Raw genomic sequence first — 56,005 nt, forward strand, 5'->3', positions numbered from 1 at the left:
GCCTCCCACTCCTGACCTCGGTCGATCATGAAGTTGGCGGCGACAAAGCGGACGGTGGCCGCGGTCAACTTCATGATCGCCGGAAGGTGGTGGGCCACGGGCCGATCGGGTGGGGTGGGATGATCGCCGGATGCGACGGGTGGTTGGCCGGATCGGAGGGCTCGCGGGGGTTGCGCTGCTGGCGGCCTGCACCGCGACGCCGGCACCGGTCGACCCGCTGCCCGGGCCGCCGGACGCCGAGGTCACGCCGTCCCCCTCGGTGGCCTGCACCCCGGAGGGCATCCGGATCACCGAGCTGGGCGTGAGCGCCGCGATGGGGTTGCGGGCCATGGGCCTGGAACTGGTCAACTGCGGAACCCAGCCGTACGAGCTGCGCGGCTACCCGGCGGTCAGCCTGCGGGACGCCGACGGGGACGCGATCAAGGTCAGGATCATCCCCGGCGCGACGGGGATCACCTCCGGCTTCGACGCCCCACCGACAAAGCTCGTGCTGCGCCCCGGCGAACGGGCCGGCGCCGCGCTGCTCTGGCGCAACACGTTCACCGATCCGACCGTGGAGGCCACCGAGGGCGCTCAGCTCGACGTCGCGCCGGTGGCCGGCAGGCCGGCGTACGCGGTGGCGATGGACGGGACGATCGACCTCGGCAACACCGGCCGACTCGGGGTCAGCGCCTGGAAGCGCCGCGACGCCGACCCGACCACGGAACCGGTCACGCCGAGCGCCCCGCCCTCCCCGGTCGAGACGCCGGACAATCCGCTGTAGCCGGTCAGCCCGTCACTCGGCAGCGTCCGGCACGAACACACCCAACCCCTGGTGGCCGTACGACTCTCCGGTCTCGATCAGGATCGTGATGGCCTGCCGCACGGCAGTCGGTGCGTACCCGGGTCTGGTGTGACGCCCCGCTCCCCCGCTCCCGACGCTGCCGCTGACAGATCTTGGTACGGAACCGCCCTCGGAGGGGCACTCCCGTACCAAGATCTCGGGCGCGCGGCGGGTCAGGCCGGGACGGAGGCGCGGCGGGTCGCCGGGGTGAGGTCGGCGGGGGCCGCGCGGCGGCGGGAGATCAGGGCGTCGAGCGCCCAGGTGCCCGGGCCGAGCACCGCGACCAGCAGGAACGACCAGCAGAAGAGCGCGGCCAGTTCGCCGCCGTTCTTCATCGGCAGCAGGCCGTGCGGCTGGTGCACCACGAAGTACGCGTACGCCATCGAGCCGGAGGCGAGCAGCGCGGCGGGCCGGGTGACCAGGCCGACGAGCACGAGCACGCCGCAGACGAGCTGGATCAGCGCGGCCCACCAGCCGGGCCAGGTGCCGGCGGGAACCGCGCCGCCGGTGGCCGGGTTGCCGCCGAGTATTCCGAAGATCGACGCCGCGCCGTGGAGCAGGAAGAGAAAGCCGACGACGATGCGGAACAGGGAGAGCACGGGACCGTTCAACTGCGCCGGGACCATGGGAAACCTCCTGGGACGGGTGTGGGACGACGTCCAGGATGGCCGGCATAAACATTGAAGGTAATAAATTCCTTGCTGGCGGGACAATCTTGTGGGAACGCTCCCATGATATGGAAGTCGGGTAGCCGACAGGAAGACCTCGGACCGGTCGGAGTGTGGCGGCGGTGCACTAGCGTGCTCATTGCTCCCCAGTGGACCTTTCGGGAGGTGACCGGTGGGATCGGAGCGGGTCACGCTGGTGGCGGTGTGCGCCGAGGAGGCCGCACAGCCGCTGGTCGACACACTGACGGCGCGCGGGGTCGCGGCGCAGGCGTCCGGGCGGCGCAACCTCGACGGGGCCGCCGTCACGTCGTGGATGGTGGTCGCCGGGGTGGCGCTGAAGATGGCGCCGGACATCCTGCGCGCCCTGGCGGAGCTGGTCAAAGAGTTCCGCGTCGGTCGGGTGGAGGTGAACCTGGCCGAGCGCACCTTCGCCGTCGACAACCCAGGTCCGGCGGACATCGAGGAGCTGTTGCGCCAGTTCCGGGCCGCGACGGAGCTGCCGGCGGGCGACGACGCGGCGGACCGACCACCGGATGCTTGACGACACCGTCCTCGACCACGTCGTACGCTCGCAGGTGGGTGCCGCCGTCCGGACGTGGCGGCACGAGCGCGACGGTCACAGCCCGATGAACGTGGTGCTGGACGTGGTGGACGAGGTGATCGGCCACCCGTACGCGGTGTACTGGGTCGACGGCGACGTGCCGGAGATGTTCTCCCTGCCGGGCCTGGACCCGTCGGTCGTGCTGTTCAACACGCGGTACCTGGAAATGATCGCGCACCTGCAGGGGATCATGACCGCCGGCCACCTGTCTCCCGAGCTCCTGGCGGAGGTGGCCGAACAGGTCAGCCTGCGCATCGTCGCGGAGCTCGTGCTCCGGTACGGCGACCCGAGCCTGGCGTGTCACCTGCTGGTGGAGTCGCTGCCGGCCAGCACGAACTACTACCTGCCGGTGACACTAACGGATCTTGAGCATATGCCGATCGGCCACCACTACATGGCGGTGTGGTTCTATCCGCTGCTGCACGAACTCGGCCACGTTCACGCCACGCACCGTTCTACCGAGGAGCACGAGCTGACCGGCGGCGAGGAGCACCTCGACCGGCTCATCAGCGAAACGGCCCGCAAGATGTTCAGTGCGGGCCGGGAGGACGACATACGCGGATGGCACCGCCAACGGGGGCGTGCCTCGCTGGATCACCGGGTGCTCCGGGAGGAACTCGACGCCGACGCGTTCTCGATGCAGGTGCTGTACTCAGCCACCATCCGGGTGCTACAGCGCAACGGCACGCTCGAAGAGTTCGACGCCGACCAGCTCGCCGGCGAGATCCTGCTGATGTTCGGATCGATGCACGTCATGAACAGTTGCATGCTGGCCGCCCGCTACGGGGCCCGGCTGGCGAAGGGCTCGCTCGACCCGTTCCAGAACGTGGCGAACAACGTCCGCCTCAACAAGATGATCGACTTCTTGTCGCTGTACCTCGCCACCGGCGGCGACCCTGGCCCGGACTTCGACCGGGAGACCGTCGACGAACTCCACGCCGCCCTGATGGCGAGGCACGCCCGATTCAACGAGCAGTTCACCGCGTTCGATGCGGGACATGTGCGGGCGATGCGACTCAGTGTGCGCCCGGAGGAGCGGCGGCTGGACGTCTTCGGCCGCCTGGCCGCAGCGGTCTCGGACGATCATCCGGCCGAGCCCGTCGTCCGGCGCGAGGTCGAGCGCTTTCTCGACCTGGCCCGGACGCTCGACGTCCAGCACCCGGACCTGGACCTGCTCGCCGCGTTCGTCGCCCGGCCCGCCGACGCGGCGGAGACACTCGGCCACCAACAGCGCGTCTTCCTGGTCCCCTGGGTGACCGGCGAGGGCGTCGACCAGCCGTTCGGCCTGCCCGCACACGACGAGCTGGTGGTCTTCGTGTTCGCGGCCCAGCGCGCCGTCGAGTACTTCATCGAGGAGTCCCGCCCGATGCTCGCGCCCGGCCTCGACCTGAAGCTCGCCGCCTTCGTCAGCCCCACCGACCAGAACGTGATCACGCTGCTGTTCCGGCGACTGCCCGAGCACCGGCCGCACATCCAGGTGGTGTTCCAGGGCAGCGACGCGTTCGCCGAACGCTTCCGCCAGCTCGGTGACGGGACGTTCTGGCCGCCGGAGTGACGGCCCTCAGCTCGTGATGTCCTTGCGGGTGAAGCGCCAGAACGCGAGCCCCCAGAACAGCGTGGCGTAGACGACCGCCGAGATCGCGCCCTTGACCACGTCGTCGGTCTGCATCGGCGACGACAGCAGCCCCAGCCAGGCGCTGCTGTAGTGGGTCGGCAGCAGGTTACGCAGCCCGCCCAGCGCGGTGATCTGGTCGAGGATGCTGGACAGGATCCAGAGCAGCACCGCCCCGCCGACCGCGCCGAGCGCCGCGTCCGTGGTCACCGAGAGCAGGAACGCCAGGCCGGCCACCACCAGCAGCACCACCGCCAGGTAGCCGAGCACACCGACCAGCCGCAGCAGCCCGTCGGCCGGGGCCAGCTCCGCGGAGACCTGGCTGCTCAGCGGCTTCCAGCCGTAGCGCAGCGTGCCGGCGAGCAGTGCGGTGCCGGCCAGCAACACCAATGCCAACCCGGAGTACGCGAGCGCGACCACCAGCTTCACCGCCAGCAGCCGGGCCCGGGGCACCGGCACGGCCAGCAGGTAGCGCAGGCTCCCCCAGCTCGCCTCGCTGGCCACCGTGTCCCCGCAGAACAGCGCCACCACCACGACCAGCAGGAACGACGCCGACACCAGGATCGAGAACAGGGTGAAGTTGAGCCCGCCCGAGGTGGCCAGGTCGGCCAGGCTGGCGAACTCGCCGCGCCCGCCCCCGTCGTCGTCCCCGGAGTCGAACTGGAACGCCACCAGGATGATCAGCGGCAGCAGCACCATGAACCCCAGCGCCAACTGGGTACGCCGCCGCGACGCCTGCCGCCGGAACTCCGCCCCGAACGGCGTCGTGGCCGACGGCCGGTAGCCGCCCGCCGCGCCGCCACTGCCTTTCGACGCCACCGAAGAGTCCACCATCACCGATCACCGCTTCCCCGAGAGTTCTCGCCGACCAGGGCGAGGAACGCGTCCTCCAGGCGGCGCCGGGGCACCACCCGGTCCACCCCGATGCCGGCCCGGACCAGCTCGGCCACCACCTCGCGGCGGGCGGTGCCGTTGGTGTCCACCACCAGCCCGCCGTCGGCGTCCGGCAGCACCCGTACGCCGTCCAGCCGATCGAGCACGGTCCGCGCGGCGTCCGGGTCGCTCACCTCGAACAGCACGCTCGGCGACTCACCGACGATCTCCTCGACCGGGCCGGACGCCACGATCCGGCCCTTGTTCACCACCACCGCGTGCGTGCAGGTCTGCTCCACCTCGGCCAGCAGGTGACTGGAGACCAGCACCGCCCGGCCGTCGGTGGCGTAGCGCTGGAGCACCCGGCGCATCTCGGCGATCTGCGGCGGGTCCAGCCCGTCCGTCGGCTCGTCGAGCACCAGCAGCTCGGGCAGGCCGAGCATGGCCTGCGCGATGGCGAGCCGCTGCCGCATGCCGTGGCTGTACTTCTTCGTCCGCCGGTGCACCGACGCGCCCAGGCCGGCGATCTCCAACGCCTCGTCGAAGTGCGCGTCCGCCCAGGGCCGTCCGGTGGCCCGCCAGTACGCCCTGAGGTTGTCCAGCCCGGACAGGTGCGGCAGGAAGCCCGGCCCCTCGACCAGCGCGCCGATCCGGGACAGCACCGGCGAGCCCGGCACCAGCCGGTGCCCGAACACGTAGATCTCCCCGGCGGTGGGCTGGGTCAGCCCCATCAGCACCCGCAGCGTGGTGGTCTTGCCGGCGCCGTTCGGCCCGAGCAGGCCGACCACCTGCCCGGGGTGCACCTCGAAGTCCACGTCGGAGACGGCGACGAAGCCGTCCGCGTACTCCTTGCGCAGGTTGCGCACGGCGAGCGGGACGCCCGCGTACTCCGGGTGGATGGAGCGGTCCTGGCGGCGGTGCCGGCGGCGGGCGAGCAGCACGACCACGACGAGCCCGACCGCGATCGCGGCGAGCAGGCCGGCCAGCACCCAGCGCCAGATCGCGGCCGAGGTGGGGATCGGCGCGGCGTCGACGGTGGGCAGCACCAGCGGGCCGTCGCCGAGCGCCACGGTGTGCACCGCCGGCTCGGCCGGCGTGGCGTACGCCTGGTCGGACGTCGCCACCACGAGCCGCAGCCGGTGTCCGGCCTCGATCCGCCGGACGATCGCCGGCAGCGTGACGGTGACCGGCGTCGCGGCGGCCAGCGTCGACGGCAGGCCGGTCAGCCGCACCGGCGCGACCAGGCCGTCCGGCAGCGTCGACGCGCCCTGCGGGTCGACGTCGTAGAGCTTGACGAAGAGCACCGCCTCGCCGGTCCGCGAGGCGACCCGGATCCGCACGTTCGGCGCGCCCACCACGTCGACCGGGTCGTCCAGCGGCGCGGACTCGAAGCGGGCGTGCTGGCCGGGGATGTCGCCGGCCACGCCGTCCAGCAGCGAGCCGAGCGCGCCGGCGAACGGCACCGCGGAGATCGCCGCCGGGTTGCCGTTCGGCGGTACGGCGACCGGCTGGGCCGGGCCGGTCAGCGTCACGTCGCGGCGCTTCTGCCCGGCCACGCCCGGGTAGTCGTCGGTGCGGTAGCCGGTGGCCACCAGGCCCCGGTCCAGCGCGTCGAAGCCGGCGATCCGGGAGAACGTGAACGTGTCGCCGGGCGCCGCCCCCTCGCCCTTGACGTAGTGGTCGAGCCACTGCGCGGTCAAGAACTTCACCCGGTCGGAGTCGGAGGTCGGGCCGGCGCCGCCGTCGTGGCCGCCGGTGAACCAGGCCACCCGTACCGGCGTGCCGGCGGCGGCGATACCGCGCGCGTTGGCGTCCGCCTCGGTGAGCGGGAACAACGTGTCCGCCTCGCCCTGCACCAGCAGCGTGGGCGCCTTGATCCGGTCCAGCACGCCGGCCGGTGACGAGCGGCGCAGCAGTTCGACCGCGGCGTCGTCGGCCCGGCCGGTGGTGGCGATCCGCAGGTACGCGGCGCAGACGTCCTCGGCGAACCGGCCGCAGGACGGGTCGGACGCGCCGCCCGGCGCCCGGCCGGAACCGCTGCCCGGCCCCGCGCCCGGCTGGGGAGTCGCCGGCCCGGCGGAGGCGGGCGCGCCCTCCGGTACGGCGGCGGTGGCGCCGGACAACCCGGCCGGCCCGGAGCCGGCGTTGCCGCCGCCGCCGAAGAAGATGCCGGCCCAGCCCTTCTTGAACACGCCCTCGGTGGGCGGCTTGCCGGTGCTCTCCGGCAGGAACGCCCGGGACAGGTCGTTCCAGGTGATCATCGGGACGATCGCGTCGACCCGCTTGTCCTGCGCGGCCAGCAGCAGCGCCAGGCCGCCGCCGTACGAGCCGCCGACCACGCCGACGCGCGGGTCACCGGCCGCGTCGAGGCGGACCTCGGGGCGGCCGGCGAGCCAGTTCAGCAGGCGCTGCGCGTCGCGTACCTCGTAGTCGGGGCTGTCCAGGTGGATCTGGCCGCCGGAGCGGCCGAAGCCGCGGGCGGTCCAGGTGAGCACCGCGTAGCCCCGGGCGACCAGGTCCTCCGCGTCCGGGCGGACCGACTCCTTGGTGCCGCCGAAGCCGTGCGCCAGCAGCACCGCCGGCACCCGGTTGGCGTCGGAGGCGTCGTCCGGCAGGTAGAGCGTGGTGTCCAGGTCGACCGGCTCGGTCCCGTCCGGCCCGGACCGCACGGTCAGCAGCGCCGACTCGGTCCGGAAGTCCGTACCCCGCGGGCGGACCGCCCAGACCAGCGCGGCGGCGACCAGGGCGACCACCAGCACGGCGGCGACGATCCGGCGCGGACGGCCGGCCAGGGCGCGCCGGACCCGCGCGACGGGTGATCTCATGCGGCACACGGTACGGCCCGCCGGCTGAGCGTTCCCTGAGATCCGCCGTACGTTCGTCCGGTTGCGCCGTTCGGCGCGTGCCGCCCGTCGTCCGCAGAAGGTCCAGAGCATCCCAGCGGGATGTATTCGGATCACGTGAATTTACCTCTACAGCCGCAAATCAGTGCTCAAGTCGCGACTCGACGACCCGATCGGACGCTGCGTGGCGAACAACTCGACGTTCGGTCACCCCGGACGAACTGACGTGAAACCGACTGCGCGCCCCCGGTTCGCACCGCGCCCGGACCGACTAATTTTCCGGTCCGGTGCACGGGACTGCTGGCGGCGACCTCCCGGGGCATCCACCGCCCCGCCGTCGCCGGAGGAGACAGACCATGACAGTTCCCGCGCCGCGGGTGCGTCGGCGGCCCTCCGTGCCGGGCCGTGTCCTGCCCCTGCTGCTGGCGCTGGCGCTGGTCGCCCCGCTCGGGCTGCTCTTCGCGCTCGTCGACGGCACCACCACGGACGACCACGACCTGGCGTCCCGGGAGCGGCTCGGGGTCCGTTACCTGCGCGCCCTCGGGCCGGTCACCGACGCGCTGGTGGAGGCCCAGTCCACCGCCGTGGCCGGGGCGCCGGTCTCCCGCGCCTCGCTCAACGCCGCGATCGAGCAGGTGGCCGCCGTGGACACCGCCGTCGGCGACGAGCTGCGCAGCCACGAACGCTGGGCCGGGCTGCGGGCGAAGCTCGAAGGGCTGCCGGACCGGGGGCTCGCCGACCCCGAGGCCGCCTACCAGGCGTACGGCGAAGCCAACGACCTGCTGCTCGCGCTCTACCGGAAGGTACGGGAAAGCTCCGGCCTGATCCGCGACCCCCGGTCCGACACGTTCTTCCTCCAGGACGGCATCGGCGGCGACCTGCCCACCGCGACGGTGTTGGCCGGCCGGCTCGCCGACCTGGTCCGGCTGGCCGCCGCGCGTCCCGCCGCCGAACGCGCGAAGACCGGCATCGAGCTGGCCGAACTGCGGTCGTCCGCGTTCGGTCCGGCCAACGACCTGGTCGCCGACCTGCGCGTGGCGGTGGACAGCTCGGAGAGCACCGACCTGGGCGCCAACGTGCTCACCCCGCTGGACGCCTACCAGCGGTCGCTGGAGGCGTTCAGCGCCGCGGGCGGCGGCCGGGCCGCGCCGAACCCCACCCAGCTCACCGCCGCCGGGATCGCCGCCCAGTCCGCCGCCAAGCAGCTCCGCACCGTCATCCTCGACCAGCTCGACACGTTGCTGGAGGAGCGGGTGGACGCGCTCGACCGGGACCGGCTGCTGGCCCGGATCGCGGCCGGCGTGACGGTGGCGTTGCTGATCGGGCTGGCCGTGACGCTGCTCCGGCGGCCCGCCGCCGAGGCACGCCCGACGCCCGCCGAGGCCGCGCTGCCCCCGGCGGTCCGACCCGAGCCGCCGGGCGTCGACCGCCAGCCCGTCGCGGTGGGTCGGGGCGTCGAGGCCGAGCGGTGGAGGCCGTTCGATGCTGCTCGCTAGGTTGCGGATCCGGGGCAAGCTCGCCCTGCTGGTGATCATCCCGCTGCTCAGCATGGTCGGGCTGGCCGTGCCGGTGGTCGTCGACCGGGTGGCCGCCGCCGCCCGCGCCGCCGACACCGTGGAGACCGTCCGCGTGGCCAGCCGGATCGGCAGCCTGGTGCAGGACCTCCAGCAGGAACGCCTGCTCTCGATCGGGTTGCTGCTCGGCCGGGTGACCCGCACCGAGCTGATCCAGAAGTCCGCCACCGTCGACGACCGGGTCGCCGACCTGCGCGCCGATTCGCTGCCGACGCCGGTCCGCGAGTCCCTCGACGGGGTACGCCGGCTGGCCGACGTCCGGACCGCGACGCTCGGCGGCCGGGCCACGCCGGAACAGATCCTGAACACCTTCGCCCGGGTCGACCTGGCGCTGATCGAGGCGCTGCGGCTGCCGTTCCGGGTGGACACCGACACCTCGGCCGGGCGGCAGGTGCTCGCGCTGGACGCGCTGCTGCGTACCGACGAGGCGCTGAGTTCCTGTGCCACCCAGATCGTGCTGGTCCGCGCGACAGGTGATCCGCGGGTGGCCGCCTCGTACATCGCCTGCATGGCGGCGCTCGACGTGGACAACGACCGGTTCCGCAAGCTGATCACGCCGGAGCAGTTGAAGCTGGCGCTGCTGGACGACGCGGCGGTGGCGGCCCGGACCAGCCAGACGTTCCTGCGCGACAGCATCCGGGACCCGGTCGCGGCGATCGCCCCGCTGCCGCTGGACGCGCTCTTCCCCTCGGTCCGCTCGATGATCACGCTGGGCCAGTTCGTGGAGAAGAAGGTCGTCGCGGACGTCATCGCGGAGACGCGTACCGAGGAGCGGAACGCGCTGACCACGGCCTGGCTGGTCGCCGTGGCGGCGGCCGCGATCCTGCTCCTGGTGGTGCTGCTGAGCATGACGGTGGCCCGTACGGTGTCCCGGCCGCTGAGCCGGCTCACCCGGTCCGCCGAACGCGTCGCCCGGGTCGCCGAGGCGGAGCTGACCCGGGTGGCCGACGACGAGACCGAGTCGGTGCCGCCGGTACGCCTCGACCCGGTCGACGTCCGCGCCCGGGACGAGCTCGGCGACCTGGCCCGCGCGTTCGAGCGGGTGCAGCACACCGCCGCCCGGCTGGTCGAGCGGCAGGTGGCCGGCCGGCGCAACGTGGCGCAGATGTTCGGCCACGTCGGCCGCCGTACGCAAAACCTGGTCGGCCGCCAGATCGCGCTCATCGACCGGCTGGAACGGCAGGAGGTCGACCCGGGCCGGCTGGAGCACCTCTACCGGCTGGACCACATCTCCAGCCGGCTGCGCCGCAACGCCGGCAGCCTGGTGGTGCTCTCCGGGGCCACCGGCTCGGACGGCCACGTGGCCCCGGTCCCGCTGGCCGACGTGGTCCGGCTCGCGCTCGGCGAGATCGAGGACTACACCCGGGTCGACGTGCAGGTCCCGCCCGGCGTCTCGGCGGCGCCCGCGATCGCCGGCGACCTGGTGCTGGCGCTGGCCGAGCTGATGGAGAACGCCACCGCCTTCTCGCCGCCGCACACCCGGGTCGTGGTGGCCGGCGAGCTGACCGACGGGGGCGCCCGGCTCACCGTGGTGGACCACGGCATCGGCCTCACCGAGGAGCGGCTCGCCGAGGAGAACGCCCGGCTCACCCGCCGGGAGCGGCTCGACCTCGCGCCGACCGAGGTGCTCGGCCTCTTCGTGGTGGGCCGGCTGGCCCGGCGGCACGGCTGGGCCGTACGGCTGGTGGCGACCGCGGGCGGCGGGATCACCGCCGGCCTGGAGATCCCGGCCGCCTCGCTGGTGATCCGCCGGCCGGAACCGGCCGGCACCACCGTGGCGCGGGCCGTCGCGCCGACCGTGGAACGGCCTTCGGACCCCACGCCGGTGAGCCGCCCGACCCGACCGGCCGCCGGCGAGCCGGCCGGCTTCGACACGGCGCTGCTGAGCCGGGCCACCCGCAGCATCGCCAGCGGCGACTCCTGGAACGCCTTCGGCCACCTGGGCGACGACGCCGAGATGCCCGCCGCGCCGGCCCCGACCGCTCCGACCGCCCCGACCGCACCGGCCACCCGCCGGGAGACCCCGGACCCGGCCCGGGACCGCCCGGCAGCCGTCGACGAGTCGACGGACCGGGACCGCGCGACGAACGCCGGGAGGGCGGTCGCGACGTCGGCCGTCACCGGGCCGCCGGTCCAGGACTTCCGCTTCCCCACCGGCGGTCCGCCGCCCGCCTGGCCGCCGGCCACCGCACGGTCCACCACGCGGCCCACCGGCCCGGCGACACACCCCGCCGGCACCACCCCGCCGACACCGGTCGTCGGCCCGGCACCGGCCGCTCCCCCGGCCGCCGGACCGACGACCGGCCCCACCCGCACCCCGCCGCCGCGCGGGCCGCTGCCCGCCGCGCCGGGTCCGGTCGGACCGGTGACCGGCCCCGCCTACACCCCGCCGCCGCGCGGGCCGCTGCCCGCCGCGCCAGGTCCGGTCGGCCGGCCGGCCGGACCGCCCGGGAACCGGCCGATCCGGAAACGGGTGCCCGGTGCCAACCTGCCGCCCGGTCCGGTCACCGGTCCGGCCGGACCGGTAATCGGGCCGCCGTTCGGTGTTCCGGACGACCCGGCCGCCGTCCGCGCCCTGGTGGAGGCGTTCCAGGACGGGGTACGCCGGGCCGAGGACGACGGCAACCCGGCCGACCCGCCACCCGCCCGGCCCCGACTCAGCCGGCGCGTCCCGGGGGCGAACCTGACCGTCTCCGCGGTGCCGCCCGCGCCGCCGGCCAGCTCCGACCCCGGCGACCCGGTCGAGGTCCGCGACCGCATCACGGAATTCGAGGCGGGCGTCGCCCGTGCTCTGCGCGAAGTCAGTACCGACCACCGCTATGAAGAGGATCCCTCACGGTGACCAGCCCGTACCTGCACGACAACGTCGAACAGAGCGCGACCGGCGACCTCAGCCCCGAGGCGCGCACCTTCAACTGGCTGCTCGACTCGTTCACCTCCAGCACGGCCGGGGTGATGGAGGCGATCGCGGTCTCCTCGGACGGGCTGCTGATGGCCATGTCCGCGATCAAGGACCGGTCCAACGCGGAACGGCTCGCCGCCGTGGTGTCCGGCATGACCAGCCTGGCCGGTGGCGCCGCGAGCTGGTACGCGCTGGGCGGGCTCAACCGGGTCATCGTCGACATGGCCGAGGGCTACCTGCTGATCAGCGCGATCAGCAGCGGCTCGGTCCTCGGCGTGGTCGCCGACCGCTCGGCCAACCTGGGCACCGTGGCGTACGAGATGACGCTCTTCGCCGGCCGCGCCGGCGGCGCCCTGAGCCCCCGCCTGATCGCCGAGCTGAAGAACGCCGTCCAGCAATGATCCCGGGGGTCGCCGGCGAGGACCCGGAGCCGGAACCCGGCGTCCGGATCCGCCCCTTCCTGCGCGCGTCCGCCCCGGGTCCGGGACCGGACGCGGGCGACGGGGAGCAGCCGACCGGCCCACGCCCGTTCGTGCTCACCTCGGGACGGGTGGACGGCGACCCGGCGATCAGCCTGGAGACCCAGGTGACCGCGCGGCCGGGCAGCGGCTCGTGGGCGGTGACCGCCCGGCTGGCCCCGGAACTCGCGGCGATCGTCGCGATCTGTGTCGAGCCGGTGTCGGTCGCCGAGATCTCCGCCCGGACCCGGATGCAGTTCGGCGTTACCCGGGTGCTGGTCGGCGACCTGCGCGCCGCCGGTCACCTCGACGTGCACGTCGCGGACGTCGACGACGCCCTCGATCCCGATCTCATCCTGCGAGTGATTGATGGACTTCGTGCGATCTCCTGAATGGCGGGCGTCCGCCCCGGGCGGGCCGGCCGCGAACAGTGTCCCCACCCGCTACGGCAACCCGGCCCCGCTGATCGGCCGCGCCACCCCACCGCCACCGGCCGGGCCGCCGCTGCCGTACCGGCCGCCCGGCGCACCCGGCGAGCCGGCCCCGATCGTCAGCCGGGTGCCCGCGCCACGCCCGCCGATCCCGGTGAAGATCCTGATCGCCGGCGGCTTCGGCGTCGGCAAGACCACCACGGTGGGTGCGATCTCCGAGATCGCGCCGCTGACCACCGAGGCGGAGATGACCACCGCCGGGATCGGCGTCGACGACCCCGACGGGGTGCCCGGGAAGACCACCACCACGGTGGCGATGGACTTCGGCTGCGTGACCATCGACCGCAGCCTGAAGCTCTACCTCTTCGGTACGCCCGGCCAGGCCCGGTTCGGCTTCATGTGGGACGACCTGGCCCGGGGCGCGCTCGGCGCGCTGGTGGTGGTGGACAGCGCCCGGCTCGACGACTGCTACCCGGCGATCGACTTCTTCGAGCGGGCCGGGCTGCCGTTCGCCGTGGGCGTCAACGCCTTCGACGGGCGGCTGGCGCTGGACCTGCCGTCGATCCGCTGGGCGCTGGCGATCGCCGAGCACGTGCCGCTGGTGCAGTTCGACGCCCGGGACCGGCTCTCCGTACGGGACGCCCTGCTCGTCGTCCTGGACCGGGCGCTGGACCGGGCGACCCGGTCCCGGGAACGCTGAACCGCCAGCCGGTTCGGCCCGTGCGCTGCGAAGGGGTGGACGCGATGAGGGGTGATCTGGACGAGACACTGGCCCGGCTGGCGCGACGCGAGGAGGCGCAGCGCCGACGCGTGCCGCTGCCCGGCGAGCCGGTCGAGCACGCCGACACGGGCACGCCCGCCGAGCACGCCGACACGGGCAGGCCCGCCGAGCACGCCGACGCGGGCTGGCCCGCCAAGCACGCCGAGCCGGGCGCATCCGCCGGGGTCGAGCCGGTGGAGGACCGGGCGGGGCACGGCGCGTACCGGCTGCGGGGCGGCCACGCGTCGCCGCGGCGGGACCCGGTGGAGGAGGTCGCCGAGGCGGTCCGGCGGGTGGTCGCCGCGCATCGCGGGCTCGCCGTGACGCTGCGGGTGGAGCTGGGCGATCAGGCGTACCCGATGCGGGTCTCCTGGGCCGGGCCGGAGGTGACGGTGGGCCCGACGTCCACACCGGCGCCACCGCCGACCTGGCCCATGTCGGTGAAGACGGTGGCCGCCCCGGGCCACGACCCGCGCGCGACCGACCCGGCGGCCCGGCTCGCCGAGCTGATCCGCCGCGACCCCTCGCTCCTGGACCGCCCGGACCCGCACTGACCCCGGCGGGCCGTGGTGGCCGGCGGCTACTGTCGGCGGGTGGCAGAACCCGACCTGACCCTGACCGCGAGCCTGCGGCCGGCCGCGCTGGACGCCCGCCGTGGCGTCGTACGCCTCCACCCCGAGGTGCTGACCGCGTTGGCGTTGCGGCCCGGCGACCCGGTGCGGCTGACCGGCCGCCGGGTGACCGCCGGCATCGCCGCCGCCGCCGACCCGGGCACCAGCAGCGCCCTGCTGTACGCCGACGACCTGCTGCTGGGCAACCTCGGCCTGCGGGCCGGCGGCCAGGTCACGGTGAGCCCGCTGCCCTGCACCCGGGCGAGCCGGGTCACGCTGGCCGGACCGGTCGCGGTGACGGCCGCGGTCCCGCCGGAGATGCTGCGGCTCGCGTTGCTGGGCAAGATGGTCACCGCCGGCGACGACGTCTCGCTGCTGCCCCAGGACGTGCTCCCGGACGCCGCCGTGCGCGGCCTGGTCGAGGCGGCACGGCACAGTCTCGCCAGCTCCGTCGGGTACGCCTGGACGAGCACGCTGCTCAGCGTGGTGGCGGCCGAGCCGGCCACCGGCGCGCTGGTCACCATGGACACGGTGGTGGCCTGGGAACACGGCCCGGCCACCCACGGCCCCGCCGCGTCCGGCTTCACCGGCCCGACCGGCGCCCCCGTTCCGGCTGGCTCGGCTGGCTCCGGCGGCCCGACCGGTGCGGGTGGCCCGACCGGTGCGGGTGGCTTCACCGGCTCGGCCGGCTCGGCCGGCTCGGCCGGCTCGGCGGCTCCGGGAGCCGACGGCCTGCTCGGGCCCGAGGACGCGCCCGACGTGGACGAGCTGCCCGGCCTGCGCGCCCAGGCCGAGGAGCTGACCGAGCTGCTGGACCTGGGCTTCCACCACCGCGAGGTGCTGGGCCGGCTGGGCACCACGGTCGCGCTCGGTGTGCTTGTCGAAGGCCCGGCCGGCTCGGGCAAGTCGTCGCTGGTCCGCGCCGTCGCCGCTCGGGTCGGCGCGCGGGTCCGCCCGGTCTGGGCCCCCGAGCTGGCCGCGCTGTCGAACGACGCGGCGGCCCGCCGGCTGCGGGAGGCGGCCGAGGCGGTACGCGCGGGCGGGTCGGCCGTGCTGCTGGTCACCGACGTGGAGGCGCTCGCCCCAGCCGAGGATCCGGGCCCGCTGGCCACCGTGTTCCGCCAGGTGGTCGCCGAGACGGTACGCGCCGGGGCGGCGGTGGTCTGCACCACCGGACGCCCCGAGGCGGTGGACCCGGCGTTGCGCGGGCCGGACCTGCTGGCGCTGCGGATCAGTGTGCCGCTGCCCGATCCGGCGCTGCGCCGGGAGCAGTTGACAGTGCTCACCCGGCAGGTGCCGCTGGCCGGTGACGTCCGGCTGGACGAGGTGGCGGCGCGTACCCCCGGTTTCGTCGCCGCCGACCTGGCCGCGCTGGTGCGGGAGGCCGGGGTGCGGGCGGCGCTGCGGCAGAAGACGGCGGAGACGCCGACCGTGGCGATGGCCGACTTCCTCGCCGCGCGGGAGGTGGTCCGGGCGACCACGATGGCCGCGTCCACGCTGGAGCTGGCCACGGTGACGCTCGACGACGTCGGCGGCCTGCACGAGGTCAAGCAGACGTTGACCGAGTCGGTGCTCTGGCCGCTCACCTATCCGGACACGTTCGCCCGGCTGGGCGTGACACCGCCGCGCGGGGTGCTGCTCTACGGCCCGCCCGGCTGTGGCAAGACCTACCTGGTCACCGCGCTGGCCGGCTCCGGGCGCGCGAACGTGCTGTCGGTGAAGGGCGCGGAGCTGCTCTCCAAGTGGGTCGGTGAGAGCGAACGCGCGGTCCGTGAGCTGTTCCGCCGGGCCCGCGAGGCGGCGCCCACGCTGGTCTTCCTGGACGAGGTGGACGCGCTGGCCCCGGTACGCGGCCAGGCCACCGACGGCGGTACGACCGATCGGGTGGTGGCCGCGTTGCTCACCGAACTGGACGGGGTGGAGACGCTGCGCAACGTGGTGGTGGTCGGCGCGACGAACCGGCCGGAGCTGGTCGACCCGGCGCTGCTGCGTCCGGGCCGGCTGGAGCGCCTGGTCTACGTGCCGCCCCCGGACGGGGCGGCCCGCGCGGAGATCCTCCGGGCCACGGCCCGGGACGTCCCGCTCGCGCCGGACGTGGACCTCGACGCGCTCGGCGCGGAGCTGGCCGGCTTCTCCGCCGCCGACTGCGCCGCGCTGGTCCGGGAGGCGGCCCTGGCCGCGATGCGCGAGTCCCTGACCGCCAGCACCGTGACGGCGTCACACGTGGAGTCGGCCCGCACCCGCGTCCGTCCCTCGCTGGACCCCGTGCAACTGGCCCACCTGGAGTCCTACGCCGGAACCCACCACTGACCTCACCGCCCACGATTGATCCACCCGAGGAAGCGGTCGAAGAGGTCCTTCGACGCCGGCACTCCGTCGGGGTTGAGTTTCAGCAGGTCGGCGGTGGCGTCGAAGAGGCGGCCGGCCAGGTGGACCGACAGCGTGACCCGGTCACGCCGGTAGTCCATCAGCAGCAACAGGCGGGCCGGCGGGCACGGCCAAGGGGCCGCGCACACCCGGCAGAGCCAGAGCGGTCGGATCGGCACGTGCGGCCGCACGGCCCGGCGACTGCGATCGGGTACGGAGGAAGCACGCTGCGCGGTCATCCCCCGATCGTGCTCACGTTGTTAGCGATCGTCAACCCCGATCGCTGTTAACGATTATCAGACAATCGGCGATACCTACCGTCAAGGCGTGGTGGAGTTCGTGGGGATCGCTGAGATCCGAGACATGCTCGGTGGCGTCTCGCGTGCCCGCGCGTCGGTGATCGCCTCCCGGCGCGACTTTCCCGCCCCGTACCAGGTGCTCAAGATGGGCCAGATCTGGCGGAAGACAGACGTCGAGAAGTGGGTCAAGGAGCACCGCCCGGACCTGTCGTCCGACTGACCGCGGTCCGGGATCTTGGTAGAAATCGGCCCTCATAGGGGCCCTTTCGTACCAAGGTCTCCCTCATGGACGCGAGCGGGGGCAGGGTGGGGGCGGGGGTGGTCAGTCGGTGGGGAGGAGCGGTCTCCACCACGTCGGCGAGCGCGCCCCCCGCGCCGCCGCCGGCAGTGCGTTCCAGCGCGCTGCCCGGCTGGTCGACCGTCGCCACGCTCATTCGCCACGCTCCTCACGGCGACGCCTGACAACCGGCCGGCGAGGTGCCTCGGGAGCACGCCGGGCCCGTTCCTCCCGCGGTTCCCGCTCCTCGCGCTGCGGGCGGCGGGCCCGCTCCGGCTGACGGCGGCGCGGCGGCGGCTGCTCCTCCACCGGCTCCTCGTCGTACTCCTCGTCGTCGAAGTCGTCGCCGGCGTCGTAGTCGTCGTACTCCTCCTCCTCGACCGGGCGGCGGCGCTGCGGCGGACGGCGGCGGCCACGCTCGGCGGGCTCCTCGTCACGGCCCGGCTCCGGCTGCGGGCCGCCCTCCTGCTCCTCACGGAGCGCGGTCTCGTGATCCTTGACCACCTGGGAGTCCTGGATCTCGCCGCGCCAGCCCATGACCGAGTCCGGGTCGAGCATGGTCTCGGTCATCACGTGCCGGACGAAGTGCTTCAGCTCCAGCCGGACCCGGCGGCCCTGCGCGCGCCACAGGTTGCCGGTGTGCTCGAAGAGGCCCTGCGGGTGGTACTCCAGGACGACCAGGATGCGGGTCAGTTCCGGGGCGACCTCGTGGAAGCTGACCGTGCCGTCGACCGAGCCCTTCTCGCCCTTGGACCGCCAGTGGACGAGCCGGTCCGGGATCTGCCGGACGATCGTCGACTCCCAGGTGCGGTGCGACCAGAGGACCTGCGCCTTCCAGGTCATCTTCTCGTCCTCGTCGTTGTCGGCCTGCTCGACCTTCTTCATGAAGCTCGGGAAGTCGCCGAACGTGGTCCACTGGTTGTACGCGACCCGGACCGGCACGCCGACCTCGATGGTCTCCACGATGTTGGTGACCTTGAGCTTCTTGCCGCCGCCCTTGCCACCCTTGCCGCCGCCGAACGCCGACATCAGCTTCTCCTTACCGCCGGCCAGGCCGGCATGGAACATGGCCTTCAGCGGGGAGTGGCCGTCGGCGAGCTTCTGCGCGCCGGTGGCCGCGGCGACCAGGCCGGGGCCGCCGCCCTGCTTCGCGTACTCGCTGAGTCGCCCGGTGGCGCCGGTGACCCGCTCGGTCACCACCTGCACGGCGCGCTCGCCGATCGCGGAGGCGAGGTTGCGCAGCTCGCCGCCGATCTGGTCGCGGGCCCGGTCGGTGAGTCCGGCGGGGGGCATGGTCACCGCCCCCGTCGCCGGCGCGCGGGGGCCGGCTGCTCGTCGTAGTCGGCCTCGTCGTCGGCCCCGGGCTGCTCGTCCAGTTCCGGCTCCTCGTCGGGCGCCGACCGCCGGCCGTCCGCGGACTGCTCGCCGGACCCGGCGGAACGACGGCGCAACGAGTCGGCGCTGCCACGCAGCCGGCCGCTGACCGCGTCGATGCCGCTGCCGGCGGCGGCGGTCGCGGCGGCCCGGCCGGCGGTGACCAGCGGCGCGCCGAGCCGGGAGAGGTTGGCCAGTTGCGGGTTCGACCCGAGCAGGCCGGTGGCCATCTGCTTGAGACCGCCGGGATTCTGGCTGGCCCGGCCGGCGGCCACGGCGGCGGCCAGGGTGAGGGCCGTCCGCAGCTTCCTGCGCCGGCCGATGACATATCCGAAACCGACCGCCAGGGCGATCCGAGCTCCGCTCTTCATCAGTTCTCCTTCGCTCCCCGGCGGAGGGACACCTCATGCGTGGAGCAGGCCCGGAAAAAAAGCTGCCGAGGATCAGCAGAAAGGGGGCCTGCGGCCGGTGTCCCGCATCAGCGGACCCGGCGGGCAGTACCCGCCATGCCATTCACAAAACATTTCTTCGGCGAACTGGAAGCGCTGCCTAAAAAGGGCGAAACTTCGCATCGAAACGCGAAGGAGCAGGGAGTACGCGCGAACGTTGTCGCGCGGCAAGCAACGGCCTCAGTGGGTCGGGAGGGCCGAATCCAGACACATTCGAGCGGACAGCTTTCCGCCTTCTTCGTGCAATTCCGCGCCGCATTTACGAAGGACGGAAATAGCCCCGGCATTATCCGGCGTCGTATCGGCGACGACCGTGCGCATGCCGGCCGCCGCGGCGGCGTGCAGCAGCTCCCGCAGCGCGGCGGCACCCAGCCCGCGCCCGCGCGCCGACCGGCCCAACCACATGCCGGTCTCCACCGTCCCCGGCTCGTCCCGACGGGTCATCCGCACCATGCCGACCACCTCGCCGCCGGACACGATCGCGTACATCAGGGTGCGGGTCGGGCCGTCCAGGCCGCCGAAGCTGGCGCGGTGGAACTCCCGGAACGCGTCCCGGCGGGCCAGCGACCAGCCGGCCGGGGCGTCCACCGGAGGCATGACGTCCTCCGGTTCCGCCTCCGCCGCCGCTACGGAGAGCAACGGTTCCAGGTTCCGCTCGTCCACCGGCTCCAGCCGTACCGCACCCGTCACCAGCCGGAGTCTGCCGGCCGTTCCGGCGCACGTCCACCCCTTTGCCGACTCATTGCCGGTACGGCGGAGCGGGTCGACCGGTCGTACCCCCGGGGTGTTCCGCCTCACGCTCCGTTGTCATCCGACCGGTTCTTCCGGCGTGAGCGTGCTCACCTCAGGGGCCCGAACTCACAGAGCGCCACCGTGGCGTCGTCGGACCGCTTCCGGCGGCGCAGCCGGTCCGGGTGGTCCCGCTCGGCCGCCCGGACCCGGTCGACCAGCCCTTCCGGCCCTTCCACGGTCACCACCTCCAGGAGGCCGGCCCAGTCGAAGAGGCCGAACTGCTCGACCGCGCACGACGCGCCGTCACTGAGCAGCACCGCCCGGCGCAGCGCGTTCGGCCCGCGCAGCGGCACCGTCCCGGTCACCGCGTGGTACGCCGCGTCCGGGTCGCCGGCCGCCGCCCAGTAGCCGTGACTGCGGTTCATCCGGGTGCGCTGCACCGTCACCGCGCGCCGGAACCGGGTCGCCGGGTCGACCCCACCGTCGGGCAGCGCGGCGGCGGTCCGACGCAGGTCGGCCAGCGCGTTCGCCAGCCGGTCGTCGGTGACCACGTCGATGCCGCCGCCGGTGTCGAGCACCAGCGGACTGTCGCAGAGGACCAGGTAGTCGACCTGGTCACCACCGCAGCGCAGCAGGCAGACGGTGGACGACGGGGTGCCGGGATGGTCCAGGTCGCAGGTGTTGCCGTGATCCGCCCGCACCGCCAGGATCGCCGCCGCCAGGCTGCTCATCAGCGTGGCCGCGGGGCGGGCCGCGACCGCCAGGCCGATCCGGGCGGCCAGGTGCCGGACGTACCACGCCGGGCCGTGCACGCAGCCGGTGTCGAAGCCGTCCGGCACGGTGGCCCCGTCGAGGACGCCGACGAGCGGGCCGAACCGGAAGACCACGTCCTCGTTCTCCGGCCGCCCCGGGGCCGGGTCGGACACGGAACGCACCCGCATCATCGGTGCCTCACCGACCGGCCGGGCCGTCCCGCTGCCGGTCGCGTACCGGCGGTCCGGTGCTCCCATCGCCCCACTCCCTCCGTCGCCGCCCGCCGCCTTACCCGGCCCTCGCACGGCCATGCGACGCATCCCGGCAACTCTCCGTCATCGGGCCGGTGCTGGCGGTAGCGTCGGGAGCGACCGATCGGACCGGGGACAGGGGGATCACCATGTTGGAGCGGTTGCACGAGTCGGGAATCCGGGCGGAACACGCCTATCTCGCCGGGTTCGTCAGCATCGGACTCTCATTCACGAGCTGGTTCCTGTCCAAGAGCCTGGAACGCGCCGGCGTGGACCGGGCGGACCGCTGGGGCATCTTCATCGGCGAGTGGGCGCCGACGTTCTTCGCCATCGGCAACGGGCTGCGCTCGTACGAGAAGTGAGGCCGGTCAACGCCGCCGGTTGCGGGCCCGCGACGAGCGGAGCCGGCGCAGCCGGCCGATCAGCACCGGCTCGGCCGCCAGCGCGGCGGGATGATCCAGCAGCCCGTTGAGAAGCTGGTAGTAGCGGGTCGCGGAGAGGCCGAACGTGTCCCGGATGGCCTGCTCCTTGGCGCCGGCGTGCTTCCACCACCGTGACTCGAAGGCGAGGATCCGCAGCTCCCGCTCAGTGAGCCCCATGCTCTCCACCGAGGGCGCGCTCTCCACCGACGGCGCGGGCTCGGGCTCCACCGACGGCGCGGGCTCGGGCTCCACCGACGGCGCGGGCTCGGGCTCCACCGACGGCGCGGGCCCGGTCGGCGGCACGGACTCGGTCGGCGGTACCGACTCGGCGGGGGGCGCGGTGCGGGGCGGGGGGACGGCGGCGCCGGGCGCCGCCCGCGTACTCCCGACGGGTGGTGGTGGGTCGGACCGCCCGGCGGCGGTCCGGTCCGTGGCGTCGGCGGACATGGTGCTCCTCTCCGACGGCGACTGACCGGCGCGGAAGACGCGCCGGCCGGGGAGACCCCAGCGTAGCCAGGGCCGTCCCCGGCCGCATCGTCCCGCGCGGTCCGCGCCGCCGGCGTCCGGCCGGCGGCGCGGAGAACGTCAGGCGACGTCCCGCCGACGCATCGTCCAGAACGCGGCGACCAGGGCCACCACGACGCCGATGCCGAACACCACCGCCGACTGCTGCCAGGTGACCACGTACTTCGCCGGCTCGCAGGCGCCCCGGGCGAACTCGCAGGTGTCGTAGTCGAACAGCTCCGCCTGCTTCATGAACCACGACTGGGCGTACGTGGAGAGCACGTAGCGGTCGCCGAACGGCACCGACAGCACGCCGACCGCGATCCGGATGCCGACCTCGCTGACCGCGAACAGCGCCACCGCCGCGCCCAACGCCATCGCGGTGTGCCGACCCAGCGAGGCGAGCGCGAACGCGACCGCGCCGACGACCAGGATCAGCGCCACGGCGCGCAGCCCGTCCAGCCCGATCGAGCGCCACACCCCGGCGGTCATCTTCGCGGTGGTGCCCCGCTGGGTGCCGATCAGCCAGAACACGGCCGTCCACAACGCGCCGAGCACGACGCTCAGCCCGAGCACGGTGGTGAGCAGCGCGGCCAGCTTGGTGCCCAGCACGGCGAGCCGTTTCGGCCGCCAGAGCAGCAGGTTCATCATCCCGCCGGTGTTCCACTCGGCGCCCACGAAGGAGGCCCCGACGATGAACGCGAAGAGCCCCACCGCGCCGGCGAACACGGCGATGAACGTGGGGAACTCGGCCCGGAAGTCGAACTGGTAGGGCAGGTTCCACTTCGGGTCGAACATCTCCGGCTGCGGCTGGTAGTCCTTGCCGCAGTTCGGGCCGTAGCGCTCCTCGGTCTGCTCGCCGCGGGCCTGGGCGGCCTCGCACTCGGTGACGCTGCGCTTCCACTCCTCGACCGACTTGCGGTACTGCGCGGCGGAGTCGGCCTGCGCGGCGGCCACCACCTCGGGCGAGAGCTTGTGACTGGAGAAGCTGAACGCGGTGGCCACGGTGGCGAGCCCGACCACCAGCAGGACGAGCAGCAGGCGGGTGACCCGGCGCTTGGTGAGCCGGCGCAGCTCGGTGACGAACAGGCTCATGCGCCCCAACCTCCTGCGGTGCCGGTCTGGTCGACCTTGGCGGACTGATCGACCTGACGGTTCTGGCCGGGGACCGGCGCGGTGGCGGTCAGTTCGAGGAAGACGCTCTCCAGGTCGACCGCGACCGGGGTGAGCTCGCTGACGTACAGGTCCTGCTCGGCGAGGAGCCGGCTGACCACTGCCGGCTTGTCCACGCCGGACAGCATCAGGTGGTCGGCCTCGGCGGCGACGCGGATCCCGGACCGGGTCAGCGTCTCCTCGGCCCGGGGCAGGTCGGCGACCGCCTCCAGGCGTACCCGCACGGCGCCCTGGGAGTGCGCGGCGAGCACCTGCTCGACCGGCCCGAAGGCGACCCGCCGGCCGAGCGAGATGATGGTGACCGAGTCGCAGATGAGCTGGATCTCGCCGAGGATGTGGCTGGAGAGCACCACGGTCATGCCGGATTCGGCCAGCTCCCGCATGAGCCGGCGCATCTCCCGGATGCCGCCCGGGTCCAGGCCGTTGGCCGGCTCGTCCAGGATCAGCAGCTTCGGGTCCTTGAGCAGCGCGGACGCCACGGCGAGCCGCTGCTTCATGCCGAGCGAGTAGGTCTTCACCCGCTCGCCGGCCCGGTCGCGCAGGCCGACCAGCTCCAGCACCTCGTCGACTCGCCGCTTCGGCAGCTCGCCGGCCTGGGCGAGCAGGCTCAGCGTGTCCCGCGCGGAGAAGTGCGGGAAGAACTGCGGGCTCTCCACGATGGCGCCGACCTGACCGGCGACCGCCGGCAGCGACCGCGGCAGCTCCTGGCCGAGGATGGCCATCCGGCCGCCGTTGGGCCGGATCAACCCGAGCAGCGTACGCAGCGTGGTGGTCTTGCCGGAACCGTTCGGGCCGAGGAAGCCGTGCACCTGGCCGGCCTCGACCCGCATGTCGAAGCCGTCGAGCGCGTGGCGGACCCCGCGTTTCCGGCTCCGGTACGTCTTACGGAGACCCTCGATCTCCAGGACAGCCGACACAGCTGACCTCCCCCGATGTAGGTGACAGCGACACCATACGCGGTATGCACCGGAAGGCAATACCCGGTATGCAGGATCAGCGTGTCAGGCGGGGAAGCCGCCTCTACCGGAGGCGTTAAGAGGGGGCCCGGCCTTAACCCTCAGGCGCAGACGACGTGCACGCCGGCGTCGCGGAACGCCTGCACCACGTCCGGGGCCGCGCCGGAGTCGGTCACCAGCGTCTCCACCCGGTCCACCGGGCAGATCCGGGCGAACGCGTGCCCGCCCAGCTTCGACGAGTCGGCGATCACCACGACCCGCTTGGCCCGGGCCACCATCAGGCTGTTCATGGCCGCCTCGCCCTCGTGGTGTGCGGCGGCGCCGAGCTGCGGGTCGATCGCGTCCACGCCGAGCAGCGCGACGTCGAGCGTGACCTCGCGCAGCAGCGCCCCGCCCAGCGGGCCGACCAGCTCGAACGACTTCGGCCGGACCACGCCGCCGGCCACCACCACCTTCATCCGCGAGCGCACCAGCAGCTCGTTGGCGATGTTCAGCGCGTTGGTGACCACGGTGAGCTGGGCGCCCTCGGCGCTGGTGTTCAGATCCGGGCGGACGGCCAACGCGCGGGCCACCTCGGTGCTGGTGGTGCCGCCGTTCAGGCCGACCACCGTGCCCGGGGAGACCAGCGCGGCGGCGGCGGCCCCGATCCGCTGCTTCTCCGCCGAGTGCTTGGCGGTCTTGTAGCGCAGCGGCAGGTCGTACGAGACGCCGTTGGCGACCGCGCCACCCCGGGTCCGGGTGATCATCTGCTGCTGGGCGAGCTGGTCGAAGTCCCGCCGGATGGTGGCCTGGGAGACCGCCAGCCGCTCGGCCGCCTCCTCGACGCTGACCCGGCCGCTGTCGGTCAACATCTCGAGCAGTGCGTTCCAACGCGCGTAGCGGTCCACCGCGGGGCCCTCCCCTGACTGTGCACGTACGGTGATTGGTTGCGTGCACAGTAGTGCGCGAAACTACGTCTGCGCAAAACCCTGGCCTGCGCGAATGAGGAGACGGTTGCCACGCCCGCCCCACTTCGCGCAGAATGGCGCGCGAAAGAAGGCCCTATCGCGCCGTATTGCGCAAGGTCTCCCCCGGCGAGGAGTTGTCATGCCGTACGTGCACGCGGAGATCGCGAGCCAGCCCGACTGCTGGCGCGAGGCGGCCCGGCTCGCGCCGACAGTCGCCGACCACCTGCCGCGCTCCGGCGAGCGGGTCGCCGTGGTCGGCTGCGGCACGTCGTGGTTCATGGCCGCGGCGTACGCGGGCCTGCGCGAGCAGGCCGGTCAGGGCGAGACCGACGCGTTCCAGGCCAGCGAGTTCCCCACCGGCCGGCGCTACGACCGGCTCATCGCGATCACCCGCTCCGGCACCACCACCGAGGTGCTCGACCTGCTCGCCGCGCTGCGCGGGCGGATCCCCACCACGGTCCTGGTGGGCGACCCGGCCTCACCAGCCGTGTCGCTTGCCGACGCCACCGGCGCGCTGCCCTTCGCCGACGAGCGTTCGGTGGTGCAGACCCGCTTCGCCACCACCGCGCTCGCGCTGCTCCGCGCCCACCTCGGCGAGGACCTCGGCCGGCTGGCCGCCGACGCCGAGGTGGCCATCCGGGCGCCGCTGCCGATCGACCCGGCCCGCATCGAACAGGTCACGTTCCTCGGTCGCGGCTGGACGGTCGGGCTGGCCCAGGAGGCCGCGCTGAAGTGCCGCGAGGCGGCCACGTTCTGGGCCGAGGCGTACCCCGCAATGGACTACCGCCACGGCCCCATCTCGATCGGCGCCCCGGGCCGGCTGGTCTGGGCGTTCGGCGGCATCCCGGACGGGCTGGCCGAGGACGTGGCGGCCACCGGCGCGGCGTTCGTGCACAGCCGTACGCACGGCTGCCGCACGGTGCTGACGAGCTGGGCGGCCGGCCGCAACCCGGTCGACCCGATGGCCGACCTGATCCTGGCCCAACGGTTCGCCGTGGCGCTGGCCACCAGCCGCGGCCTCGACCCGGACGCGCCCCGCCACCTGACCCGGTCCGTGGTTCTGGCATGAGCGAACGCACCGAGCGCAGCGAGGGCCGCGAGCGCATGCCCGACCGGCACGGCATGAGCGAACGCACCGAGCGCAGCGAGGGCCGCGAGCGCATGCCCGGCTGGCAGACGGCGTGAGGGCGCGCGACGAGGTCGTCGTCGCGCTGGACGTGGGCGGCACCGGGATGAAGTGCGCCCTGGTCCGGCCGGACGGCGCGACCGTGCACACCGAGCGGCACGCCACCGCCGCGCAGCGCGGGCCGGACGCCGTGGTCGGCACCATCCTCGACGTGGCCGAAGGGCTGGCCGACAAGGCCCGCGCCGACGGGTTCACGCCGGTGGCCTGCGGCATCGCCGTGCCGGGCGTGGTCGACGAGGCCCGGGGCGTGGCGGTCTGGTCGGCGAACGTGGGCTTCCGGGACGTACCGCTGCGGGACCTGGCGGCCACCCGCCTGCGCCTGCCCGCGGCGCTCGGCCACGACGTGCGGGTCGGCGGCCTGGCCGAGGCTCGCCTCGGCGCCGGCCGGGACGCCGGTCACGTGCTCTTCGTGGCGATCGGCACCGGCATCGCCGCCGCGCACGTGGTCGACGGGTCGGCCGCCGCCGGCGCGCACGGCGCCGCCGGGGAGATCGGCCACATCCTGGTACGCCCCGACGGCCCGCGCTGCGGCTGCGGTCGGGTCGGCTGCCTGGAGGCGGTGGCCTCGGCCTCGGCGATCGGCCGCCGCTACACCGAGTTGGCCGGCGCGCCGGCGACCGCCGCCGAGGTGGTCGACCGGGCGGCGTCCGGTGACCCGCTCGCCGGCACGGTCTGGCGGGAGGCGGTCGAGGCGCTCGCCGACGGCCTCGCCACCGGGCAGGCGTTGTACGACGTGGCGACCGTGGTGATCGGCGGTGGGCTGGCCCAGGCCGGTCCCCGGCTGTTCGACCCGCTGCGCGACGCGCTGCGCGAGCGGTTGACGTTCCACCGCGAGCCGCGCCTGGTCGCGGCGGCGCTCGGCGACGAGGCCGGTTGCCTCGGCGCCGCCCTGCTGGCCCTGGACACCCTGTCGAAGGAGAGTCGATGACCCGGCGTGTGACCGGCAAGGTGGTGACCCCGACCGGGGTCATCCGGCAGGGCTGCGTGGAGGTCCGGGACGACCGGATCACCGCGGTCGCCGACTACCCCTCGGTACGCGACGGGCACTGGATCGTGCCCGGCTTCGTGGACATGCACACCCACGGCGGCGGCGGGCACACGTTCACCACCGGCGACCCGGAGTCGGCCCGGCAGGCCGCCGCGTTCCACCTCGACCACGGCACGACCACGCTGCTGGCCAGCCTGGTCAGCTCCCCGTTCGCGCTGATGCGCGACGCCACCGCCGCGTTCCGGCCGCTGGTCGAGGCGGGCGTGCTCGCCGGCCTGCACTTCGAGGGCCCCTACCTGTCGGCGGACCGCTGCGGCGCGCAGAACCCGGAGTTCCTCCGCGACCCGTCCACCGCCGAGCTGACCGAGCTGATCGAGCTGGGCGGCGGCGCGGTGCGGATGGTCACGATCGCGCCGGAGCGGGACGGGGCCACCGAGGCGATCGAGCTGCTGGTGGCGAACGGCGTGGTGGCGGCCGTCGGGCACACGGACGCCACCTGGGCGCAGACCCGCGCGGCGGTGGCCGCCGGCGCGAGTGTCGGCACCCACCTGTTCAACGGGATGCGCCCGGTGCACCACCGTGAGCCCGGCCCGGTGGTGGCGCTGCTGGAGGCCCCGAACGTGGTCTGCGAGCTGGTCGCCGACGGCGTGCACCTGCACGACGGCATGCTCGGCTTCGCCAGCTCGGTGGCCGGCCCGGAGCGGGCCGCCCTGATCACCGACGCGATGGCCGCCGCCGGCATGCCCGACGGCGAGTACGAGCTGGGCGGCCAGGCGGTCACCGTGACCGGCGGCGAGGCCCGGCTCAGCCGGGACGGCGCCATTGCCGGTAGCACGCTCACCATGGACGCCGCGCTGCGGCACGCGGTCGGCGCGGGCGTCACGCTGCCCGACGCGGTCCGGATGGCCGCCACCACCCCGGCCCGCGCGCTCGGGCTGGGCGACCGGGTGGGCGCGCTCCGGGCCGGGCTGCGCGCCGACCTGGTGGTGCTGGACGACGACCTGAACGTGGTGCGGGTGATGCGCGCCGGCGAGTGGGTGCGGTAGGCGGCCGGTCGCCCGGCGGGCCGGCACGCGCCGCACACCTATGATCGGGATCTGCTCCGCCACGCCGGTGGAGTTGTCCCGACTGAGCGAGGACACAGATGGCCCGCCCGTACCATCCCGGACCGAAGCAGTTCGTCTTCGCGGCCGGAGACGGCAACGACCAACCCGTCTCGGTGGATGACCCGCAGGAGGCGTACGAGGCGTTCTCCGCGTTCTTCCGGGGTCGCGAGGCCGACACCTACACGATCAGGGACAAGGCGGCGGGGCAGCGGCTGGTGCTCATGCCCCGGCGGGGGGCGATCTCCCGCTTCGCGGACGCGGACCCACCCCGCTCGGCGCACCTCCTGGTCGACCGGGGCAACCGCTACCTGCCGAGCGCCATGCTGTTCTTCGAGAACGGATACGCCGGCCTCGACTACTTCGGGCAGTGGCTCCCCGACCCCGCCGACCTCGACGCGTCACCGGAGACCCGCGGCGCCGCCCGCGCCGCCATGTTCGCCACGGAGGCGGCGGCGATCGGCGAGGTCGGCCGGATCTGGGCGGATTCCGGCATCGTCGACCCGACCGACAGGTACCACGTCTTCTTCGAGTCGCAGGATCTCGACGACGACCGGGCCGAGCGGGCCGAACTGCTCCAGTTGATCGCATTCCTCGGTCTCGAACGCGTCGACGCCCCGGCCGGGGCCCGCGAGGGCGAGGTCTGGGTGCGTACCGAGCCACGACTGGACGCCGAATGTGCCCGGTGGGCGTGAACGAGTCCACGCCAGACATCGTCTTCGCGCGTGGCGGCTGGATCCCGAGCGTGGTCCACGAGGACGGCGAGCTGAGGCTCATGCTCGGCGCCGGGGCCGACGCCAACCACGAGCCCCGCACGTTCACGTTCCCGATCTCCGAGGCCCATCTCACGGTGATCCGGGACGACCTGGCCCGGCACCTGCTGCTCTGGAGCGCGGTCCTTCCACTGTGCGACGCCGCCGGGACCCGGGGTCGGCTCGACGCGGACGCCGCCGTCGCGCTCCTGGACCCGGTCCTGCTCGCCCCGCCCGGGGACGTCGACGCGCTGTTCCGGCGCATCCCGTGGGAACGGAGCCGGCTCGTCGCCCACGGTGCCGACCTCGGTCTCCTGGAGCGCGGTCGGGTCTGCGAGGCGATGCGCGCGGCGACGGAGGCGCCGAACGAGAGGCGCGCTCAGGAGCATCACGCGAACCGGCGTCGCGCCGAACGCGGAGTCGTCCTCGGGCCGCTCGACGCGGGGGTCCTGCGGTACACCGGCCAGTACCTGCACGGCGCGACGATTCCCCGACGGCTGCCCGAGGCCGTCGACCCGGCGCTGCTGCCGCAGGTCATGCACGTGATCGCGACCGCCGAGCAGGCGTGCGCGGGGATGCGGATCGGCCTCGACCCGCGGCGGGGGAACCGGGGCACGGACAAGCGCGACTGGGATGCGATGGCGGCGACGGTCGAGGCCGCGGTGCGCCGCGCACATCCCGGGCTCGCCGATGACGCGGTGCGTACGGTCAGCTTCCTGATGTGTTCGGAGGCCGCGGCCCGGTCGCGGAACGCCCCGGTGGAGGACGGCGACGCCGCGCCCGACGAGGGCGCGGGAAAGACGGCCCTGTCGTTCACCGACGACAAGGGTGGCGAGAAGACGTGGCGACGGGACGGTACGCGTACCGCCTCCGCCGAGTTCTGGCAGTTCGTCGCCGACCGCTCCGCCGGGGACAACGAGGTGTTCACCATCGAGGACGAGGAGATGGGCGAGGGGATCCAGTTGCACTTCTACGCGGACTCCATCGCCCGGATCACCACCGTGCGGCCCGGGGAGGTCGGCTCGGATCCGCAGTACCGGGTCGAGTACCGCCTGGTCGACGGCATCGGCGGGTACCGGGAGCTGGTGAGCGCCTTCGTCCGTGGCGGCTACGCCGCACTCGACCGGCACGGCCCCTGGGTGTCGGACGTCGCCGAGTTCGAGCGCTCGCGTCGTCGACGGTAGTCAGGGCGTCGGGGTGGGGACCTCGACGCCCAGCACGGCCTGCTCGTCCGGGCGGTGCACCAGCACGTCGGCCAGGTAGGAGTGGACGGCCCGGCGCATCCCGACGTCCCGGCCGGCCTGTTCGGAGAGCAGCCACTTGTGCTCGATGATCTGGGCGAACAGCTCCTGCGGCTCCAGCTTGCGCCGCAGGTGCGCCGGCACCGCCCGGACCACCGGCTCGAAGACCTCGGTGAGCCAGCGGTGCGCCGCCTGCTGCTCGTCGGTCAGGTCGCTCTCCACCCGGTAGGCGTCCAGGTCGTTGAGGAGCTTGCGGGCCTGGTTCTCCTCGGCGTCCAGGCCGGTGAGCCGCAGCAGCCGGCGGGTGTGGTAGCCGGCGTCGACCACCTTGGGCCGTACCAGGTAGCGCCCGTTGTCGACGGTCGACAGCGCCACCTCGGCCACGTCGAAGCCCAGCTCGTTGAGGCGGCGGATGCGGCCCTCGATGTCGTGCCGGGCGGCGCGCTCGACCTGCTGCTCGTAGGTGATCTCGTGCCAGAGCCGCTCGTAGCGCCGGACGACCTCCTCGCAGACCACCTCCGGGTCGATCGACTCGTGCAGCAGGCCGGCGGCCTGGAGGTCGAGCGCCTCGCCGAAGATGTTGACCCGGGCGATCTCCAGGTCCTCGCCGCGCTGGCCGTTGGAGAGCGACGGGTGCAGCGCCCCGGTCTCGGCGTCGACCAGGTAGGCGGCGAACGCGCCCGCGTCCCGGCGGAACAGCGTGTTCGACAGCGAGCAGTCGCCCCAGAAGAACCCGGTCAGGTGCATCCGCACGATCAGCGCGGCGAGCGCGTCGAGCAGCCGGTTCATCGTCTCCGGGCGCAGCGTGTTGGAGAACAGCGCGCGGTAGGGCAGCGAGAACTGGAGGTGCCGGGTGATCAGCACCGGGTCGAGCGGCTCGCCGTCGTCGGTCTGCCGGTCGGCCACGATCGCGATCGCCTCGACCGACGGGAAGTCGATCCGCTCCAGCGCCCGCAGCAGGTCGTACTCGCGTTCGGCGACCCGCTCGCCGGTCTCCTTCACCGCGTAGACGAAGCCGCCGAGCCGGACGAACCGCACGATGTGCCGGGAGATGCCCTGGGGCAGCGCCACCAGGTGCTCGGCAGGCCACTGCTCCAGCGGGGTCGACCAGGGGAGGTCGAGCAGCGCCGGGTCGACGAGGGCCGAGGTGATCCGCACGGCAACCAGTGTGACCGCTGACCCGGCGGAGCGCTTCCCTTCGTGGTTCGGCACACAACCGCCGATGCCCGGCCGCCGTCGCCGGCCGGTAGCGTGGTCGCGTGCGCCAGACCTCAGGGGTACGCCGCGACCTGCGGCTGCGGCCCGTCCGACCGGCCGGTTGGTGGTGCGACGGGCTGCTGCTCGCCGCGCTGGTGGCGCTGACCGTGGCGCTCGCCGCCGGGCACCTGTTCGGGCTGGACCGGGCGGTCGCCGACTGGTCGGCCGCGCACCGGCCGACCGCCGCCCGGTGGGTGGCGATGGCGTTCAACCTGCTCGGCCAGGGCACCCCGCTGACGCTGCTGGCGGCCGGGCTGGGCGTGCTGCTGGCGTGGCGGGTGCGCTCGGTGCGGGCGGTGCTGCCGCCGGTGACCGCGTTCGTGCTGACGTTCTTCACCATCGGCCCGTTGAAGGTGTGGACGGCCCGCCCGGCGCCGAGCGCCAGCGTCAAGGAGCCGTTCCTTCCGCCCGAGCAGACGCTGCCGCTGTTCCAGCACGAGTTGCCGGTGCGCTTCGCCCAGTCGTACCCGTCGGGGCACGTGGCGAACGCGATCGTCTGGTACGGCGTGCTCGCCCTGCTGCTGGTGCCGCTGCTGCGCACGGTCGGCCGCGTCGTGCCGGCCGGGCTGGTCACCGTGGTCCGGGTGGTGCCCCCGACGGTGGTCTTCTGCACCACCGTCTACCTGGGCTGGCACTGGCTCACCGACTCGGTCGCCGGGTTGCTGCTCGGGCTGCTGCTGGACCGGCTGCTGCGCCGGGTGCCCTGGAACGCCCTGCCGCTGCCGGCGCGGCTCGGCGGCTGGGCCCGGCCGGTCGACCAGCTCGACTGAAAATCCGCCTCTTGTCCCGGCGCATCGACGCCGGTATACATTTAGCAACCTTAACAGTTAAGTTTGTTAAATGTAGGAGGTGCACGTGTTGGCGAGACGACTCAGCCGCTGGCTGTCGGCCGGCGCCGCCGGTCTGCTGACCGCGGCCATGGCGGTGGTGGTGGCCGCCCCGGACGCCCGGTCGGCCGTCGCCGACGACGAGGCGTGCCGGCCCGACGGGCTCTACCGCACGCCCGGGGTGTCGGTGCCCTACTGCACCGTCTACGACACCGCCGGCCGGGAGAAGATGGGCGCGGACCACACCCGCCGGATCATCGGCTACTTCACCAGTTGGCGGACCGGCCGCAACGGCGCCCCGGCCTACCTGGTCAACCAGATCCCGTGGCAGAAGGTCACCCACATCAACTACGCGTTCGCGCACGTCGACGGCACCAACAAGATCTCCGTCGGCAACCCGGCCGCCGCGAACAACCCGGCCACGAACATGACCTGGCCCGGCGTGGCCGGCGCCGAGATGGACCCGGCCCTGCCCTACACCGGCCACTTCAACCTGCTCAACAAGTACAAGAAGCAGCACCCGAACGTCCGCACGCTGATCAGCGTCGGCGGCTGGGCCGAGACCGGCGGCTTCATCGACGACAGCGGCAACCGGCTCGACTCCGGCGGCTTCTACCGGATGACCACCACCGGCACCAACACGGTCAACACCGCCGGCATCACCACGTTCGCCGACTCGGTGGTGACGTTCCTGCGCACGTACGGCTTCGACGGGGTGGACATCGACTACGAGTACCCCACCTCGAACAACAAGGCCGGCAACCCGCTCGACTTCGCCCAGGCCGACGCCAAGCGGGCCGGCCTCAACGCCTCGTACCAGGTGCTGATGCGCACGCTGCGGGAGAAGCTCGACCGGGCCGCCGCCACCGACGGCCGGCACTACCTGCTCACCGTGGCCGCGCCCGCGTCCGGCTGGCTGCTGCGCGGCATGGAGTCCTACCAGGCGTTGCAGTACCTCGACTACGTCAACGCGATGTCCTACAACCTGCACGGCGCGTGGAACCACTTCGTCGGGCCGAACGCGGCGCTCCACGACAACGGCGACGACGCCGAGCTGGCCGCCGGCGGCGTGTACGGCGCGTACTCCGGCATCGGCTACCTGAACACCGACTGGGCGTACCACTACTTCCGGGGCGCGCTGCCCAGCGGCCGGGTGAACATCGGCGTGCCCTACTACACCCGGGGCTGGCAGGGCGTCACCGGCGGCACCAACGGGCTGTGGGGGCGGGCCGCGCTGCCCGACCAGACGAAGTGCCCGGCCGGCACCGGCGGCTCGATCGGCTCCACCACCCCCTGCGGCAACGGCGCGGTCGGCATCGACAACCTCTGGCACGACCTCGACGCCGCCGGCAACGAGGTGCCCGGCGGCGCCAACCCGATGTGGCACGCGAAGAACCTCCAGGCCGGCATCACCGGCGACTACCTGACCGGGTACGGCCTCACCCCGGCCACCGACCCGGCCGACCGGATCAGCGGCAGCTACACCCGCAACTACTCGGCCGCGCTGGCCGCGCCCTGGCTGTGGAACGCCGACAAGAAGGTCTTCCTCTCCACCGAGGACGACCAGTCGCTCGCCGCCAAGGCCGACTACGTGGCCGCCAAGGGCATCGGCGGCGTGATGATCTGGGAACTGGCCGGCGACTACGGCTACGACGCCGCCAAGGGCCGGTACGGCATGGGCGACACGCTCACCACGCTGCTCTACGACAAGCTGAAGACCGCACCGGCGTACGGCGCCCGCAAGGCGGGCATCACCATGCCCACCCGGACGCTGGACGTGGCGGTCGACATGGGCGGCTTCGCGCTCGGCGACAACAACTACCCGATCAACCCCGAGCTGCGGCTGACCAACAACACCGGCGCGCCGATCCCGGCCGGCGCGCAACTGGAGTTCGACTACCCGACCACCACCCCGGCCACGCTCAGCCAGCAGTCCGGCTGGGCGCTCACCACGGTCTCCACCGGCCACACCGGCAGCAACGTGGGTGGCCTGAAGGGCGACCACAACCGGGTACGCCTCACCGTGCCGGCCGCCATCGCGCCCGGGGCGTACGCCGAGGTGACGCTCAACTACCAGCTCCCGATCTCCGGCCCGGCCAACTTCACGCTCGCGTTCGGCGGCCAGACGTACGCGCTGGCCGCGGACCGGGCGCGCGGTGGCGAGGTGGTCAGCCCGTCGCCGAGCCCGACCGGCTCCACCCCGCCCGGCGGGGGCACCTGCACCGCGCCGGCCTGGTCGGCGGCCACCGCGTACTCCGGTGGGGCGACCGTGTCGTACGCCGGGCGCACCTGGACCGCGAAGTGGTGGACCCAGGGCGAGACGCCGGGCAGCGCGGCGGTCTGGGCCGACCAGGGCGCCTGCGCCGGCTCCCCGACGCCCACCGCCTCCCCGACGCCCACCGGCACGCCCTCGCCGACGCCCACCGGCGGGACCTGCACCGCGCCGGCCTGGGCTGCCGGCACGGCGTACTCCGGTGGTGCGGTGGTGTCCCACGGCGGGCACCGGTGGACCGCGCGGTGGTGGACCCAGGGCGACGTCCCGGGGACCAACAGCCAGGGCGTCTGGACCGACAACGGCCCCTGCTGACCTCGATCCCGGTGCCGCCGGCGGAATCCCGTCGGCGGCACCGGCCGTTCACGTCCGGCCCCTAGGCTGCCGGTGTGGAACAGCTGGCACGCCGGCTCGGCGTACCCGACGCGGTCGTCATCGGTCTGGGGGCGATGCTCGGCGCGGGCGTCTTCGTGGTCTTCGCGCCGGCCGCGTCGGCGGCCGGCGGCACCGGGCTCCTGGTCGCGCTCGCGTTGGCCGGCTTCGTCGCGTTCTGCAACGCCACCAGCTCGGCGCGGCTCGCCGCCCGCTACCCGGAGTCCGGCGGCACCTACGTGTACGGCCGGGAACGCCTGCACCCGTTCGCCGGCTTCCTCGCCGGCTGGGGGTTCGTGGTCGGCAAGACGGCGAGCTGCGCGGCCATGGCGCTGACCGTCGGGGCCTACCTGTGGCCGGGGCGGGCGCGGCTCGTCGCGGTCCTCGCGGTGGTGGCGGTGACCGCGGTGAACCTGCGCGGCATCGGCAAGACCGCGACCGCCACCCGGATCCTGGTCGCGGTGGTGCTCACCGTGCTGGCCGTGGTGGCGGTGACCGGCGCGCCGCAGGTGACTGTCGACCGGCTCACCGCCTCCGCCGACGTCGGGGCGCACGGCGTGCTCACCGCCGCCGGCCTGCTCTTCTTCGCGTTCGCCGGGTACGCGCGGATCGCCACGCTGGGCGAGGAGGTCCGCGACCCGGGGCGCACCATCCCCCGCGCGGTGCCGCTGGCGCTCGGCGCGGTGCTGGCGATCTACCTGACGCTGGCCGTGGTCGCGCTCGGCGTGCTGGGCACCGACCGGCTGGCCGCCTCCCCGGCGCCACTGGTCGACGTGGTGACCGCCGCCGGCCACCCCGGACTGGCCTGGCTGGTCCGGGCCGGGGCCACCGTCGCGGTGACCGGGGTGCTGCTCTCGCTGCTGGCCGGCGTCGGGCGCACCACGCTGGCGATGGCCCGCCGGCGCGACCTGCCGGGCGCGCTGGCCGCCGTGCACCCCCGCCACCGGGTGCCGCACCGGGCCGAGCTGGCCGTGGCCGCCGTGGTGATCGTGGTGGTGGCGCTCGCCGACGTCCGGGGCGCGATCGGATTCTCCAGCTGCACCGTGCTTGTCTACTACGCGATCACCAACGCCGCCGCGCTGACGCTCGACCGTGACCCGGCCCGCAAGCTGCCGGTGCGGGCGCTCGCGGCCCTGGGGCTGGCGGGCTGCCTACTGCTCGCGGTCAACCTGCCGCTGCCCAGCGTGCTCGGCGGCTTCGGCGTGCTCGCTCTCGGCGCGCTCTGGTACGCCCTCCGCCGCACCCGCACGACCTGAACCCGGGTCACTCGTCCGGGTGTCTGGGCGGCGGCACGGGCGTGGTCTCGCGCAGCAGGGCGGTCAGCCCGGCCCGCCGGGCCACCACCGTCAGCCGGTCGCCGGCGTGCACCACCACGCGCGGATCGACCGACCAGTCGCCCTTCTGCCCGGCCCGGGTGTGCGCCAGCAGGCGCACCTCGCCGGGGCGGGCCACCGCGCCGAGCGGACGCCCGTCCAGCGGCGAGCCGGCCACCACCGGCACCTCGGTGACCAGCAACGCGTGTCGGTCGACCGGAATGGTGGCGATCACCGCGCGGTCCAGCAGGGCCGCCGCGAACGACGGCGCGGCCAGGTAGGAGACGCTGCGCGAGATGCCGATGCCGAACGCCTGCTGGATCCGCTCGGCGAAGTCGCCGTCGAACAGCCGCAGCACCACCCGCAGGTCGGGGTCGAGGGAACGGGCGATCAGCGCGGCGCGCAGGTTCGCCCCGTCGTCGGTGGAGACCACCACCAGCGCCTGGCTGGTGTCGACCGAGGCGGAGCGGAGCGTCTCCTCCAGGCCGGCGTCACCGACGATCACCGGCACCCCGAGCCGGTGCGCCAGCGCCGCGCCGCGCGCGTCCGGGTTCTTGTCGATGGCCACCACCTCGACGCCGAAGTCGTGCAACTGGGCCATCACCCGGGTGCCGATGTTGCCCAGCCCGACCACCACCACGTGCCCGGAGCGGTCCGGCTGGATCCGGCCGGTGTGCAGGGCCAGCCGGGCGTTGACGATGCCGTCGACCACGGCGGCCGTGATCAGCGGGATCAACGCCAGCCCGGCCAGGTTCAGCACCACCTGCATGACCTGCGCGGCGACCGGCTTGTTGACGTCCGGGTCCTGGCCGCTGAGCGTGGTGACCAGGGTGAGGTAGAGCGCCTCACCCCAGGTGACCGCCGCCGCGCGGGCGTTCAGCCAGCCCAGCACCGCGATCACCCCGAGCAGCACCAGCACCGCGATGCCGATCTTGCGGGTGGCGAAGCTACGGATCGCGCGGAGCAGCACCTCCACCGGCTGCCGGCGTCGCCGGGCCCGCACCAGCCGGCGCGCGGCCAGCTCGGTGCCGGGCGGCCGGCCGGTCGCCTCGGCCAGCACCACGTCGGCCGTGGCCTCGTCGGCGGGCAGCACCCGGACCAGCTCCGGGTCGGTCGTGACGGCCAGGCCGCAGACCACGTCCTGCGGGCGTACGTCGGCGCGGCGGGCCACGTAGAGGGTACGGCCGGCGTGCCGGAAGTGGGTCGGGGCCAGCTCGCCCAGCGCGGCGGCGACGAAGGCGGGCGCGGCCATCGACGCGTCGGAGAGCACCGCAGAGCCGGGGAAGAGCTGCCGCAGCCCGTCCGCCAGGTTGGTGTTGAACATCCGGGCCACCAGGCGCAGCCGGGGCTCGACCTCCTGGGCGCAGAGCGCGGCGTGCATGTTGCCCACGTCGTCCTGGTGCAGCAGGGCCAGGCCGTCCGCGTCGGCCAGCCCGGCCCGGCGGAACGTGGCCTCGTCGAGCCGGTCCGCCGCGACCACGCGTACCCCGGGCACGTCCCGCCCGTCCGGGCCGTCGGAGCGGCGGCGCTCCGGCACCACGAGCGTGACCCGCACCTGACCGGCGGTCGGGCCGGCGCCCAGCAACGCCCGGACCACCCAGTAGGCCAGCGGGTCGGAGCCGCAGACCACGAAGTGGGGGCGCTCGTCGCCGTTCGAGCGGAGCCGCCACCCGGTCGCGCGGCGCGCACGGTCGCGCAGGGGCTCGGCCATGCCCGGATCGTAGTCAGCCGCTCGCGGCACGCACAGCCCCCTGCGATCTTGAAGGCATGGTGCCGCCGGGTACGGGTAGAGCACCGCCATGCAGACGTTCCTGCCGTATCCGGACTTCCTGGCCAGCGCCCGGGCCCTGGACCAGAAGCGGCTGGGCAAGCAGCGCGTGGAGGCCATCCAGGTGCTGCGTGGGCTGACCCGCCCGGACTACGGCTGGCGCAACCACCCGGCGGTGAAGATGTGGGCCGGGTACGAGGAGGCGCTCACCCGATACGGGCTGGACATGTGCGCGGTGTGGTGCGAGCCCGGCCGGGCGGACACCTGCGCCGCCACGCTCGCCACCGACCTCGCCACCGCCTGCGGCCTCACCACGATCCGAACCCAGGACGCGCTGGCCACCACCGGTGACCTGCCGCCCTGGCTGGGCCGCGACGACCTGCACCGCAGCCATCGGTCGTCGCTGCTGCGCAAGGATCCCGCCCACTACGCGCCGCTCTTCCCCGCCGACACCCCGCCCGACCTGGACTACGTCTGGCCCGCCTCGGATCGCCCCCGCCGGTGTCTGCCGGAATAGGACGCCCCCGCCTAGGCTGTGCGGATGACGACCGAACCGCGGGAGGCGGAGACGCGCATCGGTCCGGTCGGCGCGCTGCTCTGCCGAGTGCTGTTCCTGGCGATCTGTCTGGCCGGGCCGGCCCTGTTGGTGCCCGTCGTGTGGCACAGCCGGAGCCTGTCCACGGTGGACTTCTGGGGCGTACTCGGCGGGGATCTCCTGATGACGGTCGTCGGCGTCGGCTTCGGCGGCTGGGGCTTGCGCCTCGTCACCCGCTCGCGCCGCGACATGCGGCTACTCGCCGCCACCGGCGTCGCCGCCACCGCGGAGGTTCTCACGGTGGCCAACTATCTGGGTGGGGAGGAACCCGGGCTGAGACTCCGCCTGCGGATCAGTGGCCCCGGGTTCGCCGCCTTCGAGGTCGAGGCGGTCCGCGCCGACGACCCGGCCCTCGTGCCCGGGGCGCTTCTGGCCGTGGTCGTGGACCCGGCGGAACGCGTCTTCTCGTTCGTGTAGCTGAGCCCCTTCCGCACACCTCGGGCAGGATAGGAGCACTGTTGAGCGGAGGGTGGGGCGTGGGGCTGTCGCAGAAGGTTGGTCGGCTCATCGGCGTACGCGAGCACGTGGTGGACCCGGGCGGGGGTGGCGTGCCGCGCGTGCCGCGCCCGGCGTCGGCGCTGGTGGTGGGTGGTGGCATCGCCGGGATGTCGGCGGCGGTGGTGCTGGCCGAGCGCGGCGTGTCGGTGACCGTGCTGGAGGCCGCGCCGCACCTCGGCGGCCGGCTCGGCGCCTGGCCGGAGGCGCTGGCGGACGGCCCCCAGCAGAACGAGCACGGGTTCCACGCGTTCTTCCGGCAGTACTGGAACTGGCGCTCGATCCTGCGCCGCGTCGACCCGACGCTGGGGTTCCTCAAGCCGATCCCCGGCTATCCGATCCTGTCCGCGCAGTGGCCGACCGAGGAGTTCGGCAAGTTGCCGCCGGCCCCGCCGGCCAACCTGCTGGCGCTGCTGCTGCGCAGCCCGAGCCTGCGCCTGACGGACCTGCGGGCGATGGACCGGGACGCCGCGTTGCCGCTGCTCACCTACGACCCGGTGCGCACCTACGCGGAGTTCGACGAGCGGACCGCGGACGAGCTGCTCACCTCGCTGCGGCTGCCGGACCGCGCCCGCGCCATGCTGTTCGAGGTCTTCTCGCACTCGTTCTTCAACCACGAGGCGGAGATGTCGGCCGCCGAGATGATCGCCCAGTTCCACTTCTATCTGCTCGGCAACCCGGAAGGGCTGGCCTTCGACTGCCCGGACGAGGACTACGCGACGGCGATCTGGGAGCCGCTGACCCGGTACGTGGAGAAGCACGGCGGTCGGGTGCTGACCGGCACGCCGGCGGCCCGGCTGGACCGTACGCCGGAGGGCTGGCGGGTGACCGGCGTCGACGGCGACGGCTGGGAGGCCGGGCATGTGGTGCTCGCCGTCGACCCGCCGGCGCTGGCCGCGCTGGTCGACGCCTCCCCCGGCCTGGTCGCGACCGCGCCCGAGCTGGTGGCGCGGATGCCCGCGTTCGGCCGGCCCGGCCCGCCGTACGCGGTGGCGCGCTACTGGATGGACGGGGACGTCCGCCGGGACCGGGCGGTGTTCAGCGGCGTCTCCCGCCAGCCCACGCTGGACTCGGTGACGCTGTACCACCGGCTGGAGGCCGAGCCGCGCCGCTGGGCGGAGCGCACCGGCGGTTCGGTGGTGGAGTTGCACGCGTACGCCTGCGAGCCGGACGTGCCCGCCGACGAGTTGGCCGCCCGCATGCTGCGGGAGCTGACCGCGCTCTGGCCGGAGGTGGCCGACCTTCGGGTGCGTGAGCTGCGTGCCCGGGTCGAGGCGCAGGCCCCGGCGTTCACCCCGGGCAGCCACGCCGGCCGGCCGGGTGTTCGCACCGACGCCGAGGGGCTCTATCTGGCCGGGGACGGGATCCGGACCGAGTTCCCGAGCGCGTTGATGGAGCGTTCGGCGGCCACCGGGATCATCGCGGCGAACCACATCCTGCGGGCGGAGGGCGCGGCGGCCGAGCCGGTTCGGTCGATCCGTCCGCGCGGCCTGCTGGCCGGCCGGTCCCGATGATCCGTCGATAAACGGTCAAATCACGCATTAAGGTCAAGCGGTGAGCACCGCGACGCGGACGGAGGAGCGGCGGGACGAACGTTCGGTCGTGGTCACCGCGCTGCGGCTCGGCTGGTCCATGGCGGACGCCTACCACCACGCGCAGACCGCCGACCTGACCGACGGCGGGGACCGACCGGCGACCGCCCCGGCGAAACTGTCCAACCTGACCGAGATGTCGGGGCGGCACCGGCTCGGCATGTACCTGGACGGCGTGGACGTGGCGCTGGCCCGGATCGCCGCGCTGACCCCGGCCGGCCGGGTGCTGCCGGCGACCGCCGCCGCCCGGCGGGCCGCCGGGGTGGACCGCGAGCCGCTGCTGTTCGCGCTCGACGAGCTGAACGTCGACGTGCTGCGCTGGACGATGGCCACCGACCACCGGGTCGGGGTGGCGTACCGGCTCGGCCGTTCGCTCGCCGACACGGTCCGGCGCGGCGACGGCACCGAACTGGTCCGGCGGTTCGGCGGGCGGCAGATCCAGCTCAGCCGGTGGCTGGAGGAGCTGGCCAGCGTGCTGCCGCCGTACTCGGCGGCGGTGGTGCGCCGCTCGCTGGCCGCCTGGACCACCGCCGTCGGTCGCGCCTCGGTCGGCGACCCGACCGAGGCCGGGCTCGCCGAGCTGGCCCGCGAGCTGCGCAACCAGGGCGACCTGTGGCAGGACGTGCTGACCGGCGGCCTGCATCCGCGGGACCTGCTGGACGAGGAGAACTGGGCGGTGGTAGCCCGGAACCTGATCATCCGGGACCGGAAGCTGGTGGCGCAGGCGGCCCGGGGCATCTTCTGGCCGGTGCTGGCGCCGCTGCTGGTGGTGCTGCTGGCGGTGGTCGGGGCCAGCGCCGCCGCGGCGGTCGGCTCCCCCACCACCCGGGCGGCGGTGGCGCTCGTCGGTCTCGGGGCCGGGCTCACCGCGATCTGGCGGTCGATCTCCACCCCGACGCTGTCGGTGGCCGCCGAGGTGAACCGGCCGCTGCTGGAGAGCGAGCTGGTGGCGCAGATGAGCGCCCGGATCGACCGCCCGCTCACCGCCGCCCGCCGGGCCGGACGGGCCGGCCGGCAGCGACCACCCTCCGACGGGAGATCGAAATACGTTGCCCACGTCTCCGGCGTGGACCTACCGTGAACGCGCAAGGTCAACCACCGCTCCGGGAGCCGTCCATGTCGCTGCGATCCGCCACCACGAAGACGTCGTGGCTGCTCGGCGACGGCTGCCCCGGGTCCGGACGGCCCGACTGACGCGCACGTCGCGCGCCCACGTCGTCGCCGCCCGGTCCCCGTGGACCGGGCGGCTTTTTCGTCGCCGCACCACCTACCGATCGTGAAGGGAGAGCCCGGTGGACGCCGTCCTCGTCATCAACGCCGACCTCGGCCCGCTGCACCGGGTCACCGTCCAGCACGCGATCCGGATGCTCTGCCGCCGGGTCGCGGAGATCCACGAGTCCGAGCCGGACCGGCTCATCGGCGTCTTCCCGATGCCGCGGGTGGTCCGCCTCGTCCGGTACGTGGTGACGCGCTGGCGGTTCAGCGCCGCCCCGGCCTGGTCCCGGGCCGGGGTGCTGGCCCGCGACGGCCGGCGGTGCGCCTACTGCGACCGCCCGGCCAGCACGGTCGACCACATCGTGCCCCGCTCCCGCGGCGGCCGTAACACCTGGGGGAACACCACCGCCGCCTGCTACGCGTGCAACCAGCGCAAGGGTGACCGGACCCCGGCCGAGGCGGGCATGCCGCTGCGGCGGGAGCCGGCGACGCCGAGCTGGGTCGCGCTGGCGCGGTGACGGACGGCCGGCGGGCACAGGGGGCGGCGCCGGGGGTACGCCTCCGGCGCGGCGCCCGCCGGCCCCACCGTCACCGGTCCCCGGGACTCGACCGTCACCGGTCGAGGTGGCGGGCGAGTCCGCCGAGCAGGAGGTCGAGTCCGCCGTCGAACTCGTCGTCCGGGCCGACCGCACCGGCCGCGCGCGCGGTCTCGGCCAGCAGGGGAAGTCTTCCGGGGGCAGCGCCGCGATGACCGCCGTACCGGGGTCGGCCAGTGCGCCGAGGTGCTCCATCTGGATCGCGCCGACCACGTAGCCGAGCAGGGCGCGGAACGCGACCACCCGGCGGGTGCCGACGAGACCGGCCCGGGTCAGCACCGCGAGCACCGCCTCGCCCCAGCGCAGGATGCCGGGTGAGCGGTGGCGGTGCGCGGGGAGCAGCGGCACCACGGCCGGGTGGGCCCCGACCGCGACGCGCACCCGGCCGACCAGGTCCCGGATGCCGTCCGGCCACGGGACGTCTACCGGCGGACGCGTGTCGACCCGGTCGAGAACCCGCTCGACGACCAACGACTCCAGTTCGTCGCGGTCGGCGACGTAGCGGTAGAGGCCCATCGTGCTGGTGCCGAGCTGCGCACCGACCGCCCGCATGGTGAGGCCGGCGAGGCCGTCCCGGTCGAGCACCGCGAGCGCCGCGTCGGCGAGCTGGGCCGGGGGTTGTAGGAGTACGTCGTACGCCTACAACGGGAGCGCGCATGGACGTCATCACGCCACGCCACCTGACCAGCGTCACCGGCGACAGGATCGCCCTGCCGGACGCCGCCCGCCTGGTCCATCTCCAGTTCCGCCGCTTCGCCGGCTGCCCGGTATGCAACCTCCATCTACGGTCGGTCGTGCGCCGGCACGCCGACATCGAGGCGGCCGGCGTACGGGAGGTGGTGCTCTTCCACTCCCCCGCCGACGAGCTGCGCGAGCACGTCGCCGAGCTGCCGTTCGCCGTGGTGGCCGACCCCGAGCGGCTCCTCTACCGGGAGTTCGGCGTGGAGTCCGCGCGACGGTCGCTGCTCGATCCGCGCGCCTGGTCGCCGATCCTGCGCGCCGTGGCGAGCGGCACCTGGCACGTGCTGCGCGGTCGGGAGCGCCTGCCGTCCACCACGCCGCACGGCGGGCGCCTCGGGCTGCCGGCCGACTTCCTCATCGCCCCCGACGGCCGGGTGCTCGCCGCCAAACACGGCGAGCACGCCTACGACCAGTGGTCGGTCGACGAGCTACTCGCACACGTCAGCGCGAGCCGATCCGCGCGCTGATCCGCAGGTCCCGGCGGCGTCCCGGTCGGGAGGGGCGGTGGTCCAGGCCCCGGTCGCTTATCGGCTCTGACCAGTGTCGCTCCGCGTAAGAACGCCTTGCGCCGCCGAGTTCACCTCGCGCCGCCTTTGCTCTGCAGCCACGGAAGCACCTTGCACGTACCGTGACAACGACAGGTCGATCGCCGCCGCGCCGCGTGGATCGAACACCCTGTTCAGCGCCATGATGCGCCGGTGGTTGCAGAGCAAAGGGGGGCGGAGGACCACGCCCACCCCCGCGCCCGCCGGCACGCTGGGTGACGATCGCGCGAAGTCACGCACAGTAACAAGTGGATGCGGGCGGCGAAGGGCGATGCCGATCAGGACCAGCCCGATCGGAGCGAGACCGAGCAGCGCCTGACCGATGGCCAACGTCAGCGGGAACCGGTCAACGGGACGAGCAAGCGCCGGCCACAAGACGGTCAGCGAGGGGCCGGCGGCGTCCAGCCGAAGCGCGGCGACCGGCGTTCGTTGGCCGCCGCCACCCCCTCGCGGGCCTCGCCGCTGTCCCGCACCTGCGCGTGCCACCAGGCGATCCGGTCGGCGTCGGCGCGCCCGTCGATGATCTCCTTGGCGGCGGTCACGGTGAGCCGGGAACGCCCGGCCACGGTGGCGGTCAGCGCCGCCACCCGGTCGGCGAGCGCGGTGGCCGGCAGCACCTCGTCGACCAGGCCGATCCGCAGCGCCCGCTCGGCGTCGACGAGGTCGCCGGTGAACAGCAGGTGCTTGGCGGCGGACGGCCCGACCAGGCCGGCCAGCCGGCGGGTGGTCGGCGCGGGATAGACCAGGCCGAGCCGCGCCGGCGGTACGCCGAACCGGGCGTCCGACGTGGCGAGCCGCAGGTCACAGGCGACGGCGAGCTGGCAGCCGCCACCGACGCAGGCGCCCTCGATCGCGGCGACCGTGGGGCGGCCGAACGCGGCGAGCCGTTCCTCGGCGGCCACCGCGATGCTGCCGTCGCCGGCGGCCAGCAGCTCGTCCAGGTCGCCGAGGTCGGCGCCGGCGCAGAACGTGCCGGCCGCGCCGGTGAGCACCAGCACCCGGACCGCCGGGTCCGCCTCCAGGCCGTCGAGCAGCACCGGGAGCTGCCGCCACATGGCTGGGGTCATGGCGTTGCGCCGGGCCGGGTTTCGGATCACCACGGTCGCCACCGGGCCGTCCACCGTGACGGTCAACTCCGCGTCGGACATGGTGCGACCGTAACGGGCGGGGCCCGGCGACCACCCGCGTGGGGGTGGCCGCCGGGCCCCGGGGTCGGGCGGTCAGGTCAGGAGACGTCGACCGCGGTGTCGTCGATGACGAACGACGTCTGGAGGGACGCGTCCTCGGTGCCGGTGAACTTCAGCGTCACGGTCTGCCCGGCGTACGCGGCCAGGGAGAACGACTTCTGGCTGTAGCCGGTGGCCTTGTTCAGGTTCGAGTAGGTCGCCAGCGTCGCCAGCACCGTGCCGGACGAGTTGAGCACCTGCACGTTCAGCTTGTCGTACTGCACGCTGGTGGTGGACTCGGCCGAGTCGATGTGCAGCCAGAAGCTGAAGTTGTAGGTCGAGCAGCCGCTCGGCAGCGCCACCGACTGCGCGACGTTCTCGTTGCTGCTGTAGCCGTAGCCGTTCAGCCAGGCGAACCGGGTGCCGCCGTGCGCCGACTGGCCGCTGAAGGCGCCGATCGCGCCGGTGGTGCCGGTCCACGGGCTGGTGCCGGTCTCGAAGCCCGGGTTGCCGAGCTTCTGGCCGGCGCCGGTGCAGCCGCCGCCGGTGCCGGTGACGGTCAGCGAGTACGTGGCGGACTTCGCACCCGACGTCGCGTTGCCGGTGACCGTCACCGAGTAGGTGCCGGTCGGCGTGCTCGCGCTGGTGGCGATGGTGAGCGTGGACGAGCCGCCCGAGGTCACCGAGGCGGGGCTGAACGACGCGGTGGCGCCGGTCGGCAGGCCGGACGCGGAGAACGTCACGGTCTGCGCGGTCCCGCTGGTGGTGGCGGTGGCGACGGTGGCGGTGGCGGAACCGCCCTGGACGACCGAGCCGGCGGTCGGGGAGAGCGACACGGAGAAGTCGTTCCCGGTGGAGCTGCACGGCGCGTCGCTGCCGGCCACGTTCACCGCGGTCCACGCCGCCTGGACGGCCTTGTACTCGGTGGAGCAGTTGCCGTACAGGTCGGTCGCCGCCCGCAGGCTGTACGCGCGGGCCGTGTTCGACGGGGTGGTGGTGTTCACGTACGAGGTGTTCGAGGTGAAGTACACGTCGAGCGCCCGGTACCAGATCTTCTCCGCCTTGGCGCGACCGATGCCGGTCACCGCCGGGGCCGAGCCGCAGACCGGCGAGGTGCCGTACGCGGTGGCGCCGGTGCCCTCGGCCAGGTTGAAGTAGAAGTGGTTGCCCACGCCGGAGGAGTAGTGCACGTCCTTGTTCTTCGTGCTGGTGGACCAACACGAGTCGGACGAGCCGTCCAGCGACGGGTTGTACATGTAGCGCAGCGGCGTGCCGTTGCCGTTGATGTTGATCTTCTCGCCGACCTGGTAGTCACCCGGGTCGCTGGGCGCGGCGGCGTAGAACTCCATCATGTTGCCGAAGATGTCGCTGGTGGCCTCGTTGAGGCCGCCGGACTCACCGGAGTAGACCAGGCCGGACAGCGCCTCGGTGACGCCGTGGCTCATCTCGTGGCCGGCCACGTCCAGCGAGACCAGCGGACGGGAGTTGCTCGACCCGTCGCCGTAGGTCATCTGGGACCCGTCCCAGAACGCGTTGACGTAGTTGTTGCCGTAGTGCACCCGGCTCGGCACGCCCTGACCGTTGCCGAAGATGCCGTTGCGGCCGTGCACGTTCTTGAAGTAGTCGAACGTCTTCGCGGCGCCGAAGTGGGCGTCCACGGCGGCCGACTGCCGGTTGGAGTTGGCGCCGTTGCCCCACGCGTTGTCGGCGTCGGTGAACGTGGTGCAGGTCGAGGTGCCGTTGTTCATGTCGCAGGTACGGCCGTTGCCGTGCGACGGGTCGATCATCGAGTAGGTGCTGCCGGAGAGCGTGGTGTCGATGCTGACCGAACCGGTGTAGATGCCCTGGCCGCTGCCGACCACCGACTCGATCTCGTCGTACGAGCCGATCACCTTGCCGGTGGTGGCGTCCGTGACGACGTGCAGCTTCGACGGCGTCTGCTTGTCCGCCTTCCAGCCGGAGGCGACCGTCTCCCAGGCCAGCCGGCCCTTGCCGCTGCTGGCGTCCACGAACAGCTCGGGCGCGCCGACCGAGGTGAGGCTGCCGGAGAACGCCTTGCGCGCGCTGGCCTTGGCGGCGTCCGCGCCGACCTTGGCGCTGGTGCCGAGCGTCAGCGGGGCGGACAGGCCGACCGAGGTGCCGCTCATGGTGCCGTTCGGGGCGGTGTGCACGACGAAGTCGCCGCCGTATACCCGCAGGCCCTGGTAGGTCCGGGTGTAGCGGGTGTGCGCCGCCCCGGAGGGGTCGACCTTGGTGCGGACGGCCTGGTACGCCTCCCCGCCGGCACCCTGCACAGCACCGGGGTTGGCGCGGAGCAGGCTGTCGGCGCGCGCCGCGGCGGCACGCTCGGGGCTGGGGGCGCTGGGCGCTGCCGCTTGCGCCGTGCTGGTGACGCAGGCCAGCACGCCGCTGGTGAGCAGCGCTGCGCTGACGGCGGCGACGGTTCTTTTCACATGCCCTCCTGAAAGGAAGTTGTGACGGGGGTAGTCACTCATGTAGATATAGCTGAGACATCGACAGCCGTGAAAGAGGTCGACGGTTTCCCGCCTCAGACACTGACCGAACGGATGAGGGGGGCGCGGTGGTCCGGAACCGGGTGGCCCCGTCGTGCGTCCGATCGGTATGAGAGCAGCCCCCGCCGCGGCGATCGCCCTCGCCGCCGTCCTCACCCCGCTCGCCGGCTGCGCCCGGGCCGACACGCCGGCCCCGGTCGGACCGGCCGTCACCGGACTGCCCGGCGTCGAGGTGGTCCTCGTGCGTTCCGGCGGCATCGCCGGGCTGACCGACACCATCACCGTGCGGCCGGACGGTCGCTGGACGAAGACCGACCGGGCCGGCGCCGCCCGCGACGGCCGGCTCACCGACGCCGACCTCGACCGGCTGCGGCAGCTCACCGTCGACCCCCGGCTGACCGCCGAGGCCGCCGTCACCGTGCCGGCGACCATGTGCGCCGACGCGTTCAGCTACCGGCTGACCATCGGCCCGACCACCAGCTCCTACGTGGACTGCCCGCCGCAGGCGACCCCGCCGGCCGCCACCGCCGAGGTGGTCGGCCTGCTCACCCGCGCCACCGGCTGACCGGCCCGCTCACCAGCCGGGCGCCGCCGCGAGCAGCGCCCGCCGCACGGCCTGCGTCTCGCGCCGGCCGGCCGCCGCCGGCCGGGCCGCGAGGAAAATCGTGTTGAGTGGCGGCACCGGCGGCGTGAGCAGCGCGCGCACCGCACCCGAGGCCAGCTCACCCCAGCAGAGGTACGCCGGCAGCACGCTCGCCCCGGCACCCGCCACCACGGCCGACCGGACCGCCCGCAGGTCGGCCACGACCAGGCTGGGGGTGCGGGTGAGCCGGGTGTCGAAGACGGTGCGCCAGTAACGGCGCAGGATCGGCGCCTCCTCGCCGTAGGCGACCAGCGGCACGTCGCGCAGCGCCGCCGGGGTCACCGGGCCGGCCAGCCGCTCCGCCCAGACCGGTGCCGCCACCAGCACGAACTCCTCGTCGTAGAGCGGCTCGACGACCAGGCCGCGCCGTCGAGGCCGCACGCTCGTCACCGCCAGGTCGAGCCGGCCGGCGACCAGGTCGTCCAGCAGCCGCTCCGGCATCCCGGCGACCACCCGCAGCTCCAGGCCGTCGGCCACCAGGCCGGCAAGTGCCGGCAGCACCCGCTCGCCGAGCAACTCGGCCGGCCCGCCGAGGAAGACCGTCCGGGCGTACGCCGCGTCCGGCTCCTCGGTCAGCACGGCGGCGAGCCGGTCCAGCGGCTCGGCCACCCGGCGGGCCAGCTCGTCCCCGGCGGCGGTCGGGGTGACGCCCCGGGGCAGCCGGTCGAACAGCGGTCGCCCGACCGCCTCCTCCAGCGCCCGGAGCTGCGCGGTCACCGTGGGCTGCGCCACACCGAGCAGTTCGGCCGCACCGGTGACCGACCCGGCCCGGTGCACGGCGAGAAAGCTGCGGAGCAGGTCCAGCGACACCTTCACATCAGCAAACCTATCGCCGACGTGACTCTCGCCTATTGGTCAGCTATGGCTCGGCGCGTCAGCATGGTGGGCATGACTCGTGCACTCATCGCGCTGACCAGCCATTCCGACCTCGGCACCACGGGCCGCAAGACCGGCTACTACGTGGGCGAGGCCGCCGAACCGTGGGAGGTCTTCCGGGCCGCCGGGTATGACGTCGACCTGGTGTCGGTGGCCGGCGGCGAGCCGCCGACCGACGGCCGGGACAGCGACGACAAGACCCAGAACGACTTCCTCGCCACCGCTGGCGTGACGGACACCCCGAAGGCGGCGGACGTCGACCCGTCCGGTTACGACGTGATCGTCTTCGCGGGCGGCCACGGCACGATGTGGGACTTCCCCGACGACCCGGACCTGGCCCGGATCGCCCGCTCCGTCTACGAGCGCGGCGGCGTGGTCGCCGCCGTCTGTCACGGTCCCTCCGCGCTGGTGAACCTCACCCTCTCCGACGGCTCGCGGCTGGTCGCCGGCAAGCGGGTGGCCGGCTTCACCAACGACGAGGAGGCCGCCGTCGGCCTCACCGACGAGGTGCCGTTCCTGCTCGCCGACAAGCTCGCCGAGGCCGGCGCGCAGCACGTGCCGGCACCGAACTTCACCGAGCACGTGGTGGTCGACGGTCGCCTGGTCACCGGCCAGAACCCGCAGTCCGCCCGCGCCCTGGCCGAGGCCGTGGTGAAGCTGCGCGGCTGAGCGACGGCCCGGCGCCGGCTGCCCGTGCCCGGCGCGGTGCCGATCTGCGGGTGGCGGCGCGCAGGTGCCACTCCGGCTCCCCGCCGGCCGGGTCGGGCCGGCCCGCCGGGACGCCGGCTGCCCGGCACGGTGCGCGCGTCAGAAGCGGTAGTCGTCCGGCAGGCCCGTGGCGCGCAGCTCGGGCGGCAGGTGGGCGGCATCGTTCAGGGCGACCACCGTCGGCGGGCCGGCCGAGCTGTAGCGGATCACGGTCAACGCGCAGTTGGCGTGGTTGAGCCCGATCCACCGGCGTTCCGGCGCCTCCAGGGCGTGCCGCACCAGCCAGGCGACCAGGAAGTTGTGGGTCACCACCAGCTCACGGACGTCGCCGGAGGCGGGGGCGGTGGCGAACCGGGCCACCGCCCCCGCCGTCACGCGCGGCCCGTCCCGCCGGTCCCGCTCGGAGAACTGGGTGAGGAACGCCGCGTGCCGCTCCGGCAGGCCGGTCGGGTCGGTGTCGTGTGGCATGTGGTCGCCGGCCCGGTCGTCGACGCCGACCGGAACACCCGGCAGCTCCGCGCCGACCAGCGCGGCGGTCTCCGCGGCCCGGGCCAGCGGCCCGTGGTGCACCGCGTCGAGACGCGCGCCGCGCAGGCGTTGCCCGAGCAGCGTGGCCTGCCGACGGCCCCGCGCCGACAGGCCGGTGTCCGCCTCCTGCTCGGGAGCGTCCTGCTCGCCGTGTCGGGCCAGGAACAGCAGGCGGCTCGCCATCGGTCACCTCGTCAGGATCGGGAGGCCGACCCTAACCGGCCGGCCGCGATCCCCGCAGCCCGTGATCACCCGCGCGGATGCATCTGGCCGATCCGGATCCGGTTGCCGAACGGGTCGCGGATGCCGAAGTCGATGCCGTACGGCCGGTCGGTCGGCTCGTCGGTGACCTCCACGCCCTTGGCCACCAGGTCCGCGTACGTCTGGTGCGCGTCGTCGGTGGTGAGGAACAGGAATCCGCCGGTGGCGCCCTTGGTGAGCAACTCCCGGACCTGCTCGGCGGTCTTCGGGTCCAGCGCCGGCGGGCCGGGCTTCTCCAGCAGGATCTCCCGGTCGGGGTCGCCCGGCACGTTGACCGTGAGCCACCGCATGAAGCCGAGATCCTGGTCGGTGTTCACCTCCATGCCCAGCTTGCCCACGTAGAAGTCGAGGGCCTCGTCCTGGTCGAGCACATAGATCTGGGAGCGGGAGATCGAAGTCATTGTCATGACGAGGACGCTAGAGCAAGCCCCCGGCCTGCTGCTTATCCAAAACTGCACGTTCGTTCGGCGGAGTCCACGTCCGCCCTACCCCGCTTTGTCCCCTGCGACACACGCACACGTTACGTGCTGATAACGTCACGGAAACGGCAGATGCACGACATCGGGGGAACGCCGATGCAGGTGATGCTGGCCTGGACCGCCGACGGGCCCGACCCGGACGACGGGCGGACGGCCCGCGGCACCCGGTTCGACCGGGCCGCCGCCGAGCTGGTGCCGGAGAGCTGGCACCGCCACAGCTCCGGCGGCGCCGACTGGGGTGTGCTGGTGCTGCACCCGGCCGACCAGGGCGCCTACCGGTGGCCGACCGTCGCCGCCGACGGCCCCGTGACCGCCGTCTCGCTGGGCATCCCGGTCGGCGTCGACGATCCCGGGCCGGTGGCGCTGGCCCGGCGCCTGCTCGCCGGCGAGGACGTGCACCGGGAGGTCGTGCCGCCGTTCGGTCTGCTGGCGCTCGACCGGGACCGCTTCGCCCTGCAACAGGACTGGCTGGGCATGGCGCGGGTGTTCACCGGCACCGCCGGCGCGGTCACCGCCTGGTGCACCCGGCCCGGCCTGCTGGCCGCCTTCCTGCACGGCACCCCGCGCCCCGACCTCGCCGGCTGGACCTCGTACCTCCTCTGCGGACACTTCGGCGGTGACCTGTCGCCACTTGCCGGCATCCGACTGCTGCGGCCCGGCGAACGGGTCACCGGGCGTCGCCGCCCCACCGGCGGCTGGCAGCTCACCACCGAGCTGCGGTACGCCACCGACGACGTCGTACGCGTCGGCCACGCCGAACGGGACCGACCGGTCGTCGAGCGGCTCGACCGGGCCGCCGACGCGCTGACCCGCGCCGTCACCAGCCTGCACCGGCTGCACGACGGGGAGGTCACGCTCGGTCTGTCCGGGGGCAAGGACTCCCGGCTCATCGCCGCGTCGCTGGTCGCGGCCGGCCGTACGCCGAACCTGGTCACCAACGACGACACACCCGCCGAGGCCGAGGTGGCCCGAGAGCTGGTCCGGCTCCTCCCGGAACGGCGCGGGCTTGCCCTGCCGCACCGCTCGGTGCCGGCCGCCGCCCCGGCCGACGTGCTCGGCGTCGGCCTGCGGGAACGGGCGCAGCGCCTCGCCGAGCGACACGACCACCAGTTCCCGTCGACCTACCTGAGCCGGCCCGCGGTGTCCACCCGGCTGCCGGAGGCCACCCGCCCGGCGAGCCTCACCGGCGCGGCGGGCGAACTTGCGGTCGGCTACTGGTATCCCCCGGCCGGTGCCGACCCCGCGCCCACGCCCGAGCAGGGGGGCCTGACCCGCCTGCTGGCGGCCCTGCCACACGCCGCCGCGACGCCGGAGGCACTGGCCGCCGAGCGGCACCGGGTCATCGGCGTCCTGGCCCACGCCCGCGACCTGGGCCTTCGCGACGAGCACGTCATCGACCACCTCTACCTGGTGGAGCGGATGCGCCGGTGGTGCACCTCCGCCTACACCAGCGGCATGGTCACCCCGTTCCTCGCGCCGGGCTTCGTCGCCGCCACGTTCGCGTTCGGCGTCGCCGAGAAGCGGGCCCGGCTGCTGCACACCGCGTTGATCGCCCGGCTGGTGCCGGAGTGGGCCGAGGTGCCCTTCGTCAGCGCCGCCACCGGGCCGTCCCGGGCCACCCGGGTGTGGGAGGGCGACGGCGTCGCCACCGTGGCCGACCTGCTGGACACCGCGCACGGGCCGCTCACCGACCTGATCCGCCGGCCGGTCGTGGAGCGGGCGCTGCGTGCCGCGGCCCGGGGCAAGGAACCCGACCCACGGGTGTTGCAGCAGTTCGCAGCGCTGGCGATCGCCTCCGGGCGGTTGGAGCCGGGGGCCACCCGCCCACCGACCGGTGCCACCTACGCCCGCGTCACCGCGCCGCCGCGTCCGCGTACCCCGAAGCAGGGCCGGCTGACCGGGCTGCGTTGGATCCGGCGGAGCCGGCTCGGCGACCGGCTCTGGGTCATGGCGCGACGGCGGGTGCGCGGCCGCTGACGCCGGCCGGGGCCCGACCGTCGCCCGCCGGCCCCGGGCCGGCCACCCCCGGCGCCGGCCCGGCGGGCGGTCCGACGGCGGCGCTCGGGCGCATCCACGCCCTGGTGAAGCAGCTCGGCACGTCGGCCGGGGCGGCCTTGCGACGCCGGTAGGCCGAGGGGGACTCGCCGACGATGTCGTGGAACGTCCGGCTGAACGTGCCGAGGCTGCCGAACCCGACCAGGTGACAGATCTCGGTGACCGGTGCCGCGGTGCGCACCAGCAGGTACATGGCCCGCTCGATCCGGCGGCGTTGCAGGTAGCGGTGCGGCGTCTCGCCGAACGTGGCCCGGAACGTGCGGATGAAGTGCGCCTCGGAGACGTACGCGATCCGGGCCAACGCGGGAATGTCAAGCGGCTGCGCGTACGCCCGGTCCATCGCGTCCCGGGCGCGCAGCATCGCCCGGTTCGACTCCTCCACCGCCCGACTCATCCCACCTCCCGCTGTGCAAGGAAGGGCACCCTGTTAACGCATTCTGTAGAGGAGGGGCCCCCTGTTAACACCACTCATCGTTCCACCCGATGACGCGGCGAGGACTGCCCGAGCGGCCGATCCGCCGACGCGCCGATCCGCAGCAGGGTGGAAGCGTGACATCCGTCGATTGACCGAACGCGCCGGACGGAGCCGCCATGGACGCACTGCGGAAGACCTCACTCGTCGCGGGCGGATGCTACGTGCTCACCTTCGCCTCGATCCCGACCCTCACCCTGTACGCCCCGGTACGCGAGGCGGACTACCTCGTCGGCAGCACGTCGGAGACCCCGGTCGTGGCCGGCGGCGTCCTTGAGGTGATCGTCGCGCTCGCCTGCATCGGCACGGCCGTCGCGCTGTTCCCCGTGCTCCGGCGACAGGGCGAGGCACGGGCCTTGGGTTTCGTCGCGGCCCGCGTCCTCGAAGCCGGCGGCATCTTCGTCGGCGTCGCGAGCCTCCTGACGGTCGTGGCCCTGCGGCGGGCCGACGCCGGAGCCGACGCGCTGGTCACCGGCCAGGCGCTTGTCGCTCTCTACGACTCGATGTTCCTGCTCAGCCAGAGCCTCATCCCGGCCGTGAACGCGCTGTTGCTGGGGTCCCTGCTGTACCAGTCCCGCCTCGTCCCGCGCGTTCTGCCGCTGCTCGGGCTCGCCGGGGCGCCCCTGCTCGTCGCCGCCGACATCGGCGTGCTCTTCGACCTCTGGGACCGGCTGTCCCCGGTGACCGCGATCGCGGCCCTCCCGATCGCGGTGTGGGAGTTCTCGTTGGGCGTCTACCTGATCGTCAAAGGCTTCCGGCCCGCGCCGGTCATCACCGGCGCCCGGGCCGCCGGCTGACCGTCACGGGCACGCGCCGGCGGGGGCCGGGGGATGCCTTGTGGAATTGGAGCCCCCGGCCGGGATCGAACCGGCGACATCTCGCTTACAAGGCGAGTGCTCTGGCCAGCTGAGCTACAGGGGCGCGTGTGACGGGCTCAGCATAGCGACTGGGCTCGGGAAATCCCGCCTGGCAGGGCTCCCGAGCACGGAAAACGTCAGTTACCTCACCGGGTCGGCCGGCCGATCGTTCACTGATAGCGCTCACAGCGGGGAGATTGATGCCTCTCAGTGCTCGACTGACCGAAATGTGTATGCCGTCCGTCCCACCCGCTGCGTCTCGTCTTGGCACGAACGCGAAAGCCGTTTACGGTGCAGTGACACGGACGACACTCCGGCCGGCCTCGGCTGCCCGGGCGACGCTCCCGTTGGCCGGCACCCTGGGTGCCGGTCGCTCCTTCACTCGGATCGTCCGGCACGTTCCTGCCGGTGAAAGGAAGCGCTTCATCATGGCTACGGTCACCTACGCGAAGGCGTCCCGGATTTATCCGGGCACCGAGCGCCCCGCCGTCAACCAGCTCGACCTCCAGATCGGTGACGGGGAGTTCCTCGTCCTGGTCGGTCCGTCCGGCTGCGGCAAGTCCACCAGCCTGCGAATGCTCGCCGGCCTGGAGGACGTCGACGACGGCGCCATCTACATCGACGACCGGGACGTCACCCACCTCCCGCCGAAGGCCCGCGACATCGCGATGGTCTTCCAGAACTACGCGCTCTACCCGCACATGACGGTGTACGAGAACATGGCGTTCGCGCTCAAGCTGCGCAAGACCTCGAAGTCGGAGATCGACCGGCGGGTCAAGGAGGCGGCCGGGCTGCTCCAGCTCGAGGAGTTCCTCAGCCGCAAGCCGAAGGCGCTCTCCGGCGGTCAGCGCCAGCGGGTCGCCATGGGCCGCGCGATCGTCCGCGAGCCGCAGGTCTTCCTCATGGACGAGCCGCTGTCGAACCTCGACGCCAAGCTGCGTGTGCAGACCCGTACGCAGATCGCCTCGCTCCAGGCGAAGCTCGGCGTCACCACCGTCTACGTCACGCACGACCAGGTCGAGGCCATGACCATGGGTCACCGGGTAGCGGTCATGCTGGACGGCGTGCTCCAGCAGGTGGACACGCCGCGGGCGCTCTACGACACCCCGGCCAACGTCTTCGTCGCCGGCTTCATGGGCTCCCCGGCCATGAACATCAAGACGGTGCCGCTGACCGAACAGGGCGGCGCGTTCGCCGAGATGATCATCCCGCTGACCCGTGAGCAGATCGCGGCGGCTCGCGCCGAGGGCGGCGACAACAAGGTCACCGTGGGCTTCCGCCCGGAGGACTGCGACCTGGTGAGCCCGTCCGAGGGCGGCATGCCGGTCGTGGTCGAGCTGGTCGAGGACCTGGGCTCCGACGCCAACATCTACGGCCACGCCGCGCTGGAGGGCCACAACGAGCGCTTCGTGGTCCGCACCGACCGGCGCAGCATGCCGAACATGGGCGACACCGTGTTCGTCAAGCCGCGTACCGGCCGCAGCCACGTCTTCCACGCGGCCTCCGGCCTGCGGATCTGACGTACGCGAAGCAAAAGGGGCGGCCCGCCACCGGCGGACCGCCCCTTTTCGTGCTTGCGGGTCAGCCCTCGACCGCGCGGCGGCGGGCGACCTCGGCGAGCGTGACCGCGGCGGCGACGCTCGCGTTGAGCGACTCCACCTCGGAGATCATCGGAATGCTGACGGTCAGGTCGCAGGTCTCGCCGACCAGGCGGGACAGCCCGCGCCCCTCCGAGCCGACCACCACGACAAGCGGGCCGACCGCGGCCTCCAGGTCGTACAGGTCGGTCTGCCCGTCGGCGTCCAGGCCGACCACGATGAAGCCGGCCTCCTTGCACGCCTTCAGCGACCGGGTCAGGTTGGTGACCTGGGCGACCGGAACGCGCGCGGCCGCGCCGGCGCTGGTCCGCCATGCGGTCGCGGTGATCCC

At 73.7% G+C, this 56,005-nt stretch carries 53 protein-coding genes and 1 tRNA gene (1 of these 54 only partly in view); 32 read left to right on the top strand and 22 right to left on the bottom strand.

The annotated features are described in order from the left end of the window. The first annotated feature begins 130 nt into the window (after positions 1-130). Positions 131-763 carry a DUF4232 domain-containing protein gene (locus ACZ6O5_RS05900; RefSeq protein ID WP_465974706.1) on the top strand — a complete coding sequence of 211 codons (633 nt, stop codon included), beginning with the start codon at positions 131-133 and terminating at the stop codon, positions 761-763. Positions 764-996: 233 nt separating this feature from the next. Here ACZ6O5_RS05900 and ACZ6O5_RS05905 read toward each other — a convergent pair whose 3' ends face one another. Next, a complete protein-coding gene (locus ACZ6O5_RS05905) occupies positions 997-1,449 on the bottom strand; it encodes a DoxX family protein (RefSeq protein ID WP_465974708.1) in 453 nt (150 codons plus the stop codon). 214 nt (positions 1,450-1,663) lie between these two features. Between ACZ6O5_RS05905 and ACZ6O5_RS05910 the strand changes: the two genes are divergently transcribed. Together ACZ6O5_RS05910 and ACZ6O5_RS05915 are read left to right on the top strand one after the other, a co-directional pair. Next, positions 1,664-2,032, top strand: a complete 369-nt coding sequence (locus ACZ6O5_RS05910) for a hypothetical protein (RefSeq protein WP_425788877.1) — start codon at positions 1,664-1,666, stop codon at positions 2,030-2,032. Beyond that, on the top strand, positions 2,025-3,647 hold the full coding sequence (locus ACZ6O5_RS05915; RefSeq protein WP_465974710.1) for a hypothetical protein: 1,623 nt from the start codon (positions 2,025-2,027) through the stop codon (positions 3,645-3,647). Before ACZ6O5_RS05910 ends, ACZ6O5_RS05915 begins: the two co-directional genes overlap by 8 nt. Before the next feature lie 6 nt (positions 3,648-3,653). Here ACZ6O5_RS05915 and ACZ6O5_RS05920 read toward each other — a convergent pair whose 3' ends face one another. Both ACZ6O5_RS05920 and ACZ6O5_RS05925 read right to left on the bottom strand, forming a co-directional pair. Beyond that, on the bottom strand, positions 3,654-4,538 hold the full coding sequence (locus ACZ6O5_RS05920; RefSeq protein WP_465974712.1) for an ABC transporter permease: 885 nt from the start codon (positions 4,536-4,538) through the stop codon (positions 3,654-3,656). Beyond that, the gene (locus ACZ6O5_RS05925) at positions 4,538-7,402 is read right to left on the bottom strand and encodes an alpha/beta fold hydrolase (protein WP_465974714.1); all 2,865 of its coding nucleotides are present in this window, start codon (positions 7,400-7,402) and stop codon (positions 4,538-4,540) included. Before ACZ6O5_RS05925 ends, ACZ6O5_RS05920 begins: the two co-directional genes overlap by 1 nt. 374 nt (positions 7,403-7,776) lie before the next feature. Here ACZ6O5_RS05925 and ACZ6O5_RS05930 point away from each other — a divergent pair, with 374 nt between their 5' ends. From ACZ6O5_RS05930 to ACZ6O5_RS05960, 7 genes are read left to right on the top strand one after another with little or no spacing between them, the layout of a single operon-like run. Next, on the top strand, positions 7,777-8,916 hold the full coding sequence (locus tag ACZ6O5_RS05930) for a hypothetical protein (RefSeq protein ID WP_465974716.1): 1,140 nt from the start codon (positions 7,777-7,779) through the stop codon (positions 8,914-8,916). Next, a complete protein-coding gene (locus tag ACZ6O5_RS05935; RefSeq protein ID WP_465974718.1) occupies positions 8,903-11,836 on the top strand; it encodes a sensor histidine kinase in 2,934 nt (977 codons plus the stop codon). The genes ACZ6O5_RS05930 and ACZ6O5_RS05935 overlap by 14 nt, the downstream gene beginning before the upstream one ends. Beyond that, positions 11,833-12,297: a roadblock/LC7 domain-containing protein gene (locus ACZ6O5_RS05940; protein WP_107161362.1), complete on the top strand. Its 465-nt coding sequence runs from the start codon at positions 11,833-11,835 to the stop codon at positions 12,295-12,297. Before ACZ6O5_RS05935 ends, ACZ6O5_RS05940 begins: the two co-directional genes overlap by 4 nt. Then, the gene (locus ACZ6O5_RS05945; RefSeq protein WP_107161364.1) at positions 12,294-12,746 is read left to right on the top strand and encodes a DUF742 domain-containing protein; all 453 of its coding nucleotides are present in this window, start codon (positions 12,294-12,296) and stop codon (positions 12,744-12,746) included. Before ACZ6O5_RS05940 ends, ACZ6O5_RS05945 begins: the two co-directional genes overlap by 4 nt. Further along, positions 12,724-13,485 carry a GTP-binding protein gene (locus ACZ6O5_RS05950; protein WP_396773789.1) on the top strand — a complete coding sequence of 254 codons (762 nt, stop codon included), beginning with the start codon at positions 12,724-12,726 and terminating at the stop codon, positions 13,483-13,485. The genes ACZ6O5_RS05945 and ACZ6O5_RS05950 overlap by 23 nt, the downstream gene beginning before the upstream one ends. 44 nt (positions 13,486-13,529) lie before the next feature. After that, complete coding sequence (locus tag ACZ6O5_RS05955) at positions 13,530-14,099, top strand: hypothetical protein (RefSeq protein ID WP_465974721.1); 570 nt, start codon at positions 13,530-13,532, stop codon at positions 14,097-14,099. Between the two features lie 39 nt (positions 14,100-14,138). Continuing rightward, positions 14,139-16,466 (top strand): AAA family ATPase, encoded by a 2,328-nt coding sequence (locus ACZ6O5_RS05960; RefSeq protein WP_465974723.1) that lies wholly within the window; start codon positions 14,139-14,141, stop codon positions 16,464-16,466. A gap of 2 nt (positions 16,467-16,468) precedes the next feature. On the opposite strand, the gene ACZ6O5_RS05965 is transcribed toward ACZ6O5_RS05960, so the two are convergent. Next, complete coding sequence (locus tag ACZ6O5_RS05965; protein WP_465974725.1) at positions 16,469-16,762, bottom strand: hypothetical protein; 294 nt, start codon at positions 16,760-16,762, stop codon at positions 16,469-16,471. Between the two features lie 88 nt (positions 16,763-16,850). On the opposite strand from ACZ6O5_RS05965, the gene ACZ6O5_RS05970 reads away from it, so the two are divergent. Then, the gene (locus tag ACZ6O5_RS05970; protein WP_405091435.1) at positions 16,851-17,042 is read left to right on the top strand and encodes a hypothetical protein; all 192 of its coding nucleotides are present in this window, start codon (positions 16,851-16,853) and stop codon (positions 17,040-17,042) included. A gap of 210 nt (positions 17,043-17,252) precedes the next feature. Here the strand turns inward: ACZ6O5_RS05970 and ACZ6O5_RS05975 are convergent, their stop codons facing one another. The 4 genes from ACZ6O5_RS05975 to ACZ6O5_RS05990 all read right to left on the bottom strand — a co-directional run bounded on the left by ACZ6O5_RS05975 (position 17,253) and on the right by ACZ6O5_RS05990 (position 20,664). After that, a complete protein-coding gene (locus ACZ6O5_RS05975) occupies positions 17,253-18,392 on the bottom strand; it encodes an SRPBCC family protein (protein ID WP_465974727.1) in 1,140 nt (379 codons plus the stop codon). A gap of 2 nt (positions 18,393-18,394) precedes the next feature. Next, positions 18,395-18,844, bottom strand: a complete 450-nt coding sequence (locus tag ACZ6O5_RS05980; protein WP_465974729.1) for a hypothetical protein — start codon at positions 18,842-18,844, stop codon at positions 18,395-18,397. Positions 18,845-19,102: 258 nt separating this feature from the next. Continuing rightward, positions 19,103-19,612, bottom strand: a complete 510-nt coding sequence (locus tag ACZ6O5_RS05985; RefSeq protein WP_465974731.1) for a GNAT family N-acetyltransferase — start codon at positions 19,610-19,612, stop codon at positions 19,103-19,105. Positions 19,613-19,761: 149 nt separating this feature from the next. Then, the gene (locus ACZ6O5_RS05990) at positions 19,762-20,664 is read right to left on the bottom strand and encodes a hypothetical protein (RefSeq protein WP_465974733.1); all 903 of its coding nucleotides are present in this window, start codon (positions 20,662-20,664) and stop codon (positions 19,762-19,764) included. Positions 20,665-20,807: 143 nt separating this feature from the next. On the opposite strand from ACZ6O5_RS05990, the gene ACZ6O5_RS05995 reads away from it, so the two are divergent. Continuing rightward, positions 20,808-21,020, top strand: a complete 213-nt coding sequence (locus ACZ6O5_RS05995) for a hypothetical protein (protein WP_091069881.1) — start codon at positions 20,808-20,810, stop codon at positions 21,018-21,020. Positions 21,021-21,026: 6 nt separating this feature from the next. Here ACZ6O5_RS05995 and ACZ6O5_RS06000 read toward each other — a convergent pair whose 3' ends face one another. The 4 genes from ACZ6O5_RS06000 to ACZ6O5_RS06015 all read right to left on the bottom strand — a co-directional run bounded on the left by ACZ6O5_RS06000 (position 21,027) and on the right by ACZ6O5_RS06015 (position 24,600). Then, entirely contained in the window at positions 21,027-21,527 is a 501-nt protein-coding gene (locus tag ACZ6O5_RS06000; RefSeq protein ID WP_465974735.1) for a DUF3263 domain-containing protein, read from the bottom strand. A gap of 138 nt (positions 21,528-21,665) precedes the next feature. Further along, complete coding sequence (locus ACZ6O5_RS06005; RefSeq protein WP_465974737.1) at positions 21,666-22,679, bottom strand: ABC transporter permease subunit; 1,014 nt, start codon at positions 22,677-22,679, stop codon at positions 21,666-21,668. Then, positions 22,676-23,674 carry an ATP-binding cassette domain-containing protein gene (locus ACZ6O5_RS06010; protein ID WP_405091449.1) on the bottom strand — a complete coding sequence of 333 codons (999 nt, stop codon included), beginning with the start codon at positions 23,672-23,674 and terminating at the stop codon, positions 22,676-22,678. Before ACZ6O5_RS06010 ends, ACZ6O5_RS06005 begins: the two co-directional genes overlap by 4 nt. Before the next feature lie 140 nt (positions 23,675-23,814). Next, positions 23,815-24,600: a DeoR/GlpR family DNA-binding transcription regulator gene (locus tag ACZ6O5_RS06015; protein WP_107161380.1), complete on the bottom strand. Its 786-nt coding sequence runs from the start codon at positions 24,598-24,600 to the stop codon at positions 23,815-23,817. 199 nt (positions 24,601-24,799) lie between these two features. On the opposite strand from ACZ6O5_RS06015, the gene ACZ6O5_RS06020 reads away from it, so the two are divergent. The 5 genes from ACZ6O5_RS06020 (at position 24,800) to ACZ6O5_RS06040 (ending at position 29,873) form a co-directional block, all read left to right on the top strand. Continuing rightward, on the top strand, positions 24,800-25,729 hold the full coding sequence (locus ACZ6O5_RS06020) for an SIS domain-containing protein (RefSeq protein WP_465974740.1): 930 nt from the start codon (positions 24,800-24,802) through the stop codon (positions 25,727-25,729). A 112-nt stretch (positions 25,730-25,841) separates the two neighbouring features. Further along, positions 25,842-26,774, top strand: coding sequence for an ROK family protein (locus ACZ6O5_RS06025; protein WP_465974741.1), 933 nt, complete (start codon positions 25,842-25,844; stop codon positions 26,772-26,774). Beyond that, positions 26,771-27,880: an N-acetylglucosamine-6-phosphate deacetylase gene (nagA, locus tag ACZ6O5_RS06030; RefSeq protein WP_465974743.1), complete on the top strand. Its 1,110-nt coding sequence runs from the start codon at positions 26,771-26,773 to the stop codon at positions 27,878-27,880. Before ACZ6O5_RS06025 ends, nagA begins: the two co-directional genes overlap by 4 nt. 98 nt (positions 27,881-27,978) lie before the next feature. Beyond that, complete coding sequence (locus ACZ6O5_RS06035) at positions 27,979-28,632, top strand: hypothetical protein (RefSeq protein ID WP_465974745.1); 654 nt, start codon at positions 27,979-27,981, stop codon at positions 28,630-28,632. Continuing rightward, positions 28,623-29,873: a DUF6357 family protein gene (locus ACZ6O5_RS06040; protein WP_465974747.1), complete on the top strand. Its 1,251-nt coding sequence runs from the start codon at positions 28,623-28,625 to the stop codon at positions 29,871-29,873. The genes ACZ6O5_RS06035 and ACZ6O5_RS06040 overlap by 10 nt, the downstream gene beginning before the upstream one ends. Here the strand turns inward: ACZ6O5_RS06040 and ACZ6O5_RS06045 are convergent, their stop codons facing one another. Further along, the gene (locus ACZ6O5_RS06045; RefSeq protein WP_465974749.1) at positions 29,874-31,142 is read right to left on the bottom strand and encodes a DUF4032 domain-containing protein; all 1,269 of its coding nucleotides are present in this window, start codon (positions 31,140-31,142) and stop codon (positions 29,874-29,876) included. It lies immediately after the preceding gene. A 77-nt stretch (positions 31,143-31,219) separates the two neighbouring features. Here ACZ6O5_RS06045 and ACZ6O5_RS06050 point away from each other — a divergent pair, with 77 nt between their 5' ends. From ACZ6O5_RS06050 to ACZ6O5_RS06060, 3 genes are all read left to right on the top strand, one after another. Next, entirely contained in the window at positions 31,220-31,957 is a 738-nt protein-coding gene (locus tag ACZ6O5_RS06050) for a phosphatase PAP2 family protein (RefSeq protein WP_465975038.1), read from the top strand. An 85-nt stretch (positions 31,958-32,042) separates the two neighbouring features. Continuing rightward, positions 32,043-34,601: a glycosyl hydrolase family 18 protein gene (locus ACZ6O5_RS06055; RefSeq protein ID WP_465974751.1), complete on the top strand. Its 2,559-nt coding sequence runs from the start codon at positions 32,043-32,045 to the stop codon at positions 34,599-34,601. 74 nt (positions 34,602-34,675) lie between these two features. After that, a complete protein-coding gene (locus ACZ6O5_RS06060; protein WP_465974753.1) occupies positions 34,676-35,914 on the top strand; it encodes an APC family permease in 1,239 nt (412 codons plus the stop codon). A 7-nt stretch (positions 35,915-35,921) separates the two neighbouring features. Here ACZ6O5_RS06060 and ACZ6O5_RS06065 read toward each other — a convergent pair whose 3' ends face one another. Then, positions 35,922-37,682 carry a potassium channel family protein gene (locus tag ACZ6O5_RS06065; protein ID WP_465974755.1) on the bottom strand — a complete coding sequence of 587 codons (1,761 nt, stop codon included), beginning with the start codon at positions 37,680-37,682 and terminating at the stop codon, positions 35,922-35,924. Between the two features lie 88 nt (positions 37,683-37,770). Here ACZ6O5_RS06065 and ACZ6O5_RS06070 point away from each other — a divergent pair, with 88 nt between their 5' ends. The 7 genes from ACZ6O5_RS06070 (at position 37,771) to ACZ6O5_RS06100 (ending at position 43,440) form a co-directional block, all read left to right on the top strand. Continuing rightward, positions 37,771-38,256, top strand: coding sequence for an MSMEG_6728 family protein (locus ACZ6O5_RS06070; protein WP_465974757.1), 486 nt, complete (start codon positions 37,771-37,773; stop codon positions 38,254-38,256). Between the two features lie 24 nt (positions 38,257-38,280). Further along, a complete protein-coding gene (locus tag ACZ6O5_RS06075; protein ID WP_465974759.1) occupies positions 38,281-38,751 on the top strand; it encodes a hypothetical protein in 471 nt (156 codons plus the stop codon). A gap of 59 nt (positions 38,752-38,810) precedes the next feature. Continuing rightward, on the top strand, positions 38,811-40,343 hold the full coding sequence (locus ACZ6O5_RS06080; protein ID WP_465975040.1) for an FAD-dependent oxidoreductase: 1,533 nt from the start codon (positions 38,811-38,813) through the stop codon (positions 40,341-40,343). 40 nt (positions 40,344-40,383) lie between these two features. After that, on the top strand, positions 40,384-41,502 hold the full coding sequence (locus ACZ6O5_RS06085) for a hypothetical protein (RefSeq protein ID WP_465974761.1): 1,119 nt from the start codon (positions 40,384-40,386) through the stop codon (positions 41,500-41,502). Between the two features lie 211 nt (positions 41,503-41,713). Next, positions 41,714-42,154: an HNH endonuclease gene (locus tag ACZ6O5_RS06090; RefSeq protein WP_465974763.1), complete on the top strand. Its 441-nt coding sequence runs from the start codon at positions 41,714-41,716 to the stop codon at positions 42,152-42,154. A gap of 405 nt (positions 42,155-42,559) precedes the next feature. Beyond that, on the top strand, positions 42,560-42,856 hold the full coding sequence (locus ACZ6O5_RS06095) for a hypothetical protein (RefSeq protein WP_465974765.1): 297 nt from the start codon (positions 42,560-42,562) through the stop codon (positions 42,854-42,856). A 32-nt stretch (positions 42,857-42,888) separates the two neighbouring features. Next, on the top strand, positions 42,889-43,440 hold the full coding sequence (locus tag ACZ6O5_RS06100; RefSeq protein ID WP_465974767.1) for a peroxiredoxin-like family protein: 552 nt from the start codon (positions 42,889-42,891) through the stop codon (positions 43,438-43,440). 458 nt (positions 43,441-43,898) lie between these two features. On the opposite strand, the gene ACZ6O5_RS06105 is transcribed toward ACZ6O5_RS06100, so the two are convergent. Together ACZ6O5_RS06105 and ACZ6O5_RS06110 are read right to left on the bottom strand one after the other, a co-directional pair. After that, positions 43,899-44,666, bottom strand: coding sequence for an enoyl-CoA hydratase/isomerase family protein (locus ACZ6O5_RS06105; RefSeq protein ID WP_465974769.1), 768 nt, complete (start codon positions 44,664-44,666; stop codon positions 43,899-43,901). Positions 44,667-44,743: 77 nt separating this feature from the next. After that, positions 44,744-47,137, bottom strand: coding sequence for a M4 family metallopeptidase (locus ACZ6O5_RS06110; RefSeq protein WP_465974771.1), 2,394 nt, complete (start codon positions 47,135-47,137; stop codon positions 44,744-44,746). Positions 47,138-47,306: 169 nt separating this feature from the next. Between ACZ6O5_RS06110 and ACZ6O5_RS06115 the strand changes: the two genes are divergently transcribed. Continuing rightward, entirely contained in the window at positions 47,307-47,762 is a 456-nt protein-coding gene (locus tag ACZ6O5_RS06115) for a hypothetical protein (RefSeq protein WP_465974773.1), read from the top strand. Positions 47,763-47,771: 9 nt separating this feature from the next. Here the strand turns inward: ACZ6O5_RS06115 and ACZ6O5_RS06120 are convergent, their stop codons facing one another. Next, a complete protein-coding gene (locus tag ACZ6O5_RS06120; RefSeq protein WP_465974775.1) occupies positions 47,772-48,656 on the bottom strand; it encodes a LysR family transcriptional regulator in 885 nt (294 codons plus the stop codon). A 72-nt stretch (positions 48,657-48,728) separates the two neighbouring features. Between ACZ6O5_RS06120 and ACZ6O5_RS06125 the strand changes: the two genes are divergently transcribed. After that, positions 48,729-49,385: a type 1 glutamine amidotransferase domain-containing protein gene (locus ACZ6O5_RS06125; RefSeq protein ID WP_465974777.1), complete on the top strand. Its 657-nt coding sequence runs from the start codon at positions 48,729-48,731 to the stop codon at positions 49,383-49,385. A 138-nt stretch (positions 49,386-49,523) separates the two neighbouring features. Here the strand turns inward: ACZ6O5_RS06125 and ACZ6O5_RS06130 are convergent, their stop codons facing one another. After that, entirely contained in the window at positions 49,524-50,135 is a 612-nt protein-coding gene (locus ACZ6O5_RS06130; RefSeq protein ID WP_465974779.1) for a histidine phosphatase family protein, read from the bottom strand. A 65-nt stretch (positions 50,136-50,200) separates the two neighbouring features. Further along, complete coding sequence (locus ACZ6O5_RS06135; RefSeq protein ID WP_396773862.1) at positions 50,201-50,620, bottom strand: VOC family protein; 420 nt, start codon at positions 50,618-50,620, stop codon at positions 50,201-50,203. Positions 50,621-50,764: 144 nt separating this feature from the next. Here ACZ6O5_RS06135 and ACZ6O5_RS06140 point away from each other — a divergent pair, with 144 nt between their 5' ends. Continuing rightward, a complete protein-coding gene (locus ACZ6O5_RS06140) occupies positions 50,765-52,669 on the top strand; it encodes a hypothetical protein (protein ID WP_465974781.1) in 1,905 nt (634 codons plus the stop codon). On the opposite strand, the gene ACZ6O5_RS06145 is transcribed toward ACZ6O5_RS06140, so the two are convergent. Further along, positions 52,638-53,141, bottom strand: coding sequence for a helix-turn-helix domain-containing protein (locus ACZ6O5_RS06145; RefSeq protein ID WP_465974783.1), 504 nt, complete (start codon positions 53,139-53,141; stop codon positions 52,638-52,640). The genes ACZ6O5_RS06140 and ACZ6O5_RS06145 overlap by 32 nt on opposite strands. 197 nt (positions 53,142-53,338) lie before the next feature. On the opposite strand from ACZ6O5_RS06145, the gene ACZ6O5_RS06150 reads away from it, so the two are divergent. Then, on the top strand, positions 53,339-54,016 hold the full coding sequence (locus ACZ6O5_RS06150; RefSeq protein WP_465974785.1) for a DUF4386 domain-containing protein: 678 nt from the start codon (positions 53,339-53,341) through the stop codon (positions 54,014-54,016). 47 nt (positions 54,017-54,063) lie between these two features. Here the strand turns inward: ACZ6O5_RS06150 and ACZ6O5_RS06155 are convergent. Continuing rightward, positions 54,064-54,140 (bottom strand) — tRNA-Thr (locus ACZ6O5_RS06155). Between the two features lie 364 nt (positions 54,141-54,504). Between ACZ6O5_RS06155 and ACZ6O5_RS06160 the strand changes: the two genes are divergently transcribed. Next, positions 54,505-55,596 carry an ABC transporter ATP-binding protein gene (locus ACZ6O5_RS06160; protein WP_465974787.1) on the top strand — a complete coding sequence of 364 codons (1,092 nt, stop codon included), beginning with the start codon at positions 54,505-54,507 and terminating at the stop codon, positions 55,594-55,596. A gap of 61 nt (positions 55,597-55,657) precedes the next feature. Here the strand turns inward: ACZ6O5_RS06160 and rlmB are convergent, their stop codons facing one another. Then, positions 55,658-56,005 carry the final stretch of a 23S rRNA (guanosine(2251)-2'-O)-methyltransferase RlmB gene (rlmB, locus tag ACZ6O5_RS06165; protein WP_465974789.1) on the bottom strand. The gene runs 777 nt beyond the window's last position, so the window shows 348 of its 1,125 coding nt (coding positions 778-1,125); the start codon falls outside the window, past its right edge; the stop codon is at positions 55,658-55,660.

The organism is Micromonospora sp. NPDC049201 (genome assembly GCF_055586805.1).

Bases quoted from the DNA above. Each gene is read 5' to 3' on its own strand.
- ACZ6O5_RS06105 (WP_465974769.1), bottom strand. From the start codon at position 44,666: ATGTCCGACGCGGAGTTGACCGTCACGGTGGACGGCCCGGTGGCGACC.
- ACZ6O5_RS05945 (WP_107161364.1), top strand. From the start codon at position 12,294: ATGATCCCGGGGGTCGCCGGCGAGGACCCGGAGCCGGAACCCGGCGTC.
- nagA (WP_465974743.1), top strand. From the start codon at position 26,771: ATGACCCGGCGTGTGACCGGCAAGGTGGTGACCCCGACCGGGGTCATC.
- ACZ6O5_RS06145 (WP_465974783.1), bottom strand. From the start codon at position 53,141: ATGAGTCGGGCGGTGGAGGAGTCGAACCGGGCGATGCTGCGCGCCCGG.
- ACZ6O5_RS05950 (WP_396773789.1), top strand. From the start codon at position 12,724: ATGGACTTCGTGCGATCTCCTGAATGGCGGGCGTCCGCCCCGGGCGGG.
- ACZ6O5_RS06160 (WP_465974787.1), top strand. From the start codon at position 54,505: ATGGCTACGGTCACCTACGCGAAGGCGTCCCGGATTTATCCGGGCACC.
- ACZ6O5_RS06125 (WP_465974777.1), top strand. From the start codon at position 48,729: ATGACTCGTGCACTCATCGCGCTGACCAGCCATTCCGACCTCGGCACC.
- ACZ6O5_RS06150 (WP_465974785.1), top strand. From the start codon at position 53,339: ATGGACGCACTGCGGAAGACCTCACTCGTCGCGGGCGGATGCTACGTG.
- ACZ6O5_RS05905 (WP_465974708.1), bottom strand. From the start codon at position 1,449: ATGGTCCCGGCGCAGTTGAACGGTCCCGTGCTCTCCCTGTTCCGCATC.
- ACZ6O5_RS05955 (WP_465974721.1), top strand. From the start codon at position 13,530: ATGAGGGGTGATCTGGACGAGACACTGGCCCGGCTGGCGCGACGCGAG.
- ACZ6O5_RS06000 (WP_465974735.1), bottom strand. From the start codon at position 21,527: ATGTCCGCCGACGCCACGGACCGGACCGCCGCCGGGCGGTCCGACCCA.
- ACZ6O5_RS05990 (WP_465974733.1), bottom strand. From the start codon at position 20,664: ATGGGAGCACCGGACCGCCGGTACGCGACCGGCAGCGGGACGGCCCGG.
- ACZ6O5_RS06140 (WP_465974781.1), top strand. From the start codon at position 50,765: ATGCACGACATCGGGGGAACGCCGATGCAGGTGATGCTGGCCTGGACC.
- ACZ6O5_RS06075 (WP_465974759.1), top strand. From the start codon at position 38,281: ATGACGACCGAACCGCGGGAGGCGGAGACGCGCATCGGTCCGGTCGGC.
- ACZ6O5_RS05935 (WP_465974718.1), top strand. From the start codon at position 8,903: ATGCTGCTCGCTAGGTTGCGGATCCGGGGCAAGCTCGCCCTGCTGGTG.
- ACZ6O5_RS05920 (WP_465974712.1), bottom strand. From the start codon at position 4,538: ATGGTGGACTCTTCGGTGGCGTCGAAAGGCAGTGGCGGCGCGGCGGGC.
- ACZ6O5_RS06020 (WP_465974740.1), top strand. From the start codon at position 24,800: ATGCCGTACGTGCACGCGGAGATCGCGAGCCAGCCCGACTGCTGGCGC.
- ACZ6O5_RS05925 (WP_465974714.1), bottom strand. From the start codon at position 7,402: ATGAGATCACCCGTCGCGCGGGTCCGGCGCGCCCTGGCCGGCCGTCCG.
- ACZ6O5_RS05915 (WP_465974710.1), top strand. From the start codon at position 2,025: ATGCTTGACGACACCGTCCTCGACCACGTCGTACGCTCGCAGGTGGGT.
- ACZ6O5_RS05980 (WP_465974729.1), bottom strand. From the start codon at position 18,844: ATGAAGAGCGGAGCTCGGATCGCCCTGGCGGTCGGTTTCGGATATGTC.
- ACZ6O5_RS06135 (WP_396773862.1), bottom strand. From the start codon at position 50,620: ATGACAATGACTTCGATCTCCCGCTCCCAGATCTATGTGCTCGACCAG.
- ACZ6O5_RS05965 (WP_465974725.1), bottom strand. From the start codon at position 16,762: ATGACCGCGCAGCGTGCTTCCTCCGTACCCGATCGCAGTCGCCGGGCC.
- ACZ6O5_RS06005 (WP_465974737.1), bottom strand. From the start codon at position 22,679: ATGAGCCTGTTCGTCACCGAGCTGCGCCGGCTCACCAAGCGCCGGGTC.
- ACZ6O5_RS06035 (WP_465974745.1), top strand. From the start codon at position 27,979: ATGGCCCGCCCGTACCATCCCGGACCGAAGCAGTTCGTCTTCGCGGCC.
- ACZ6O5_RS05900 (WP_465974706.1), top strand. From the start codon at position 131: ATGCGACGGGTGGTTGGCCGGATCGGAGGGCTCGCGGGGGTTGCGCTG.
- ACZ6O5_RS05995 (WP_091069881.1), top strand. From the start codon at position 20,808: ATGTTGGAGCGGTTGCACGAGTCGGGAATCCGGGCGGAACACGCCTAT.
- ACZ6O5_RS06065 (WP_465974755.1), bottom strand. From the start codon at position 37,682: ATGGCCGAGCCCCTGCGCGACCGTGCGCGCCGCGCGACCGGGTGGCGG.
- ACZ6O5_RS06070 (WP_465974757.1), top strand. From the start codon at position 37,771: ATGCAGACGTTCCTGCCGTATCCGGACTTCCTGGCCAGCGCCCGGGCC.
- ACZ6O5_RS05930 (WP_465974716.1), top strand. From the start codon at position 7,777: ATGACAGTTCCCGCGCCGCGGGTGCGTCGGCGGCCCTCCGTGCCGGGC.
- ACZ6O5_RS06130 (WP_465974779.1), bottom strand. From the start codon at position 50,135: ATGGCGAGCCGCCTGCTGTTCCTGGCCCGACACGGCGAGCAGGACGCT.
- ACZ6O5_RS06100 (WP_465974767.1), top strand. From the start codon at position 42,889: ATGGACGTCATCACGCCACGCCACCTGACCAGCGTCACCGGCGACAGG.
- ACZ6O5_RS06115 (WP_465974773.1), top strand. From the start codon at position 47,307: ATGAGAGCAGCCCCCGCCGCGGCGATCGCCCTCGCCGCCGTCCTCACC.
- ACZ6O5_RS05975 (WP_465974727.1), bottom strand. From the start codon at position 18,392: ATGCCCCCCGCCGGACTCACCGACCGGGCCCGCGACCAGATCGGCGGC.